The organism is Microbacterium aurantiacum (assembly GCF_031625015.1).
Lineage (GTDB): Bacteria > Actinomycetota > Actinomycetes > Actinomycetales > Microbacteriaceae > Microbacterium > Microbacterium aurantiacum.
The window spans coordinates 111382-168071 of the sequence record NZ_JAHWXH010000003.1 but is presented as its reverse complement, the minus strand read 5'-3'; the positions used below and the strand labels follow the sequence as shown (position 1 = coordinate 168071).

Annotated in this window: 49 protein-coding genes and 1 tRNA gene (2 of these 50 only partly in view); 16 read left to right on the top strand and 34 right to left on the bottom strand. The window is 71.2% G+C overall.

Annotated elements, in window-relative coordinates; translation table 11 throughout:
* The 5 genes from KZC50_RS13570 to KZC50_RS13550 all read right to left on the bottom strand — a co-directional run.
* Window positions 1-132, bottom strand: partial view of an O-methyltransferase gene (locus KZC50_RS13570; RefSeq protein ID WP_310892028.1) — the start only. It extends 540 nt beyond the left edge of the window; 132 of the gene's 672 nt are visible here — the first part of the coding sequence; it begins with the start codon at window positions 130-132; its stop codon lies beyond the left edge, outside the window.
* A gap of 4 nt (window positions 133-136) precedes the next feature.
* On the bottom strand, window positions 137-946 hold the full coding sequence (locus KZC50_RS13565) for an SGNH/GDSL hydrolase family protein (RefSeq protein ID WP_310892027.1): 810 nt from the start codon (window positions 944-946) through the stop codon (window positions 137-139).
* Window positions 947-1018: 72 nt separating this feature from the next.
* The gene (gene hisS / locus KZC50_RS13560) at window positions 1019-2275 is read right to left on the bottom strand and encodes a histidine--tRNA ligase (protein WP_236968865.1); all 1257 of its coding nucleotides are present in this window, start codon (window positions 2273-2275) and stop codon (window positions 1019-1021) included.
* A gap of 63 nt (window positions 2276-2338) precedes the next feature.
* Entirely contained in the window at window positions 2339-2953 is a 615-nt protein-coding gene (locus KZC50_RS13555) for a nucleoside triphosphate pyrophosphohydrolase (protein WP_082334784.1), read from the bottom strand.
* Window positions 2954-2991: 38 nt separating this feature from the next.
* A complete protein-coding gene (locus KZC50_RS13550) occupies window positions 2992-4146 on the bottom strand; it encodes a Na+/H+ antiporter NhaA (protein WP_310892026.1) in 1155 nt (384 codons plus the stop codon).
* A 78-nt stretch (window positions 4147-4224) separates the two neighbouring features.
* Between KZC50_RS13550 and KZC50_RS13545 the strand changes: the two genes are divergently transcribed.
* Window positions 4225-6897: a phosphoenolpyruvate carboxylase gene (locus KZC50_RS13545; protein ID WP_310892025.1), complete on the top strand. Its 2673-nt coding sequence runs from the start codon at window positions 4225-4227 to the stop codon at window positions 6895-6897.
* 24 nt (window positions 6898-6921) lie between these two features.
* Here KZC50_RS13545 and KZC50_RS13540 read toward each other — a convergent pair whose 3' ends face one another.
* Window positions 6922-7521, bottom strand: a complete 600-nt coding sequence (locus tag KZC50_RS13540; RefSeq protein WP_236968819.1) for a gamma carbonic anhydrase family protein — start codon at window positions 7519-7521, stop codon at window positions 6922-6924.
* A 31-nt stretch (window positions 7522-7552) separates the two neighbouring features.
* A complete protein-coding gene (gene mfd / locus KZC50_RS13535) occupies window positions 7553-11152 on the bottom strand; it encodes a transcription-repair coupling factor (protein WP_310892024.1) in 3600 nt (1199 codons plus the stop codon).
* A gap of 28 nt (window positions 11153-11180) precedes the next feature.
* Here mfd and KZC50_RS13530 point away from each other — a divergent pair, with 28 nt between their 5' ends.
* Window positions 11181-11768 carry a hypothetical protein gene (locus tag KZC50_RS13530; protein ID WP_375294609.1) on the top strand — a complete coding sequence of 196 codons (588 nt, stop codon included), beginning with the start codon at window positions 11181-11183 and terminating at the stop codon, window positions 11766-11768.
* 21 nt (window positions 11769-11789) lie between these two features.
* On the opposite strand, the gene pth is transcribed toward KZC50_RS13530, so the two are convergent.
* Window positions 11790-12374 (bottom strand): aminoacyl-tRNA hydrolase, encoded by a 585-nt coding sequence (gene pth, locus KZC50_RS13525; protein ID WP_310892022.1) that lies wholly within the window; start codon window positions 12372-12374, stop codon window positions 11790-11792.
* A gap of 71 nt (window positions 12375-12445) precedes the next feature.
* Window positions 12446-13084 carry a 50S ribosomal protein L25/general stress protein Ctc gene (locus tag KZC50_RS13520; protein ID WP_310892021.1) on the bottom strand — a complete coding sequence of 213 codons (639 nt, stop codon included), beginning with the start codon at window positions 13082-13084 and terminating at the stop codon, window positions 12446-12448.
* 249 nt (window positions 13085-13333) lie between these two features.
* Here KZC50_RS13520 and KZC50_RS13515 point away from each other — a divergent pair, with 249 nt between their 5' ends.
* The gene (locus KZC50_RS13515) at window positions 13334-13456 is read left to right on the top strand and encodes a hypothetical protein (RefSeq protein ID WP_257730662.1); all 123 of its coding nucleotides are present in this window, start codon (window positions 13334-13336) and stop codon (window positions 13454-13456) included.
* Here KZC50_RS13515 and KZC50_RS13510 read toward each other — a convergent pair.
* Genes KZC50_RS13510 through KZC50_RS13500 form a run of 3 tightly spaced genes read right to left on the bottom strand, consistent with a single transcriptional unit; the run spans window position 13444 to window position 16700 of the window.
* On the bottom strand, window positions 13444-14487 hold the full coding sequence (locus KZC50_RS13510; protein ID WP_236968824.1) for a zinc-binding dehydrogenase: 1044 nt from the start codon (window positions 14485-14487) through the stop codon (window positions 13444-13446). The two genes, KZC50_RS13515 and KZC50_RS13510, sit on opposite strands and share 13 nt — an antisense overlap.
* A gap of 16 nt (window positions 14488-14503) precedes the next feature.
* Window positions 14504-15271, bottom strand: a complete 768-nt coding sequence (locus KZC50_RS13505) for an SDR family oxidoreductase (protein WP_310892020.1) — start codon at window positions 15269-15271, stop codon at window positions 14504-14506.
* A gap of 40 nt (window positions 15272-15311) precedes the next feature.
* Window positions 15312-16700, bottom strand: coding sequence for a GntP family permease (locus KZC50_RS13500; protein ID WP_301133578.1), 1389 nt, complete (start codon window positions 16698-16700; stop codon window positions 15312-15314).
* 173 nt (window positions 16701-16873) lie between these two features.
* Here KZC50_RS13500 and KZC50_RS13495 point away from each other — a divergent pair, with 173 nt between their 5' ends.
* Window positions 16874-17569 carry a FadR/GntR family transcriptional regulator gene (locus KZC50_RS13495; RefSeq protein WP_082334776.1) on the top strand — a complete coding sequence of 232 codons (696 nt, stop codon included), beginning with the start codon at window positions 16874-16876 and terminating at the stop codon, window positions 17567-17569.
* Here the strand turns inward: KZC50_RS13495 and KZC50_RS13490 are convergent.
* Both KZC50_RS13490 and KZC50_RS13485 read right to left on the bottom strand, forming a co-directional pair.
* A complete protein-coding gene (locus KZC50_RS13490; RefSeq protein WP_310892019.1) occupies window positions 17544-18500 on the bottom strand; it encodes an NAD(P)-dependent oxidoreductase in 957 nt (318 codons plus the stop codon). The two genes, KZC50_RS13495 and KZC50_RS13490, sit on opposite strands and share 26 nt — an antisense overlap.
* An 8-nt stretch (window positions 18501-18508) precedes the next feature.
* Window positions 18509-19948, bottom strand: a complete 1440-nt coding sequence (locus tag KZC50_RS13485; RefSeq protein WP_310892018.1) for a gluconokinase — start codon at window positions 19946-19948, stop codon at window positions 18509-18511.
* 111 nt (window positions 19949-20059) lie between these two features.
* Between KZC50_RS13485 and eda the strand changes: the two genes are divergently transcribed.
* The 3 genes from eda to KZC50_RS13470 all read left to right on the top strand — a co-directional run bounded on the left by eda (window position 20060) and on the right by KZC50_RS13470 (window position 23402).
* Window positions 20060-20710 (top strand): bifunctional 4-hydroxy-2-oxoglutarate aldolase/2-dehydro-3-deoxy-phosphogluconate aldolase, encoded by a 651-nt coding sequence (gene eda, locus KZC50_RS13480; RefSeq protein ID WP_375294608.1) that lies wholly within the window; start codon window positions 20060-20062, stop codon window positions 20708-20710.
* A gap of 62 nt (window positions 20711-20772) precedes the next feature.
* Window positions 20773-22344: an NADP-dependent phosphogluconate dehydrogenase gene (gnd, locus tag KZC50_RS13475; RefSeq protein WP_310892017.1), complete on the top strand. Its 1572-nt coding sequence runs from the start codon at window positions 20773-20775 to the stop codon at window positions 22342-22344.
* A gap of 68 nt (window positions 22345-22412) precedes the next feature.
* A complete protein-coding gene (locus tag KZC50_RS13470; protein WP_310892016.1) occupies window positions 22413-23402 on the top strand; it encodes an NAD-dependent epimerase/dehydratase family protein in 990 nt (329 codons plus the stop codon).
* A gap of 1 nt (window position 23403) precedes the next feature.
* Here the strand turns inward: KZC50_RS13470 and KZC50_RS13465 are convergent, their stop codons facing one another.
* Both KZC50_RS13465 and KZC50_RS13460 read right to left on the bottom strand, forming a co-directional pair.
* Complete coding sequence (locus tag KZC50_RS13465; RefSeq protein ID WP_310892015.1) at window positions 23404-24138, bottom strand: ABC transporter ATP-binding protein; 735 nt, start codon at window positions 24136-24138, stop codon at window positions 23404-23406.
* A gap of 50 nt (window positions 24139-24188) precedes the next feature.
* Window positions 24189-25646, bottom strand: a complete 1458-nt coding sequence (locus KZC50_RS13460; RefSeq protein ID WP_310892014.1) for an ABC transporter permease — start codon at window positions 25644-25646, stop codon at window positions 24189-24191.
* Window positions 25647-25817: 171 nt separating this feature from the next.
* Between KZC50_RS13460 and KZC50_RS13455 the strand changes: the two genes are divergently transcribed.
* Window positions 25818-26546, top strand: coding sequence for a response regulator transcription factor (locus tag KZC50_RS13455; protein WP_310892013.1), 729 nt, complete (start codon window positions 25818-25820; stop codon window positions 26544-26546).
* A complete protein-coding gene (locus KZC50_RS13450; protein ID WP_310892012.1) occupies window positions 26543-28015 on the top strand; it encodes a sensor histidine kinase in 1473 nt (490 codons plus the stop codon). Before KZC50_RS13455 ends, KZC50_RS13450 begins: the two co-directional genes overlap by 4 nt.
* Window positions 28016-28060: 45 nt before the next feature.
* Here the strand turns inward: KZC50_RS13450 and KZC50_RS13445 are convergent, their stop codons facing one another.
* From KZC50_RS13445 to KZC50_RS13420, 6 genes are all read right to left on the bottom strand, one after another.
* Window positions 28061-29626 (bottom strand): FAD-dependent oxidoreductase, encoded by a 1566-nt coding sequence (locus tag KZC50_RS13445; protein ID WP_310892011.1) that lies wholly within the window; start codon window positions 29624-29626, stop codon window positions 28061-28063.
* Window positions 29627-29645: 19 nt separating this feature from the next.
* A complete protein-coding gene (locus KZC50_RS13440) occupies window positions 29646-30527 on the bottom strand; it encodes an FAD:protein FMN transferase (RefSeq protein ID WP_301133597.1) in 882 nt (293 codons plus the stop codon).
* A gap of 7 nt (window positions 30528-30534) precedes the next feature.
* Window positions 30535-30990 carry an FMN-binding protein gene (locus KZC50_RS13435; protein WP_310892010.1) on the bottom strand — a complete coding sequence of 152 codons (456 nt, stop codon included), beginning with the start codon at window positions 30988-30990 and terminating at the stop codon, window positions 30535-30537.
* A 110-nt stretch (window positions 30991-31100) separates the two neighbouring features.
* Window positions 31101-32135, bottom strand: a complete 1035-nt coding sequence (locus KZC50_RS13430) for a ribose-phosphate diphosphokinase (protein WP_053548739.1) — start codon at window positions 32133-32135, stop codon at window positions 31101-31103.
* The gene (glmU, locus tag KZC50_RS13425; RefSeq protein WP_236968834.1) at window positions 32110-33585 is read right to left on the bottom strand and encodes a bifunctional UDP-N-acetylglucosamine diphosphorylase/glucosamine-1-phosphate N-acetyltransferase GlmU; all 1476 of its coding nucleotides are present in this window, start codon (window positions 33583-33585) and stop codon (window positions 32110-32112) included. The genes KZC50_RS13430 and glmU overlap by 26 nt, the downstream gene beginning before the upstream one ends.
* A gap of 1 nt (window position 33586) precedes the next feature.
* Window positions 33587-33658 (bottom strand) — tRNA-Gln (locus KZC50_RS13420).
* A 59-nt stretch (window positions 33659-33717) separates the two neighbouring features.
* On the opposite strand from KZC50_RS13420, the gene KZC50_RS13415 reads away from it, so the two are divergent.
* Window positions 33718-34215: a MarR family winged helix-turn-helix transcriptional regulator gene (locus KZC50_RS13415; protein ID WP_236968835.1), complete on the top strand. Its 498-nt coding sequence runs from the start codon at window positions 33718-33720 to the stop codon at window positions 34213-34215.
* A gap of 24 nt (window positions 34216-34239) precedes the next feature.
* On the opposite strand, the gene KZC50_RS13410 is transcribed toward KZC50_RS13415, so the two are convergent.
* Window positions 34240-36033 (bottom strand): ABC-F family ATP-binding cassette domain-containing protein, encoded by a 1794-nt coding sequence (locus tag KZC50_RS13410; protein ID WP_310892009.1) that lies wholly within the window; start codon window positions 36031-36033, stop codon window positions 34240-34242.
* A gap of 118 nt (window positions 36034-36151) precedes the next feature.
* Here KZC50_RS13410 and KZC50_RS13405 point away from each other — a divergent pair, with 118 nt between their 5' ends.
* On the top strand, window positions 36152-37849 hold the full coding sequence (locus KZC50_RS13405) for an FAD-dependent oxidoreductase (RefSeq protein WP_310892008.1): 1698 nt from the start codon (window positions 36152-36154) through the stop codon (window positions 37847-37849).
* Window positions 37846-38136, top strand: a complete 291-nt coding sequence (locus KZC50_RS13400) for a metal-sensitive transcriptional regulator (RefSeq protein WP_310892007.1) — start codon at window positions 37846-37848, stop codon at window positions 38134-38136. The genes KZC50_RS13405 and KZC50_RS13400 overlap by 4 nt, the downstream gene beginning before the upstream one ends.
* A gap of 15 nt (window positions 38137-38151) precedes the next feature.
* Here KZC50_RS13400 and KZC50_RS13395 read toward each other — a convergent pair whose 3' ends face one another.
* From KZC50_RS13395 to KZC50_RS13385, 3 genes are read right to left on the bottom strand one after another with little or no spacing between them, the layout of a single operon-like run.
* Window positions 38152-39477: a GNAT family N-acetyltransferase gene (locus KZC50_RS13395; RefSeq protein WP_310892006.1), complete on the bottom strand. Its 1326-nt coding sequence runs from the start codon at window positions 39475-39477 to the stop codon at window positions 38152-38154.
* 37 nt (window positions 39478-39514) lie between these two features.
* Window positions 39515-40441 (bottom strand): 4-(cytidine 5'-diphospho)-2-C-methyl-D-erythritol kinase, encoded by a 927-nt coding sequence (locus KZC50_RS13390; protein ID WP_301133608.1) that lies wholly within the window; start codon window positions 40439-40441, stop codon window positions 39515-39517.
* On the bottom strand, window positions 40438-41505 hold the full coding sequence (locus KZC50_RS13385; RefSeq protein ID WP_053548743.1) for an aldo/keto reductase: 1068 nt from the start codon (window positions 41503-41505) through the stop codon (window positions 40438-40440). The genes KZC50_RS13390 and KZC50_RS13385 overlap by 4 nt, the downstream gene beginning before the upstream one ends.
* A gap of 123 nt (window positions 41506-41628) precedes the next feature.
* Between KZC50_RS13385 and KZC50_RS13380 the strand changes: the two genes are divergently transcribed.
* Window positions 41629-43215, top strand: a complete 1587-nt coding sequence (locus KZC50_RS13380) for a stealth conserved region 3 domain-containing protein (RefSeq protein ID WP_053548744.1) — start codon at window positions 41629-41631, stop codon at window positions 43213-43215.
* Here the strand turns inward: KZC50_RS13380 and KZC50_RS13375 are convergent.
* From KZC50_RS13375 to rsmA, 4 genes are all read right to left on the bottom strand, one after another.
* The gene (locus tag KZC50_RS13375) at window positions 43163-44083 is read right to left on the bottom strand and encodes a phosphodiesterase (protein WP_053548745.1); all 921 of its coding nucleotides are present in this window, start codon (window positions 44081-44083) and stop codon (window positions 43163-43165) included. The two genes, KZC50_RS13380 and KZC50_RS13375, sit on opposite strands and share 53 nt — an antisense overlap.
* A gap of 108 nt (window positions 44084-44191) precedes the next feature.
* Window positions 44192-45181, bottom strand: coding sequence for an SRPBCC family protein (locus KZC50_RS13370; RefSeq protein WP_301133613.1), 990 nt, complete (start codon window positions 45179-45181; stop codon window positions 44192-44194).
* Window positions 45178-45423, bottom strand: a complete 246-nt coding sequence (locus KZC50_RS13365) for a hypothetical protein (RefSeq protein ID WP_236968843.1) — start codon at window positions 45421-45423, stop codon at window positions 45178-45180. The genes KZC50_RS13370 and KZC50_RS13365 overlap by 4 nt, the downstream gene beginning before the upstream one ends.
* 101 nt (window positions 45424-45524) lie before the next feature.
* On the bottom strand, window positions 45525-46376 hold the full coding sequence (gene rsmA, locus KZC50_RS13360) for a 16S rRNA (adenine(1518)-N(6)/adenine(1519)-N(6))-dimethyltransferase RsmA (RefSeq protein ID WP_310892005.1): 852 nt from the start codon (window positions 46374-46376) through the stop codon (window positions 45525-45527).
* Window positions 46377-46440: 64 nt separating this feature from the next.
* On the opposite strand from rsmA, the gene KZC50_RS13355 reads away from it, so the two are divergent.
* The gene (locus tag KZC50_RS13355) at window positions 46441-47889 is read left to right on the top strand and encodes a sugar porter family MFS transporter (RefSeq protein WP_310892004.1); all 1449 of its coding nucleotides are present in this window, start codon (window positions 46441-46443) and stop codon (window positions 47887-47889) included.
* Here the strand turns inward: KZC50_RS13355 and KZC50_RS13350 are convergent.
* From KZC50_RS13350 to rsmI, 3 genes are read right to left on the bottom strand one after another with little or no spacing between them, the layout of a single operon-like run.
* Window positions 47871-48752 carry a TatD family hydrolase gene (locus tag KZC50_RS13350; RefSeq protein WP_301133617.1) on the bottom strand — a complete coding sequence of 294 codons (882 nt, stop codon included), beginning with the start codon at window positions 48750-48752 and terminating at the stop codon, window positions 47871-47873. The genes KZC50_RS13355 and KZC50_RS13350 overlap by 19 nt on opposite strands.
* Before the next feature lie 2 nt (window positions 48753-48754).
* Window positions 48755-50332 (bottom strand): methionine--tRNA ligase, encoded by a 1578-nt coding sequence (metG, locus tag KZC50_RS13345; protein ID WP_310892003.1) that lies wholly within the window; start codon window positions 50330-50332, stop codon window positions 48755-48757.
* Window positions 50333-50341: 9 nt separating this feature from the next.
* Window positions 50342-51193, bottom strand: coding sequence for a 16S rRNA (cytidine(1402)-2'-O)-methyltransferase (gene rsmI, locus KZC50_RS13340; RefSeq protein WP_310892002.1), 852 nt, complete (start codon window positions 51191-51193; stop codon window positions 50342-50344).
* Between the two features lie 22 nt (window positions 51194-51215).
* Here rsmI and KZC50_RS13335 point away from each other — a divergent pair, with 22 nt between their 5' ends.
* Window positions 51216-52796 (top strand): dolichyl-phosphate-mannose--protein mannosyltransferase, encoded by a 1581-nt coding sequence (locus KZC50_RS13335; protein WP_301133621.1) that lies wholly within the window; start codon window positions 51216-51218, stop codon window positions 52794-52796.
* 43 nt (window positions 52797-52839) lie between these two features.
* On the opposite strand, the gene KZC50_RS13330 is transcribed toward KZC50_RS13335, so the two are convergent.
* Window positions 52840-53682 carry an aldo/keto reductase gene (locus KZC50_RS13330; protein WP_301133622.1) on the bottom strand — a complete coding sequence of 281 codons (843 nt, stop codon included), beginning with the start codon at window positions 53680-53682 and terminating at the stop codon, window positions 52840-52842.
* A 76-nt stretch (window positions 53683-53758) separates the two neighbouring features.
* On the opposite strand from KZC50_RS13330, the gene hrpA reads away from it, so the two are divergent.
* Window positions 53759-56690 carry the 5' portion of an ATP-dependent RNA helicase HrpA gene (hrpA, locus tag KZC50_RS13325; RefSeq protein ID WP_310892001.1) on the top strand. The gene runs 1016 nt beyond the window's last position, so the window shows 2932 of its 3948 coding nt (coding positions 1-2932); its start codon is at window positions 53759-53761; its stop codon lies beyond the right edge, outside the window.

Below are 56690 nucleotides of genomic sequence, written 5' to 3'. Positions count from 1 at the left end.
CTCGATCGCCGGCAGGCCCGCCGCCCGCTGCGCCGCGACGGCGGCGTCGAGAGCCGGGTCCTCCCCCACGAGCAGCGCCGACAGATAGGCGTCGACGCGACGCCAGGTCGCGGAGTCGATATCGGATGCCATCGCCTCAGCCAACCGGCCCCGGACGGTCCCCGTCAACCCGCACGGCGTGGAGGGCTTGGATGATCGCCGGGATGAACGCCTCCGCTGTGCGCCGGTACCCCGCAGCCGAGGGGTGGAAGCGGTCCATCGCGAACATCTCCTCCGGGCGGGAGAGGAAGACGGGCCCGACGGTCGCGCGCAGGGACACCACCACGCCCCCGGCGCGCGCCGCCTCCCGCGCTTGGGCGACGGCGAGGCGACGCGACAACCGGCCCGCGAGCGTGCGGAGCGGCTGCGGGACCGGCCGCAGCGCCGCGAGGTCAGGACACGTGCCCACGATCACCGGGATGCCGCGCTCCCGCAGCGCCCGCACCGCCTCGGCGAGATGCGCGGCGGAGCGCATGACCGGCCGTCGATGGGTGACGTCGTTGCCGCCGACGACGATCACCGCGGCATCCGGTCGGAGCCCGCGCGGCAGCCGAGCGACCTGACCGGCGAGCGCGGAGGACTCCGACCCGACCTGCGCAAGGGTGTGCAGGTGAACCGGCCGATCCAGCGCGCGGGAGATGCCCTTCGCCAGACGTCCGCCGAGAGTCTCCTTGGGGCGGGAGGCGCCCAGTCCCGCCGCGATCGAGTCTCCGAGCAGCACCAGATGCAGCGGCGCGCCGCGGCGCCGTGCACCCCAGACCCGGTCCGCGTCGAGCGCGTCCTCCCCGAGAGGCTTCCCGATGCGTCGGCGCGCGACGGCCGCCTGGCGGGCGAGCGTCGTGCGCGCGAGGAGGGTGAGGATCACCGCTCCCCCGGACACCCGGATGAGTGTGCGGGTGCCCTGCATCCCCGAAGTGGACCCCATGCAGACGTCGCGCGGGTGAACGGAAGGCGACCACACGTGCGCGCCCGCCGGGGCTCAGCTCAGAGGCCGCTGCTCCAGTGCGTCGACATCTTGGTCCGCCGAGAGGGTGACGAACGACCGGTAACCGTCGGCGGCAGCGCGCTCCAGGAGTGCCTTGAGGTTCTTCGGGCGCTGCTCCACCCGCACGCGGGCCCCGCCGTCGAGCAGTCGCGTCTTCGCCGCCAGCAGCTGCGCCAGCGGCACGTCGCGGTCGTGGATGAGCACGACGGCCGGCGCGCGGCTCTCGCCGTGTTCTTCGAGCAGGTCCACGATGCGCTCGAATCCGATCGAGAAGCCCACGGCCGGGACGTCCTGACCGAGGAACCGCCCGATCATGCCGTCGTACCGGCCGCCGCCGCCCAGCGAGTACGTGACGGCGGGATGGGCGAGCTCGAAGATCGTTCCGGTGTAGTAGCCCATTCCCCGCACGAGGAAGGGGTCGAAGACGACGGGCGCCGTCCCGGTCCCGCGCGCGGCGGCGACGGCCGCGCCGATCCCGGCCACGTGCCGGATGATCTCTTCGTCGATTCCCTCGGGGAGCGCCGCCCGGATGCGTTCCTCGCCGAACGGTAGCTCTGCGGCGGACGCCGGGCGGGCGAGGAACGCGGCGAAGGCGGCCACCGCATCCGCTCCCGCACCGCGCTCGAGAAGCTCGCGCTCGACGCCGTCGGGTCCGATCTTGTCGAGCTTGTCGATCGTGATCAGGACGCCGGGACGCTCGGCCTCGGCGAATCCGAACTGCGCGAGCATGGCGTCCAGGATGCGTCGATCGTTGACCCGGATCTCCGCCCCCGCGAGCCCCAGCGCATCGAGGGTGTCCAGGGTCGCGACGGCGAGCTCCGCCTCGGCGCGCGCGGAGGGATCGCCGATGATGTCGATATCGCACTGCACGAACTGGCGGTACCGACCCTTCTGCGGACGTTCGGCTCGCCAGACCGGCGCGATCTGCACGGCCCGGAACACCGCGGGGAGCACGCCGCGGTGGGTGGCGTAGAACCGGGCCAACGGGACGGTCAGGTCGTAGCGCAGCCCGAGATCGGTCAGCGACGCGGGATCCTCGGCCGCGGCACGCACCGCGTCGGCGTCGAGTCCGCGGCGGAGGACGTTGTACGCGAGCTTCTCATTGTCGCCGCCGATCCCCGCGTGGAGGCGGCTGTACTCCTCCATCACCGGCGTCTCGATCTCGTCGAAACCGTGCGCGCGATAGCGGTCGCGGATCGTGGCGAGCACGCGCTCGCGGCGGGCCTTGTCGGCGGGGAGGAAGTCGCGCATGCCGCGCGGGGCGTTCACGGAGGGCACCGGACCATCTTCCCAGGTAGTGGCGCGCGACGCGCGTCAGACCGTGCCGGCGCGGCCTTCCTGGGCACGGATGTCGTCCGTGAGGGACCGCAGACGGCTGCGGAGGGCGCGCTCGGCGTCCCAGCCCTCCGCGCGTGCGACGGCGACCAGGGCGAGGAGCGCCTCACCCAGCTGGTCCTCGCTCGCCGGAGCGCCGGGAGCGGTTGCGGGCGCCGCCGTCCCGGGCACCGAGGCCGCCTTGCCGAGCAGCTTCTGAGCCAGGGCGAGCGACGGCATCCGCGCGCTGACGCCGTCCAGGACGCTCGTGCGCGCACTCTTCTCCGCGGCCTTCGCGGCGTTCCAGTGGACGAGCACCTCTTCGGGCGTCGTCGCGACCGCGTCGCCGAACACGTGCGGGTGGCGGCGGATCATCTTCTCCGACAGCCCCCGCGCGACGTCGTCGATGTCGAACGCCTCGCCCCGCTCTCCCGCGGCGATCTCGGCATGGAAGAGCACCTGCCACAGCAGGTCGCCGAGCTCTTCGCGCATCTCGGCGGCATCCCCCGTCTCGATCGCCTCGATGAGCTCCGCGCTCTCCTCGATCAGGTACGGCACGAGGTCGCGATGGGTGATGCGCCGGCTCCATGCGCACCGTTCACGTACCAGGTGCATCGTCTCCACGGCCGCGCGCACGGCATCCGTCGGCTCGATCACCGGGGCACCTCGATCGCCTGACGACGGTGGTGCCGCGCGCGGAGGGAGACGAGCACTCCGGCCAGCACGAGGGAGATCATCGACCCGCCGAGAACGCCGAGCGTCGCCTCGTCGCGCAGGAGCGGCTCATCCGCGAACGCCAACTCCGACAGCAGCAGCGAGACGGTGAAGCCGATCCCGCCGAGCGCTCCCGCCGCGAGGAGGTCGGCGAAGGACAGGTGCGGCGCGACGCCGCGGTTGCCGATCCGCAGAGAAAGCCACCCGGCGACGCTGATTCCGATCATCTTGCCCACGGGAAGCGCCAGGAGGATGCCCCAGAACGCCGGCGAGAGCTGCGTCGGCGTCACCTGCGGGATGACCACGAGCGCGGCCGAGAAGGCGAACAGCGGCAGGATGAGGCCGTTGACCCACGGCTCGAGCGAATGCCGGGCCCGAAGCGCCGGCTGCTGGGCCATCGCGAGGCCCAGAGCGACGCCGGCGAGGGTCGCGTGCACACCGGAGAGATACGTCAGGACCCAGGTCAGGATGCCGAGGGCGACCAGGACGCCGATGAGCAGCGGGCGCGCCGGGGTGTCCGTCCGCCTGCTGAGCACACCGAAGATCACCACGGTCAGCGCTGCGAGGGCCAGCAGCCCCAGGTTCAGGTCGCTGGTGAAGAGCACGGCGATGAACACGATGCCCACGATGTCGTCGAGGATCGCCAGGGCGAGGAGGAAGATCCGGATGCCGGAGGGAAGCCCTCGACCGAACACGGCCAGCACCCCGAGGGCGAAGGCGATGTCGGTCGCGGTCGGGATCGGCCAGCCCCGGGACGCGTCCGAGGATCCGGCCACGAGCAGGAACACCGCGATCGGCGTCACCACCCCGCCCGCCGCGGCGATCGCCGGCTGCAGCGCCTTGCGCGCGGAGTTCAGCTCCCCTGCGGTGAGCTCGAACTGCAGTTCGACGGCGACGATGAAGAAGAACACGGCCAGGAGCCCGTCCTGGACCCAGTGGCCGAGCGACATCTCGAAGACCCCGGGGATGCCGAGGTAGGTGTGTTTCGCGGCGTCGACGGCGGGCCCGATCGGCGAATTGGCCACGATCAGACCCAGAACGGCTGCGGAGAGCAACATGACGGCGGGAAAACGCGCCGAGCGCAGGAGCGACATCGAGTGCGAGTGTAGCCCCGTCGTCACACAGCGCCCGCCGTGACGAACGCGTCTCGCGGCGGCGCTAGCGTGGAACCCATGCGTGAACTGACCAACACCGAGGCGATCGATCTCGTGGGGCGCTTCGAAGCCGGTCAGGAGACACCCGAACGTATGCGCGCCGATGTGCGGATGCTGGGATCGCTCCTGGGCAAGGTGCTTCGCGAGAGCGGCTCCCCCGGCCTGTTCGAGGACGTGGAGCGCCTTCGCGCCGCGACGATCCAGGCGTACACCGACGAGACGCCGGAGGCCTTCGCGCGCGCCGCCGCGATCGCGGACTCGTTCAGCGTCGCGCGTGCCGACGAGGTCGCCCGCGCCTTCACCTGCTATTTCCACCTCGTCAACCTCGCTGAGGAGCACCAGCGCGTGCGCGTCCTGCGGGAGCGTGACGGCCGCCCCGAGCGCGAGAGCGCGTCCGACTCCGTCGCGGCGGCGTTCGTCCGCCTGTCCGCGGAGGTCGGCGATGAGACGGCGCTCGAGCGGCTGCAGGCTCTGCGCTTCCATCCCGTCTTCACCGCGCACCCCACCGAGGCCCGTCGCCGGGCGGTGTCCTCCAGCATCCGGCGTCTGGCGAGCCTGCTCGACGAGCACGAGACCTCGCGGCGCAACGGCGCCGATGAGCGTCGCGCCGAGCGGCGGATGCTGGAAGAGGTGGACACGCTGTGGCGTACGGCCCCGCTCCGTCCGGAGAAGCCGTCCCCGACCGACGAGGTGCGCGCGGTGATGGCGGTCTTCGACGAGACCCTGTACACGGCGATCCCGCACGTCTACCGACGCGTCGACGACGCACTGCAGGGTCCCGGTGCGGGCAACCGCGCGCCGGTCGTGAAGCCGTTCGTCCGCATCGGCTCGTGGGTCGGCGGCGATCGCGACGGGAATCCCTTCGTCACGGCGTCGGTGACCCGCAAAGCCGCGAAGATCGCGAGCGAGCACGTCCTGATCGGTCTCGAGCGGACCGCGGAGCGGATCGGGCGGGGCCTGACGCTGGATGCCGCCTCCACTCCGCCGAGCGAGGCTCTGCTCGCGCTCGGACGGCGCCTCGCCGCCGCGGACGAGGAAGCCGCCGGCGAGATCGCCCAGCGCTCGCCCAACGAGCCCTACCGCCGCATCCTCCTCCTCATCGCGAGGAAGCTCGCCGCGACCCGGGCCCGCGATGCGGATCTCGCGTACCGCGATCCCGAGCACCTCGTCGCCGATCTCCGGGTCATCCAGGATTCCCTGGTCCAGGCCGGAGCCGCCCGACAGGCCTACGGACACCTGCAGCAGCTGCTGTGGCAGGTGGAGACCTACGGATTCCACCTCGCCGAGCTGGAGGTCCGCCAGCACTCGGCGGTCCACGCCCGGGTCCTCGCGGAGCTCGAGGCCGGGGGCGAGCGCAGCGAACTCGCCGATGAGGTCCTCGACGTCTTCCGCTCCGTGGCATTCCTCCAGGAGCGCTACGGACCCCGCGCGGCCGGACGCTACATCGTGTCGTTCACGCAGTCGGCCGAGGACCTCGCCGCCGTGCACCGCCTCGCGCGTTTCGCCGTCGGCCCCGAGGGGACGCCGCCGGTGCTGGATGTCATCCCCCTGTTCGAGACGTTCGCCGACCTGCAGGCGGCCCCGGGGATCCTCGCCGAGATCGTCGAGCACCCCGAGTTCGCCTCGCGCCTGGAGGCGACGGGGCGACGATTGGAAGTCATGCTGGGGTACTCCGACTCGTCGAAGGACGTCGGCCCCGTCGCTGCGAACCTCGCGCTTTATCAGGCGCAGGCCGCGATCTCCGCGTGGGCGCGGGAGAGCGGCATCGAACTCACCCTCTTCCACGGCCGCGGCGGTGCGCTCGGACGCGGCGGCGGCCCGGCCAACTCCGCGATCCTCGCCCAGCCCCCGCATTCCGTGGACGGGCGGTTCAAGCTCACCGAGCAGGGCGAGGTCATCTTCGCCCGGTACGGCGACCCCGCGATCGCGATGCGTCACATCGACCAGGTCGCCGCGGCGATCCTGACGGCGTCCGCGCCGTCGAACGAGGAGCGAAACCGCGCCGCGGCCGACAAGTACGCCGAGGTCGCCGCGACCATGGACGTCGCCTCGCGCGAGCGCTTCTTCTCGCTCGTCAAGGCCCCGGGCTTCGCCCCGTGGTTCGCGCGCGTCACCCCCATGGAGGAGATCGGCCTGTTGGCCCTCGGCTCGCGCCCGGCCCGTCGCGGTCTGTCGGTGGAGTCGCTCGCCGATCTGCGCGCCATCCCGTGGGTCTTCGCCTGGACGCAGGCACGCATCAACCTGGCCGGGTGGTTCGGCCTGGGCTCCGCCCTGGACGCCGTGGGAGACGAGGGTCTTCTGCAGCGCGCCTACGCGGAGTGGCCGCTGTTCCGCACGATGGTCGACAACGTCGCGATGAGCCTGGCGAAGACGGATGACCGCATCGCCCGGCAGTACCTCGATCTGGGAGACCGCGACGATCTCGCCGAGCTCGTGCGCTCGGAGATGGTGCTGACGCGCGAATGGGTGATCCGTGTCACCGGCGGGACGGAGCTGCTGGCGGGTAAGCCCGTGCTCCAGCGCGCCGTGAAGATGCGCAGTCCCTACGTCGACGCCCTCTCGCTCCTCCAGCTGCGGGCCCTGCGGGCGCTCCGCGCCGCGGACGAGGGAGCCCCGGTGGATCCGGAGCAGCAGCGTCTGCTGCTCCTGTCCGTCTCGGGGGTCGCGGCGGGTCTGCAGAACACCGGCTGAGCCGATCGGCCGTTCCGCACCGGCTCAGCCGAGCGGTCGGTCGTCGGCATGCCGGGCGAGGCTCCGTCCGTAACGCTCGGTCAGCTGCACCATCAGATCCGGCGTCTGGCGATCCAGACCGAACACGTAGCCGGGGAAGTCGAGTTCGCGCTGTGCCGCCTCGATCTCCTCGTGACGCTCGGCGGGGAGGATCCGCATCGGCGCACCGACGGCCACCCAGCCGATCGGCACCACCGTTTCGGGCGGGAGCGTGGTGCGCAGGTGGACGATCGCTCCGATGCGCACGTCGCTGCGCGCCCCGATGTGCGCACCGTTGAAGACCCGCGTCCCGGTGGCGAGGAACACCTCGTCCTCGATCGTCGCCCCCGAAACGCTCGCGAGCGGTCCGATCAGCACGTGGTCGCCGATGTGGACCGGGTTGGTCGCCGTGGAGCGGATCAGCGCATTCTCCATCACGATCACGTGCGAACCGAGGGTCAGCGCGCCGCCCTCCGCGGTGATGACCGCACCGTGCAGGATCTGACAGTCGGGTCCGATCACGACGTCGCCGCTGATCACCGCGGACGGCGCCACGACGGCGTCGGGATGGATGCGGGGCTCGGCCCCGAGGTGTGCGAACTGCATCGTCCCCTCCTCGTTCCCCGACAGCGTACGCCTACCCCGCGGTCTGCTCCGGCTCCGGCCACAGCTGATCCAAGAGCTGCGCCACCCACGCCACCAGCGCCGCATCCGTGAGGATCGCGCCGTCCGCGGTCGGCAGCGGCACCACGAGCGCGTCGCCCCCGGCGAGGAGCTTCGCCTTCGGGTACAGGCGCTGCAGGCGCACGCGCATCGAATCGGGGAGGTTCGCGGGCGCGATCCGGAGGTTCGGGCCCATCGCCACGACGTCGGCGAGCTGGGCGCGCGCGGCCCGTCGGCGCAGGTGGGCGATCGAGAAGAGCCCCTCGACCTCCTCCGGCGGTGCGCCGTAGCGGTCGGCGAGTTCCTCGCGGACGAGGGCGATCGCGCCCTCCTTCGCGGTGGCCGACGCCGCGGCGGAGAGCTTCTGGTAGGCCTCGAGGCGGAGCCGCTCGCTGTCGATGTACGAGTCGGGGATGCGCGCCTCGACGGGGAGCTCCAGGCGCAGCTCGGCGGGCCCCTCGGTCTCCTCGCCGCGGAAGGTCGCGACGGCTTCGCCGATCATGCGCAGGTAGAGGTCGAAGCCGACCCCCGCGATGTGACCGGCCTGCTCGGCGCCGAGGAGGTTTCCCGCTCCGCGGATCTCAAGGTCCTTGAGCGCGACCTGCATCCCGGAACCGAGGTCGTTGTTGACGGCGATCGTCTCCAACCGATCGGCCGCCGTCTCGGACAGCGGCTTCTGATCGTCGTAGAGGAAGTAGGCGTAGGCGCGTTCGCGCGCGCGCCCGACGCGACCTCGAAGCTGGTGGAGCTGGCTGAGTCCGTACTTGTCGGCGCGGTCGATGATGATCGTGTTCGCGTTGGCGATGTCCAGACCCGTCTCGATGATGGTCGTCGAGACGAGGACGTCGGCCTTGCGCTCCCAGAAGTCGTCCACCACCTGTTCGAGCTGATGCTCGCCCATCTGCCCGTGCGCCACGGCGATGCGTGCCTCCGGTACGAGCTCGGCCAGATCGGCCGCCACCCGCTGGATCGACTGAACGCGGTTGTGCACGTAGAACACCTGCCCCTCGCGCAGGAGCTCCCGTCGGATCGCCGCGGCGATCTGCTTGTCGTTGCGCGCTCCGACGTAAGACAGGATCGGATGCCGGTCCTCCGGAGGGGTCGCGAGCGTGGACATCTCCCGGATGCCGGTGACGGCCATCTCCAGGGTCCGGGGGATCGGCGTCGCACTCATGGCGAGGATGTCGACGTTGGTCTTCAGCTTCTTCAGGGCATCCTTGTGCTCGACGCCGAACCGCTGCTCCTCGTCGATGATCATCAGTCCGAGATCCTTGAAGATCACCTTCTCGGTGAGGATGCGGTGGGTGCCGATGACCATGTCGATCGTGCCGTCGGCAAGGCCCGCGACGATCTCCGTGGCCTGCTTGTCGGTCTGGAAGCGCGACAGCGCCCGGACCTTCACGGGGAATCCGGCGAAGCGCTCGGTGAAGGTCTCGGTGTGCTGCTTGACCAGAAGCGTGGTGGGCACGAGCATCGCGACCTGTTTGCCGTCCTGGATGGCCTTGAAGGCCGCGCGCACGGCCACCTCGGTCTTGCCGAACCCGACGTCTCCGGAGAGCAGGCGGTCCATCGGGACCGGCTTCTCCATGTCGGCTTTGATCTCGTCGATCGTCTGGAGCTGATCGGGGGTCTCGGCGAAGGGGAAGGCCTCCTCCAGCTCCCGCTGCCAGGGCGTGTCTGGTCCGAACGCGTGACCCTTGGCCGACATCCGCGCCGAGTACAGCTTCACCAGCTCGACCGCGATGTCGCGGACGGCCCGGCGCGCCTTGCCCTTCGCGGCGGCCCAATCGCTGCCGCCCATCTTCGACAGCGTCGGCGCCTCTCCCCCTACGTAGCGCGAGAGGAGGTCCAACTGATCGGTGGGGACGAAGAGACGGTCCCCCGGGTAGCCGCGCTTGGACGGCGCGTACTCCAGCACGAGGTACTCGCGCGTCGTCTTCACCGCGTTGCGCCCCCCGGAGGAGACCTCCCGCTGAGTGAGCTCGATGAAGCGGCCGATACCGTGGGTGGCGTGGACGACGATGTCGCCGGGCTTCAGCTGCAACGGGTCGACGACGTTCTTCCGCCGCGATGCGAGCTTCTTCACCACCCGCTGGTCGCCGCCGATGGTCCGCCCGTAGAACTCCGACTCGGTGAGGACCGCCAGGCGCGCGTCGGCGACTTCGAAGCCACGCTCGAGTTCGGTCACGACCGCGTGGACGACCCCCGGCTCCGGGAGCTCGGCGAGATCGGACACCACGCGCGCGGCCGTGCCGTGCTCGGCCAGGACGTCGCGGGCGCGCTCGACGAGCCCCGCGCCGGAGGCGGCCACCACGACCCGCCAGCCGTCGGCGAGGAGCCCCGCGACGTGCTCGATCGCGCCGTCGACGTTGCCGTGGAAGGAGGGCACCGGAGCACCGGGCACACGGATGGTCGCCGACCGCTCCAGCGCGACGTCGATGTCGATGAGGCCCTCCGCGAGGGCATCCGCCGCTCCGGAATCGAAGGTGCTGAGGGTCCACCACACGTCCCCGCGCTCCGCGGCGGCGGCACGGAGAGCGGGAAGGGAGAGGAAATCGCCCGCTCCGAGATCGACCGGCGTCTTGGCCCCTGCCGTCGCCGCGCTCCACGCCGCATCGAGGAACTCGCGGTTCGTGTCGCTGAGCGTGATCGCCCGGGTGATGGCGCGCTCCGGCTCGACGAGCACGACCGCGGCCCGTTCGGGCAGATAGTCCGCGAGGCTCACCAGTCGATCGGCGACCGCGGGCAGGAGCGACTCCATGCCCTCCACGGGAATGCCCTCGGACATCTTCTCCAGCATCGACCGCAGGCCCGGGAACGACTCCGTCAGACCCGCCGCGCGCTCGCGCACGGCGTCGGTGAGCAGCAGTTCGCGGCTGGCGATGAGGGCGACCTCCGCGATCTCCCCGGGGAGGGAGCGCTGATCGGCCACGGAGAACGCGCGGATCTGATCGACCTCGTCGCCGAAGAACTCCACGCGGAAGGGGTGTGCCGCCGTCGGCGGGAAGACGTCGAGGATTCCACCGCGCACGGCGAACTCGCCCCGGCGGGACACCATGTCCACGCGGTGGTACGCGAGTGTCACCAGCTCGCGCGCCACGTCGGCGAGATCGTGGGCGCGGCTCCCCGCCGTCAGCACCACGGGGCGGATGTCGGTGAGCCCGGCGGCCAGCGGCTGGACCGCGGCCCGCACGGAGGCGGTGATCACCAGCGGCGTGGTCCCGGACCACTCCGCGATCCGCCCGAGGGCCTCCAGACGTCGGCCGACGATCTCGGCACTCGGGCTCAGCCGCTCGTGCGGGAGGGTCTCCCACGCGGGGAAGTGCAGCATCTCGGCGCCGGGCACGAGGGAGCGCAGCGCCGGACCGAAGGATTCCGCGCGGCGCCCGGTGGGGGCGATGACGAGGACGACGGGCGGGTGTCCCGCCGCGCGTCGTCGTTCGAGGAGAGCGGCGACGAGGGGGGCGTCCAGGCCTTCGACGAGCGAGAAATCGGCGTCCACGGATGCCGCGGCGACGGCATCCCGAAACGATTCGGCCTGTTCGAGGGCGCGGAGGATCCCGGGAACTGTCACCGCAGAAGTCTACGGGGCCGCGCCTAGGATGAGAGCCGTGAGCGACCAGATCCCCTCTCCCCCGCCCGGCCCGACGCCCGCACCCTCGGGCGCGGACGCGGGGGGCGGGCGGTACGCACCGCCCCCCGGGTACGCGCTCGCCCCGGCACCGGTCGCTCCCTACGGCAATCCGCTGCGTCCGTCCGACTCCCCGTACGGCGTCCCCGCGGCCGCCGGCCCGCCGCCCGCGGCCGCCGCGACGCTCGGCATCATCGCCTTCGTGCTCTCCCTCGTCGCCGCCGTCGGCACCTCGATCGTGGCGGCCGTGGCCGCGTACCGGGTCGGTCTCGGCGCCGGACGCCGCCTCTTCGACGACGTGGTGGTCGGTTCCTTCGACTGGTCCTTCCTCACACCCGTGCGCGGGGACGTGCTGTGGACGGAAATCGCCTTCTGGACCGGCACGGCGCTCGGCATCTGGGCCCTTGTGCAGGGCATCATCGCCATCGTGAAGCGGCGAGGACGGGGCTTCGGCATCGCCGCCGTCGTCATCGCCTGCCTCGGTCCCGTGGTCTTCGGGGTCGTCGTGCAGAGCCTCCTCGCCGCCGGGCTGGCGGCGGGCACGGGCCTGACCGGCTGACCTTACCGCGGCGCGATCTCGTCAGGGACGCGGCGCGTGATGCTTCTGCTGCGCGGCCACCAGACCCGCATCCACGATGTCCTCGACGGCGTCGGCGGCTTCGGAGACGTGCAGCGGCAGGTTCGCGCGCTCGGCGGCGGAGAACGGGTCCAGCACCCAGTCGGCGGGGTCCTGGCGTCCCGGCGGGCGGCCGATTCCGACGCGCACGCGGACGAAGTCAGGGCTGCTGAGCGCCTTCGCCACATCGCGCACGCCGTTGTGTCCGCCGTGCCCGCCGCCGGTCTTGAGCTTGAGCGTGTCGAACGGGATGTCGAGCTCATCGTGCACGACGATGGTCCGCTCCGGGTCCACGCCGTAGAAGCGCGCGAGCCCGGCGACCGGTCCGCCCGAGACGTTCATGAAGCTGTTGGGCTTGCCGAGGACGAGCTTCGCCGCACCAGGACGCAGCCAGGTCTCCGCGACCCGGGCACCGGCCTTGTGCGCGCGGAACGCCACACTGCGTCGCGCGGCGAGCTCATCGAGGACCATCTGGCCCACGTTGTGCCGGGTCGCCTCGTACCGCGGACCGGGATTGCCCAGTCCGATGACCAGCCAGGTCTCCGCCATCACCCACCCCCTCTACGCGACGACCCGCCCGCGACGATGTCGGGGGCGGGTCGCTGCGTGATGAAAAGTCCTTACTCGGACGCGCCTTCGGCCTCGGCCTCTTCGGCCTGCTCGGCGGCGACCTCGGCGTCAGCCTCGGCGATCTCCTCTTCGGCGGCGAGGGTGTCGACCGGGACCGAGACGGCGACGATGAGCGTCTCACCGTCGACGGCGAGGCTCGCGCCCTTCGGGAGCGTGAGGTCGGCGGCGGTGATGTGCGTGCCGTCCTCGAGCCCCTCGACGTCGACCTCGACGTTCTGCGGGATGTGGGTGGCCTCCACCTCGAGGGCGATCGTCGCGGCGTCGAGGTTGGCGATGGTGCCGGGGAAGGGCTCGCCCACGACGACGACGGGGACGTCGACCTGGACCTTCTCGCCCTTCTTGACCACGAGCAGGTCGATGTGCTCGATGATCTGGTGCACCGGGTCCTTCTGCACGTCCTTGACGAGCGTGAGGTGCTGCGTGCCGTTGACGTCGAGCTCCAGCAGGGCGTTCGCGCGACGGATCAGCAGCGACACCTGGTGCCCGGGGAGGGCGACGTGCACGGGGTCGGTTCCGTGACCGTAGATGACGGCGGGGATCTTGCCGGCGGCGCGGAGGCGGCGGGCGAAGCCCTTTCCGAAGTTCTCGCGAAGCTCGGCGTGGACCTTGGTGTCGGTCTCAGTCGACATGTTCTCTCCTCACGGGCATGGCCCGTCTTGATCGAGGGCCCGCGCGTGCGGCCGGCCCAGGGGTCTGCGGGGATCTCTCGTCGCTCTCGCGCACGTGAGGCACGCCGACAGCCTGCGCCACCCGCGTCGATCACGGTGACCGCACCCGCACCTGCGGGCGTCGGTCTCCCTCGCCGAGGATCCAAGGATCCACTCTACCAGCGCCGCCGGTAGCATGGAGGACGCCCCCTAGCTCCCGGAGGAACACCCATGGAATACGGATTCGCCTCGCACCTCGTCCTGTGGTCGATCGTCGCCCTCAGCGCGGTGGGACTCGTGGCCACGCTGGGAGCGTCGTGGGCGATGGTGAAGGGCGCGGCCTACAAGGACTGAGCGCCGGCCGCCGGAGTGTCCCCCGGCCAGACGGCGACGACGACCTTCCCCGACCGCTCGGAATCCCGCGCGACGGCGAACGCGCCTTCTGCGTCGTCGGCGGGGAGGACGTGGGTGATCACCTGCTCGATCTCCGGACGCCGGTCGAGCAGGTCGACTGCCGCATCGATCTCCTCCGCGAAGCGGAACGTCCCGACGAACGTCACCTCCTTCGAGATGAAGGGGGCGAGATTGACCGGTCGCGCCTCGTCGGGAACCATGCCGACCTGCACCACGACCCCGCGCGGACGCACCGCGGCGAGGGCCGCCGAGATGGATGCCGCGACGCCGGAGCATTCGAGCACCACATCGTAGGAGCCGGCATCCAGCGTCTCGGCCGAGACGTCGACGACGCGGTCGGCACCGAGGGCCGAGGCCCGAGCGAGCGGCCCCGGGAGCACGTCCGTCGCGGTCACCGAGCCCGCACCCGCGTCGATCGCGGCAGCGACGGCCAGCAGACCGATCGGGCCGGAGCCGGTGACGAGGACGCGCGCACCCGAGACCTCCCCCGCACGGGACAGGGCGTGCAACGCCACGGCGAGCGGTTCCGCGAGGACCGCGCGACGCACGGGCAGGGACCCCGGGAGGACGCGGACCATCGCGCGATCGACCACGAGGTGCTCGGCGAGCCCTCCCTGGGTGTGCGGCCACGTGGATGCGCTCCCCAGGTAGGCCCCGTTTGGCCACAGGTGCGGGGCGTCCGGCAGGGACGGTGCCGGGTCGCCGAAGGTCGCCGGATGAACGGTGACGGGCGTTCCGGCGGGCCAGCGACCGGAGGGATCCCGGTCGATCCGCCCCGACACCTCGTGACCGGGGATGAGGGGTTCGCGCACGACGTACGCGCCGTTCGCGCCCTCGAAGTAGTAGTGCAGGTCAGACCCGCAGATCCCGACGTAGTCGATCCGGACGCGCACCTGGTCGGGGCCGGGTTCGGGGGTGTCGACCTCGCGGACGACGAGGGTCTGCCGGGCGTCGATGAAGGCGGCGCGCATGGGGGTCCTTTCGGGATCAGACGACGGCGGTCATCCCGCCGTCGACGAAGAGGTTCTGTCCCGAGACGAAACTCGAGGCATCGGAGACGAGGAAGAGGAGGGCGCCGTCGAGCTCGGCGAAGTCGCCCCAGCGCCGCGCGGGCGTCCGCTCGGTGAGCCAGGCGGTGAACGCCTCGTCCTCGACGAGGGCCGCGTTCATCTCGGTGGCGAAGTAGCCCGGCGAGAGGGCGTTGACCTGGATGCCGTGGCGAGCGAGGTCCGCGGCCATGCCCTTCGTGAGCTGGGCCACCCCACCCTTGGACGCGGAGTACGGGGCGATGGTCTGGCGGGCGAGGTGCGACTGGACGGACGCGACGTTGACGATCTTCCCCGAGCCGCGGGCGATCATCGCCGGAGCGACAAACCTTGAGACGTAGAACACCCCGGAGAGGTTGGCGGCGATCACGTCGTCCCAGTCCGAGACCGCGAAGTCCTGGATGGGCGCGCGGCGCTGAACGCCGGCGTTGTTGACGAGGATGTCGGGGGTGCCGACCTCCTCGAGGAGCGCGGAGACGCCGCGCTCAACGGCCGCGGCATCCGTCACATCGAACGCCACCGCGTGCGCCGGCCGACCGGACAGCGCCTCCGCCTCGGCGCGCGTGCGCTCGACCGCGGCCGCGTCGCGACCGTGGACGACCACGCGGGCTCCGGCGCGGGCAAGCGCCAGAGCAAGGGAGCGGCCGAGACCCCGGGAGGATCCGGTGACCAGCGCGAGCCGGTCGGAGACATCGAAGAGCGAGGACATGGATTCTCCCGGGGTCGAAGGCGGTGGGTGGGGCGCCGGATCAGAGCATCGAGCCGACGGCGAACACGATGAGCACCAGCCCGAACGCGAAGACCGATTCGATCGCCTGCTGCACGGTCCAGGTCTTCAGAGTGGTCTTGACGTCCATCCCCATGAGGCGACCGACCAGCCAGAAGCCGGAGTCGTTGACGTGACCGGCGAACACGGAACCGGCGGCGGTCGCAAGGGTGATCGCGGCGATCTGGACGGGGTTGAAGTCGCCGGCGATGACGGCCGGAGCCGCCAGTCCCGCAGCCGTCACGAGGGCGACGGTGGCCGAGCCCTGGGCGAGACGGATGACGACGGCGATGATGTAGGCCGCGACGATGATCGGCAGGCCGAGGTCCGCGAGCGAGTCGGCGAGCGCGTCGCCGATGCCGGACGCGCGGAGCACCGCACCGAACATGCCACCGGCTCCGGTGATGAGGATGACCGAGGCCACGGGGCCGAGGGCGGAGTCGACGATCTTCTCGAGCGCCGTGCCGTTCTCACCGCGGCGACGGCCGAGGACCACGATCGCAACGAGGACGGTGATGAGGAGGGCCACGGCGGAGTTGCCGAGCAGGACCAGCACCTGCACCCACGTGCTGTCGATCGAGACGAAGCCCGCGGAGGCGAGGGTCGTGAGGCCCGTGTTGAGGAAGATCAGGAACATCGGCAGCAGGAGCAGGAGGATGATCGTCCGCGGCTTGGGCGGGTTGGTCGGCTGGTCCTCGTCGAGCTCTCCGAAGAGGTTCGGCACGGGGAGCGGGATGCGCGCGGCGATGAACTTCCCCCACAGGTAGCCGGAGACGTACCAGACCGGGAAGGCGATGACGAGGCCGATGAGCAGGACGATGCCGAGGTTCGCTCCGTAGAGCTCGGACGCCGTGACGGGCCCGGGGTGGGGCGGCAGGAAGACGTGCATCACCGAGAACGCGGCGGCGGCGGGGATGCCGAACAGCAGGACGTTGTTCTTCGACACGCGCCGGGCGATCGCGAAGATGATCGGCAGCATCATGACCAGGCCCGCGTCGAAGAACATCGGGAATCCGAGGATCAGCGAGGCGATACCGAGGGCGAACGGCGCGCGCTTCTCGCCGAAGACCTCGACGAACTTGTCGGCGAGAGCCTTGGCGCCTCCCGAGTGTTCGATCAGCCTCCCGAGCATGGCGCCGAGCGCCACGAGGAGGGCGACGGTGCCGAGCGTGGCGCCGAACCCTCCGGTCAGGGTCGTCGCGATCGCACCGATCGGCACACCCGCGACGAGCGCGGTGAGCAGCGACACGATGATCAGCGTCAGGAAGGCGTGCACCTTGAAGACGATGATCATCACGAGGATGAGCGCGATCGCGCCGGCAGCGATGCCGAGCAGCGGCAGGGTCCCCAGGGTCTGGGTCCAATCTTCCATCGAGATCTCCGTTGATGAGAGGAATGGGAGCACCCCCCGGGGGGTCCGTGCTCCCGCGTTAGGATTCGAGCGGTGTCGGCGCGAACCGCGGGGGCACGTCGACGACCGTGAGCATCCTCACACAAAGATCGTATCTTTGGCAACATGTCGTCATACCTTTTGGAAGGAGCGGCGTGGCCCAGGCATCCCACGGACCGGTGCTCGACGCACTCGGCGTCCGCATCGCATCCGGCGCCCTCGCGCCGGGGTCCGTCCTGACCCTGGCGGGCCTCGAGACGGAGTACGGCGTGTCGCGCACCGTGATCCGCGAGGCCGTGCGCGTGCTCGAGGCGATGGGGATGCTCTCCTCCCGGCGCCGTGTGGGCATCACGGTGCGCCCCGTCGCGGAGTGGAGCGCGCTGGACACGCGGCTGATCGATTGGCAGTTGCGCGGACCCCGCCGGGATCAGCAGCTCATCGTCGTCACGGAGCTGCGCGCGGCGATCGAACCCATCGCCGCCCGGCTGAGCGCGCAGCGCGCGTCCGACGTCCAGCGCGCCGAGATCGTGCGCCTCGCCGCGCGCCTGGAGGAACTCGGCAACGCCGGCGAGGGGGCGTCGGAGGAGTATCTCGACGTCGACGTCGCCTTCCACGACCTCATCCTCGACGCCAGCGGCAACCTGATGCTCGCCGCGACGAAGGCACCCATTGCCGCGGTCATCGCCGGGCGCTCGCACCTGGGCCTGACTCCCGGCGTCCCCTACTCCGAAGCGCTGCACAACCACGTGGCGACCGCCGATGCGATCGCCCGAGGAGACGCCGACGGCGCCGAGCTGCACACGCGTCGCTACGTCGAAGCGGTCCTCAGCGAGGTGCGCGGCGTGCGCTGACCAGCCCCTCCGGCTCCTCGCCTCGGACGAGGGCGATCACCGCTGCGACCGTCCCCTCGGCCATGCGGGTGACGGCCTCGGCGGTGTGCCCCGCACTGTGGGGCGTGGAGACGACCCGCGGATGCCCGATGAGAGGCGACGCCGAGGGCGGCTCGCTCTCGTACACGTCCACGGCGACCGCGTGCAGCCGACCGGCGTCGAGGGCGGCGCGCGCCGCCTCCTCGTCGAGGATCCCGCCGCGCGCGGTGTTGATCACGATGCCCCCGGGGGGGAGCATCGCGAGTCTCGTCGCGTCGAGGAGGTGCCGCGTCGTGGGGACCAGCGGCACGTGCACACTCACGACGTCGCTGGTCGCGCACAGGTCATCCAGCGCCCGCGGCGTGACGCCGGCCGCGGCCATCTCCGCATCGGGCAGGAGCGGGTCCCACGCCGAGACGCGCATGCCGAGCCCTCGCGCGAGCGCCGCGACGTGACGGCCGATCGCCCCGAAGCCCAGAACGCCGAACGACCGGCCCCCCAGCTCGATCCCGCGTCCCCGCGGCCACTTCCCCGCGCGCACACCGGCATCGAGGATCGGGATGCCGCGCGCCGCCGCGAAGGCGAGGGCGATCGCCATCTCGGCCACCGCGGCCGCATTCGCTCCGGCGGTGCGCGTCACCGCGACTCCGCGGGCATGCGCCGCGTCGAGGTCGACGTTGTCGACGCCCGCGCCGTAGCGCGCGATGAGGCGGAGGCGATCCGCGCCCGCGAGGGCGGCGGCGTCGAAGTCGTCGAGGCCGGCGATCACCGCATCCACGCCGACGAGGGCGTGCGCGACCTCGACGGAGGTGAGCGGCCGCCCGGCGTCATTGAAGACCAGCTCGGCATCCAGATCCCGCAGCGGCGCCAGTGCCGGATGGTCGCGGTCCGCGCTCAGGGAGGTCGGCGTCACCAGGACCCTCATGCCCGCCCCTCCGCCCCGGGGAGGCTCCGGGTGTACTGCTCGAGGTAGCGGGCGAATCCGGTGTCGTACTGTGAACGCCGCGCGGGATCGGGGTGCAGGATCTCCGGCTCGGCGGCGTCCAGCGCCGGGTGCGTCTGCGGGAGCCCCGACGCGCGAAGGCCCATCCGGACGGCGCCGGTGATGGAGCTGTGCTGGCGCGGGGAGACCTCCATCGGCACCCCGAAGACGTCTACGGTCAGTCGTGTCCAGAACGGGGACGACAGCACCCCTCCCGACAGCACGATCCTGCGCGGGGCCCCGTTCAGCGCGGTGAGCTCCTTGAAGCAGTGGTACAGCGAGAAGACGATCCCCTCCAGAACCCCCTGGTACATGTCCACGCGCGAATGCTGGGGGCGCAGCTCCACCAGCCCGCCGCGTCGCTGGTCCTGCCAGCCGGGGCTGCGTTCGCCGAACAGGAACGGGAGGAAGACCGGGACGTCCTCGCGGTCCGCGGAGAGCTGCGGCTCGATCTCCGCGTAGTCGGTCGATGCGCCGAAGAGGCGCTCGCGCGCCCAGTCGACGCAGTTGCCGCACCCGGAGGTGGCCGCACCGCTGAGCGCACCGAGCGGTGAGCGGTACGACCAGGTGCTGAGGGTCGGCGACAGCGACGGATGCCGCGTGGAGAAGCGCAGAGCCCCGCTCGTCCCCATCGAGAAGGTCATGTCCCCCGGTTCGGTGGCGAGGTCGCCGATCTGGCTGAGACCGCCGTCCGGCCCCGGGGTGAGGACGGGGATCCCCGGGCGGAGCCCCAACAGCACCGCGGCTTCCGCGGTGAGCGGGAAGGACTCGTCGGGGGCGCAGAGCGGGGGAAGCTCCACGCCCGCGAGGCCGAGACGGTCGATGACCTCGGGATCCCAGTCGACGGTGTGCGCGTTCAGCAGCCCGGTGCCCGAGGCGAGGGAGGCGTTCATCCGCACCTCGCCGGTCAGCCGGGCGAACACCAGCGTGGGTTGGTCCAGCATCCGTCGGCCGGCGAGCGCCACTCCCGTCTCGGCGAGGTGGCGGAGCTTGAAGGCGGGATAGACGGCGTTGACCATGCACCCGGTGCGCTCGTGGAACCACCAGGTGAAGTCGGCGTCGGCGCGGAGACGCGCGCAGAGATCCTGCGCGCCGGTGTAGGGCCATTCCATCACCGGAGTGACCGCCGACAGGTCCGCCTCGCGGAGCGTCAGTCCATGCCACGTGCCACTGAGGACGATGAGATCGACGGGACGTCCGGATGCCGCCTGCCGGCCGAGCGCCATGAGTTGGGTGTAGACGGCGTCGCCGTCGCGGACCGCACTGTCGGGACCGTCGACCTCGAACCGGCGGCTGCGGACGGAGGTCTCGCCGCTCTCGGTGTCGAACAGCATCGTCTTGGCCGAGGTCGTGCTGGCCTCGAGGGCGAGAATGAGCATGGTGTCCTGATCCGTCGTCGGGAGGGCAAGGGCGGCGCATCGTCGCCGCGCGGCCAATGATATGATCATTTCGCCTTCCGCGCGAGACCGCTCGAGCGGACGAAGGAGATGATGTTGTCCCCCGTGTTCGCCGACCTCGCCCGTCACCGCGTCGTTCCCGTGGTCACCGCCCGCACCGCCGAGGAGGGGCTTCGCATCGCCGACGCCCTCGCCGAGGGAGGGCTGCCGGTCGCGGAGATCACGTTCCGCACCGCCGCCGCGGCCGACGCCATCGCCGCGGTCGCCCGGGAGAGCGGCGTCCTCGTCGGTGCAGGCACGGTGCTGCGCGCCGACCAGGTCGATGAGGCCGTGGACGCCGGCGCACGCTTCGTCGTGTCACCGGGAACGAGCGCGGAGGTCATCGAGCGCTGCCGGCATCACGGCATCCCGGTCCTCCCCGGAGCGGTCACCGCCACCGAGGTGCAGACGGCGCTCGCCCTGGGCGTCGATGCCGTGAAGTTCTTCCCCGCCGCGACATCCGGCGGCATCCCCGCCCTCCGCGCCCTCGGCGCCCCCTTCTCCGGCCTCGGATTCGTCCCCACCGGCGGCATCGACGAGGCCACCGCCCCCGAATACCTCGCGGTGCCCTCGGTCCTCGCCGTCGGCGGCTCGTGGATGCTGCCCGCCGACGCGATCGACGCCGGCGACTGGGACCGCATCACAGACCTCACCCGCCGGGCCGTCACACGCACCCGGAGCCCCGAGGACACCCCACTACGCTAGGACCGGTCCCGGGAGCAGCCCCTGACGCTGCGGATGCCCGGTCGGCACGCACGAGGAGAGGTATGAACACCACCAGCACGAGCAACGACCACGACGAGGCGCCGGGTTCGGCCGATCTCCACGAGGGCGCTCCGGCGCCGGAGGACGTTCCCCGCCCCGCCCCCGAGCCGACCGGGACCGATCACCCCGCCGAGGCGCGCGCGAACATCGGCGTGGTGGGTCTTGCGGTCATGGGATCCAACCTCGCCCGGAACCTCGCGTCGCGCGAGGGGAACGTCGTCGCGGTCTACAACCGTTCCCGTGCCAAGACCGACGAGCTCGTCGCCGATCACCCGGAGGCCGGGTTCGTGCCCGCCTTCTCGTACGACGAGTTCGCCGCGAGCCTCGTCCGTCCCCGCACCGCGGTGATCATGGTCAAGGCCGGCGGCCCCACGGATGCCGTCATCGACGCGCTCGTGGAGGTGTTCGAGCCGGGTGACATCATCGTCGACGGCGGCAACGCCCTGTTCAGCGACACCATCCGCCGCGAGAAGGCCGTGCGCGACACGGGCATCAACTTCGTCGGCATGGGCGTCTCCGGCGGCGAGGAGGGGGCGCTGCTCGGCCCGTCCCTCATGCCCGGCGGCTCGGACGAGTCCTGGATCACGCTCGGACCGATCCTCCGCTCGATCGCGGCCGTCGCCGAGGGCGAGCCCTGCGTGACCCACATCGGACATGACGGTGCCGGCCACTTCGTCAAGATGGTGCACAACGGCATCGAGTACGCCGATATGCAGCTGATCGCCGAGGCCTACGACCTCATCCGCCGCGGGACCGGCAAGAGCCCCGCCGAGATCGCGGACGTCTTCGCCGAGTGGAACCGCGGCGAGCTGGAGTCCTACCTGATCGAGATCACCGCCGAGGTCCTCCGCCAGGTCGACGCCGAGACGCAGAAGCCCCTCGTGGACGTCATCCTCGACCAGGCAGGCGCCAAGGGCACCGGCGCGTGGACCGTGCAGACCGCGCTGTCGCTCGGTGTTCCGGTCTCCGGCATCGCCGAGGCCACCTTCGCCCGCTCCCTCTCCAGCCACCCCGAGCAGCGCTCCGTCTCGCGCGACCTCCCCGGCCCCGCCGACGCGCTCGACGTCGCCGACGCGGACGCATTCATCGAGGAGGTACGCCTGGCCCTCTACGCATCGAAGATCGTCGCGTACTCCCAGGGGTTCGACGAGATCCGCGCGGGAGCGGCCGAGTACGGGTGGGACATCGACCTCGGTGCGGTGTCGAAGATCTGGCGCGGCGGATGCATCATCCGCGCCCAGTTCCTCAACCGCATCGCCGACGCCTACGCCGCGACCCCCGACCTTCCGGTGCTGCTGACCGCACCGTACTTCGTCGAGGCCCTCGGCCGCGGCCAGGACGCGTGGCGCCGCATCGTGCAGACCGCCGCCGGGGCCGGCATCCCCGCCCCCGCGTTCTCGTCCTCGCTGGCCTACTACGACGGACTCCGCGCCGAGCGCCTGCCCGCCGCGCTCATCCAGGGTCAGCGCGACTTCTTCGGCGCGCACACCTACAAGCGCATCGACAAGGACGGCACCTTCCACACCCTGTGGTCCGGCGACCGCACCGAGATCGAAGCCGAAGACACCCACTGAGCCGTCCCCGGCTTCGTCGACGCCCGCCTCCGCCCCGCGCGAGGCGGGCGTCGCGTTAGGGTCGGACGATGGCGAGCATCCTCTTCATCGGCGGGACCGGGATCATCAGCGCGGCGTGCGTGCGGGCCGCAGTGGCCGTCGGACACCGGGTGACGGTGATGAATCGCGGGCTCGGCAGCCGCACGATCCCGGAGGACGTCGAGCGCTTGGACGCGGATGTGCGTGACCGCGACGCCGTCCGCGCGGCCGTGGCGGGGCGTCGCTTCGACGTCGTCGCCCAGTTCCTGGCCTTCACACCGGACCAGGTGCGCGCCGACGTGGAGCTGTTCGAGGGACGGTGCGACCAATACGTCTTCGTCAGCTCCGCGTCGGCCTACCAGACGCCGCCCTCGCGGCTTCCGGTCACGGAGTCCACTCCGCTGCGGAACCCCTTCTGGCAATACTCCCGCGACAAGATCGCCTGCGAGGACCTGCTGGTGGAGGCGTACCGCGAGCGCGGGTTCCCGGTGACGATCATCCGCCCGTCGCACACATACGACGAGCGCGCACTGCCGACCCTCGGCGGCTGGACCGACATCGCGCGGATGCGGGAGGGGCGACCCGTCCTCGTCCACGGGGACGGCACGAGCCTGTGGACGATCACCCACAGCGACGACGTCGCGGTCGCCGTCACCGGTCTGCTCCGCCATCCCGCCGCGCTCGGCGAGGCGTTCACGGTCACCGGCACCCAGGCCCCCACTTGGAACGCGATCTACGGCTGGCTCGCCGACGCGGCCGGTGTCGCGCATCCGGACCTCGTCCATGTCGCGTCCGAGACGATCGCGGCGGCGGCGCCCGAGATCGGTCCGACGCTCCTCGGCGACAAGGCGCACTCGATGGTGTTCGACGTGTCGAAGGTGCAGGCGCTCGTGCCCGCGTTCCAGACGACCGTCACCTTCGACGAGGGCGCGCGCCGCATCCTGGAGTACTTCGACGCCCACCCGGAGGTTCAGGAGAGGGATGCCGACCACGACGCCCTGTCGGACCGCCTGGCCGCGCACGCCCGCGCCGTGGTGTGACTCAGCCGCGCTGCTCCCGCACCACACCGCGCTCGAGCCGCAGGCGACGGTGCGCCCTTCGAGCCACGGCGGAGTCGTGCGTGACGACCACCATCGTGAGCCCCTCGGCACACAGGCCCTCCATCAGCTGCAGGATCTCGTCCCGCGTTCGCTCGTCGAGATTCCCCGTCGGCTCGTCGGCGAGGAGGACCCTCGGCTTCTTCACGAGCGCGCGCGCGATCGCCACACGCTGTTGCTGACCGCCGGAGAGTTCACCGGGTCGATGGTCCGCGCGCTCGGCGAGGTCGACCTGCGCCAACGCCGCGCGGACCCGTTCTTCCCGCTCGGCACGCGCGAGTCCCAGCGGCTCGAGTCCGACGTCGACGTTCTCCGCCGCGGTGAGGGTGGGGATGAGGTTGAACGCCTGGAACACGAACCCGATGTCCTGCGCTCGGATGCGCGCGAGCGCGGCGCGGGACTCGCGTGCCAAGTCCGCTTCTCCGAGGAGGACACGCCCCGATGTCGGGGAGTCGAGGGCACCGAGAATCTGGAGAAGGGTTGATTTCCCCCCTCCGGTCGGCCCCTGGACCGTCGCGAACTCGCCCGCGGCGATCGTCAGGTCCACAGCGTCGAGGGCGGTGACCGATCGCCCCTTGCCGGTGTAGACACGGGTCACCCCCTCCAGTCGGTACACGGGGGTGGTCTCGTGCTCGCGGGCGTCGGATACGGTCAGGTCGGGCTGCAACGTGTCGGACATGGGGAGGTCTCCTGTTCGGGGGTGTCGGGTCGAGTGGTCGGAGGCCGAGGTCATGCCGCGGACCGCAGGGCTTCGGCGGGCCGCAGCCGCGCAGCGCGCCATCCGCCCGCGGCGCCGGCGAGCAGACCGCCGAGCACCGCGATGCCGACGGCTGCACCGATGACCGCCGGCGTCACCGGCGCGGTGAGGACGATCTCGGTATGCGCGGCGATGGCGTCGGCGAAGCCCCCGGGGTCTCCCCGGCCGCCGGGTCCGGCAGCGGGCGACTCCGCGGTGGTGGTGAAGCTGGGCGCCGCAACGGCGATGACGGCGATCGCCCCGAGGCCGAGGGCGAGACCGGCGAGTCCGCCGAGCAGACCCTGGACGAGGGACTCCCCCGCCACCTGACCGACGACCCGGCGATCCGACCATCCGAGCGCCTTCAGCGTGCCGAGTTCCCGTGTGCGCCGGGTGACCCCCGACACGGTGAGGAGGACGGCGAGGATGAGCGCCACGGCGAGGGCGATCACCGAGAGCCACGTTCCGAGCGACGCGATGAGAGCCGATGCGCTCGAGAGTGACCCCGAGACGCCGGCGGCGAGATCCGCGGGTGCACTGATCGTGGCCTCCGGCAGCACCTCGTCGAGCTGCGCGTGCACCTCGCCGATGTCGTCGACGGATGCCGCCTGCACGTAGACCGTGGACACCACAGAACCGACTCCGGCGAGGCCCTGAGCGACATCGAGCGGGATGTAGACGTCCGAGGCGGTGTCCGCGGCAGACGAGGTCGAAGCGACCACGCCGATCACCTCGAACGCCGTGCCGCCGATCTCGATGTCGTCACCGACGGCGACCTCGACCGACGCCGCGTACGTGGCGTCGACAACGGCGACCGCGGCTCCGGCATCCGTCGCTTCCATCGCACGCCCCGCATCCACCGCGACGGCCGACAGGGGTCCCACCGCCGTGACGGCCGGATCGATCCCGAGGACGGTGAAGGAGTCGACACCGAACGCGCCACCGCCGAAACCTCCTCCTCCCGCGGGCGCGTCACCCTCGGTTCCGCCCGGCGGGGTTCCCGTTCCCTCGCCGGCCGCGTCGTCCGGGCGCGCGGGCAGCTCGCCCGAGAAGCTCATGTTCACCAGACTCAGCGCGCCGGTGGCGCCGGAGACACCGCTCACGCCCGCGACGGTGTCCACGTCCGCGGCGTCCAGGGTCCCACGGCCGGGCTCCGTCGTCAGCCGCGACTGGCTGAGCGTGGTTCCTCCGTCCGCATCGGTCGCCCCGGCATCCTGATCGAACTCGAACATGCCGCCGCGTTCGCCGGGCTCGGCGGCCGCACCGGCCACCGTCAGGTCCGTTCCGATCCCGTAGACGGAGGCGAGAGCCGCGTCCTGCGCGTCTCGCACCCCGGCGGCGAGGGCGTTGACGACGATGACGAGGGCGATCGCGACCGCCATTCCCGCCGCGACGATCGCCGTCTGCTTCTTGCGTCCAGCGAGCTCGCGCCGGAGATACGTGCCGTACATGCTTCTCCTTCCGGCGGGTCCTCACCCGTCCGTCGGGTCGACCGTAGGATCGCGCCTGATGAGCGACCACGGCGGCGGTCATGCGAACGCTATGTGCGAGCTGCTCGACTCACAGGAGAGGCATAGGTGCGGCCATAGGAATCCCATAGATGAGGCGGAACACTGGGATCCATGACCGCACCCGCACCCGCCCTCACCCGCCCCGACGGATCCGCGTTGCGCGTCCTCGTCGTCGACGACGAGCAGATGCTCACCGACCTGCTGTCGATGGCGCTGCGGATGGAGGGGTGGGATGTCCGGACGGCCGGCAGCGGCTTCGAGGCGCTTCAGGGTGCACGCGACTTCCAACCCGATGCGATGGTGCTCGACGTGATGATGCCGGACCTCGACGGAATGGCGGTTCTGCAGCGGCTGCGACAGTCCGGCGACGACGTGCCCGTCCTCTTCCTGACCGCCAAGGACGGCGTCGGCGATCGCATCGCCGGTCTCACCGCAGGCGGCGACGACTACGTGACCAAGCCCTTCAGTCTGGAAGAGGTGGTGGCGCGCCTGCGGGCGCTCATGCGCCGCGCGGGCACCGCCCTCACCAGCGGCACGGAACCGATCCTGCGCGTCGCGGACCTCACCCTGAACGAGGACAGCCACGAAGTCGAACGCGCGGGCGTGGAGATCGAGCTGACCGCGACGGAGTTCGAGCTCCTGCGGTATCTCATGCGCAATCCGCGCCGCGTCGTGTCCAAGGCCCAGATCCTCGATCGCGTGTGGAACTACGACTTCGGCGGACGCTCGAGCGTCGTGGAGCTGTACATCTCGTATCTGCGGAAGAAGATCGACGCCGGACGGGAACCGCTCATCCACACGGTGCGCGGGGTGGGGTACCTGATCAAGGCGCCGCAGTGACGGTCCCCGCCGCCCGGAAACGGCCGGGGGTGCGCGGGAGCCTGCAGACGCGCCTCATGGTGACGGTCATCGGGATGGTCGCCCTCATCCTCACCCTCGTCGGCATCGCCACGGGCGCGGTCCTGGGGCGCATCCTCGATGCGAACCTGAACACGCAGCTGGCCAACGCCGTCAGCAGCGTGACGGTGCGCCTGGACCCCGGCGCGACCGCCGCCGACATCCTCGCCAGCGGCCGCCAGCCCGAGGGCTTCGTGTTCGTCCTGCAGGGCCCGTCCGGGCTGTCGGGCGCGTACGTGTCGGGCCCGCAGCAGGTCACCGAGCTGAGCGCGGACGACATCGACGAGATCCTCGCCCAGCTCGACCGCTCCGGCATCTCCACGGTCGAGATCCCCGGCGAAGGCGATCATCGGGTGTTCCTCAGCGCTCAGCCCGGCGGACTGTTCTTCCTCGCCGGTCTCCCCGTCGCCCCCGTCACCGCGACCCTCGGCCAGATCTTCACCACCGTCGCCCTGGTCACCACGGGCGGACTGCTCCTGCTCGGCGTGGCGATCGCCGTCATCATCCGTGCGGGCCTGCGACCCCTCCGGACCGTGGCCGACACCGCGTCCCGCGTGGCGGCCATGCCGCTGTCCGAGGGGGAGGTGAGCCTCACCGCCCGCGTCCCCGAGGACCAGGTGGACCAGTACTCCGAGATCGGCCGGGTGGGTCACGCCCTCAACACCCTCCTCGAACACGTCTCGCGCTCACTGAGCGCGAGACAGCGCAACGAAGAGCGGATGCGGGCCTTCGTCGCCGACGCCAGCCACGAGCTGAGGACGCCGCTGGCCTCCATCCGCGGCTACTCCGAGCTGTCGCTGCGCGCGATCAGCCAGCATCCGGACGCCGCGGGCGAGACCACCCAGGCCTCCCTGGAGCGCATCCAGGCGCAGTCGCTGCGCATGACGGCCCTGGTCGAGGATCTCCTGCTCCTCGCCCGTCTCGACGAGGGCCAGGAGCTGGTCTTCGGCTCGGTCGATCTCACCCGACTCGCCCTCGAGGCCGTCGAAGACGCCCGCCCCACCGGACCCGATCACCGGTGGATCCTGGACACCGAGCCGGAGCCCGTGGTCGTCGCCGGAGACGCCGGCCGCCTCCACCAGGTCGCGGCGAACCTCCTCGCCAACGCGCGCACCCACACACCGGCGGGGACGACCGTCACCGTCGGTGTGTCGCGGGACCGGGGCGATGCGGTCCTGAGCGTCCACGACGACGGGCCGGGGATCGACCCGGCCCTCGCCGAGGAGCTCTTCGAACGGTTCTCCCGCGCCGACCGGTCCCGAGCCCGCCAGACGGGCGGGACGGGCCTCGGCCTCTCCATCGCGCGCGCGATCGCCGAGGCGCACGGCGGCAGCCTCTCGGTCCGGAGCGCACCGGGCGACACCACCTTCGAGCTGCGCCTCCCGGCGCGACCGAGCACTCCGGCGCCGTAGCCGTGGAACGCGTCGGCGGTCGATGTCCGCGGAACGCGTCGGTGGTCAGTATCCGCTGAACGCGTCGGTGGTGAGCGACCGGGCGCGCTCCAGCGCCGGCGCGAGGTCGGCGATAAGCCCCGCCGGCCCCGAGACGTACGCGTGCCGCCCCGCGATGTCGGGTACGACCGAGAGGAGTCCGTCGGCGTCCAGACGCACTCCGCGGGCCCAGGTCCAGTGGCCGGGCAGATCGGCCGGACGATCGCGCGTGAACACGATGACCGGGATCCCACTCGCCTCGATCTCGTCCCGATAGGCGAGCTCGGCGGCGTCCGACGCGACGTACACGAGGACGATGTCGCGCTCCTCCCCCGCCAGACGAAGGTGGCGCAGCTGCGACACGAACGGAGTGACACCGATCCCCGCCGCCACCATGAGCACCGGTGCGCCCGAGCGCCTGGGGAGGACGAAGTCACCCCACACCCCGGTGATCGCCAGCGTCTCCCCCGGCTCGACCTCGGCGAGAGCCTTCTTGAACGTGCTGCGCGGCGCCCCTTCCCGGGGCTCCTTGAACGCCACGCGCAGCACCGGCAGATCCTCCGGCGCCGAGGCGATGCTGAACTCTCGCCGTGTGCCGCGCGCGTCGGGTCGCCGATGCGGCACTTCGAGCTCCAGATACTGGCCGGGCACGAACGACACCCGGTCGGCGACGCGGAACGTGAGTTCCCGAACCGTCGGCGTCCGCGCCACCCGGGACTGAAGCGCCAGGCGCACGGCGGTGCGGACGGCCAGGGCGAAGGCCACCGCGTTGCCGATGAGGAGGGCCCGCTCCTGCCCGAGACTGATCGCTCCCACGTCGATCGGCCATCCGGCGAGGAATCCCACGACCCCGGCCACGAGGAACTGCTGACCGCGACGGGGCGGCATCGTGAGGGGTTCGGAGAGCAGGAAGGCGCCCAGGAACAGGAACGGCGAGGACCACAGGATCGGCCAGAAGATGTCGGCGACCTCGACGGCCTGACCCACCGCCTGATATGCCGCCGAGGTGCGCACCAGGGCCACGGAGACCGCGACGACGAGGAAGACCGCGATGACGCGGACCTTCTCGGTCCGCCAGAGCACCACCAGGCCCAGCACGATCACGGGGGCGGCGAGCGCGGGCGTCCCCACCCACCACGAGGACGCGCCGAGCTCCGGCCATGCGACCGCGAGAAGGGTGATCGCGGTGGCTCCCACGGCGGCGGGGTTGAACAGGTGACGCCCGCGCCACGCCAGCAGGTACTTCGATGCGGACGCGATCGCCCCGGCGATCGCGAGTCCGCCGAGCGCCGCAGGATCGAGGGTCGGTCGGAGCACGAAGAGCAGGATCAACGCGGTGATCAGCGACGACTCCACGCGCCACGGCAGACCCAGCAGCCGACGTGCGCCGGCATCGACGCCGGCGCACGCCAGGCCGAGGACCGCGGCGGACACGACGATCTCCGCCGCGGTCGGCGAGACGAGCCCCCACAGCGACAGCGCGAGGGAGATGAGCGCGAGCGCCGCGAGGGCGAAGAAGGCCGTCCGGTACATCGATATGCGCCCGAGCCCGGCGAAGACCCGATTCCCGGCGGCGGTCAGCGCGGTGAGCATGGTGCGGAACTCCCTCGTGTCAAGTGTTCACGCTCCTGCGGCGTGTGAACAGCTCGGCCGGGCATCCGGGCGAGAACTCCACCCGCCCGTCGGTGAACATGCGGACCCAGGCGACACCCCACCGCGCCGCCAGCTCCGCACCCCCGTCGAAGAAGAGGGCGGTGCTTGCCGCGTCCGCGCGCATCGCGCTGTCGGAGACCGCCCACGTCGCCGCGACGCTGTCGATCGGCTCGCCGGTGCGGGCGTCCAGGACGTGGTGGAGCCCCTCTCCCCAGGCGCGCCGGTTGGTCGCGGAGGCGCACAGCGCGGCATCCGTGACCTCCCAGACCCCGATGACGCGCGTGGAGTCGTACGGATGCTCGAGGCCGATGCGCTCCGTCGATGACCACACGCGGATGTCGCCGCCCGCGTCGACGGTCGCCGAGGCTCCCGTCTCGGAGGTCACCGTCTCACCCACGATGTCGACCAGGCGACCCTTGCCCAGCGCGCCGACGTCGAGCAGCGCTCCGGGGGCCGCACGGAGTCGACCGTCGGCGATCGAGACGGCGGCCGTCCACGCGGACGGGGCCGGCACGGTCACGCCCGTGGGGGTGAGCCGGTAGGCGGGGTCGTATCCGAGGGCCGACAGCGAGGCCGCGACGAGGGGATTGACCGCACCCGCCGTCGCGTGGGAGAGCTCCTCGTACAGCGCGAGCATGGGTGCGGCATCCGCCGGGGCCGGGGCCGACCCGCCTGTGGCAGCCAGGGCGGACACCAGGGAATCCGAGCGGAAGCGCGACCACGTGCGGTCGAAGGCGTCCATCATCTCCTCCACGCGCGTGCGCAGGGCGCCGGAGAGGGGCTGCGGGGTCTCGATCTGCCATCGGGTGCCGATGGCGTCGAACCGCCAGACCTCGCTCACACGCGGCTCAGCCCGCGGCCTCGGACTTGATGGTCTCGAGCGCCTGGTTGAAGCCCCCGCTGGTGAGAGACGAGCCCGCGACGCGCGAGACCTGCACGTCGTCGATGTTCTGGCCGACCACCTCGTCGGAGATGCCGCCGACGAACTGCTCCTGGTAGCGCTGGGACTCCGCCTTCTGCGGGTCGCCGACGACCTCGACGGCCGTGATGACGTCGTCCGCGAGGGTGAGGGTCACTTCGATCGACTCGACCGATTCCGGCGTCGCGTACGACCCCTCCGCCGTGTAGGTGCCGTCGGCGTAGGGGCCGGACGCGGATCCCGCACCCTCCTCGACCGAGGTTCCGCCGTCGGTGCCGGCGTCCGTGGTCGCGGGAGAGCACCCCGACAGGAGCGCGGCACCTGCGACCGCGGCAACGGCGGCGGAGACGCGGACGGGACGGGGAGCGAGGGCGGTACGGATCATCGTGCGGTCCTTCCACGGCGGGGCCTCCGCCGGGCGACGGAAGCGCAGGCTTCCATCCTCACATCGGACTCTACGGGCGGGCTCGGAGAGCCCGACCTGGCGGTGTCGTCTCAGGCGGCGCCGTCGAACATGCTCGTGACCGAGCCGTCCTCGAAGACCTCGTGGATCGCCCGCGCCAGGAGCGGAGCGATCGGCAGGATCGTGAGGCTCGGGAAGCGCTTGGCGTCGGGGATCGGGACGGTGTCGGTGACGACGACCTCGTCGATCGCGGGGCTCTGCAGGCGCTCGGCCGCCGGGTCGCTGAAGATCGCGTGGGTGGCGGCGACGATCACACGCGTCGCGCCGTTGGCCTTGAGCGCCTCCGCGGCCTTCACGATCGTGCCGCCGGTGTCGATCATGTCGTCCACGAGGAGGCAGACGCGGCCCGAGACGTCTCCGACGATCTCGTTGACGGTCACCTGGTTCGCCACGTTCGGGTCCCGGCGCTTGTGGATGATCGCCAGCGGCGCGCCGAGGGAGTCCGACCACGTGTCGGCCACGCGGACGCGCCCGGTGTCGGGCGAGACCACGGTCAGCTGGGCGCGGTCGTCCGCGCTCAGTGTCCGCTGGAAGTACTCCAGGAGGACGGGCTTGGCGAAGAGGTGGTCGACCGGGCCGTCGAAGAAGCCCTGGATCTGGGCCGCGTGCAGGTCGACGCTCATGACGCGGTCCGCGCCGGCGGTCTTGAGCAGGTCCGCGACGAGGCGGGCGCTGATCGGCTCGCGCCCGCGACCTTTCTTGTCCTGGCGGGAGTAGGGGTAGTACGGAGCGACGACGGTGATCCGCTTCGCGGACGCGCGCTTGGCGGCATCCAGCATGATCAGCGTCTCCATCAGCCACTCGTTCACGGGCGGACCGAAGCTCTGGATGAGGAACAGGTCGCATCCGCGGATCGACACCTGGAAGCGCGTGAGCATCTCGCCCGATGCGAACGTGCGGTACTCGGTGGGGACGAGCTCGGTTCCGAGGGACTGCGCGACATCCGCGGCGAGGGCGGGGTGCGAGGACCCCCGTGCCACGACCAGACGCTTCTTCGTCTTCGCGATCAGCCCCGGGGCGATCTCGTTGTCCCGATCGAGCTCAACCGTTCTGTTCTTGCGACCCATCGTCCGCTTTCTGTGCGGACCGAGCCGTGGCCGCGGCCTGCGCGGCACCGGTACCCGGTCGGTTCTTCTCGACCCAGCCGTCGATGTTGCGCTGGGGGGCGACGCTCAGGGCGAGAGCCCCCGGGGGGACATCCTTGCGGATGACGGCTCCCGCTCCGGTCTTGGCGCCGTCTCCGATCCTAACGGGCGCGACGAAGACGTTGTGCGAGCCCGAGTGGACTTCGTCCCCGATCTCGGTGCGGTGCTTGGTGACATCGTCGTAGTTGGCCGTGATCGCGCCCGCGCCGAGGTTGACGCCGCGCCCGATGGTGGTGTCGCCGATATAGGACAGGTGCGGCACCTTGCTGCGCGCGCCGATGGTGGAGTTCTTGGTCTCGACGAACGTGCCGATCTTCCCGCCCTCTCCGAGTTCGGTGCCGGGACGCAGGTAGGCGAACGGGCCGACGGTGGCGTTCGCACCGATGACAGCGAGGGTCGCATCGGTTCGGGTGACGGTCGCGTTCGCGCCGACCTCGCAGTCCACCAGGGACGTGTCGGGGCCGATCGTCGCCCCCTCGTCGACCACGGTCGCGCGGAGGATGTGCGAGCCGGGCAGCACCGTCACGTCGGGGGCGAGGGTGGCCGTGACGTCGATCCACGTGGTCGCGGGATCGAGGATGCTGACGCCCTCGCGCTGCCAGTGACGCACCGTGCGGGCGTTGAGCAGTCGGGCGGCGTCGCTGAGCTGGACGCGGTCGTTCACGCCCAGCGCGCTGTCGGCGTCGGGTGCGGCCACCGCGGCAACCGCGTCCCCCGCGGTGCGCAGGAGCGCCACCACGTCGGTGAGGTACTTCTCGCCCTGCGCGTTGGCGGTGCCCACCCGCGCGAGCTCGCTGCGCAGGCGCGCGGCGGCGAAGACGTAGACACCGGCGTTGATCTCGGTGACCGCGGCCTCCTCGGCGGAGGCGTCCTTCTGCTCGACGATCCGAGAGACCGAGCCGTCCGCGGAGCGCAGCACGCGACCGTAGCCGGTGGCGTCGTCCAGGACCGCCGTCAGCAGGGTGGCGGACGCGGCGCCCGCCCGGTGGGCGTCGAGGATCGAACGCAGGGTCTGCTCCTGCAGAAGCGGCACGTCGCCGGAAAGGACGAGGACGTCGCCGTCGAAGTCCTCGAGGGCGCCGAGGGCGAGCTCGACGGCGCGCCCGGTGCCGGGCACCTCGTCCTGGTCGACGATCCGGACGCCCGGCAGATCATCCGCCACGGCCCGCGCGACGAGGTCGCGCTCGTGGCGGACCACGGTCACCACGGCGTCGGGTTCGAGGGCCGCCGCCGTCGCGAGGACATGCCCGACGAGGGTCCGTCCTCCGATGCGGTGGAGGACCTTCGGCAGCGCGGACTTCATGCGCGTGCCCTGGCCGGCGGCGAGGACGATGACGGCCAGGGGCGCGTCCGAGGAGGGGTGTTGGGTCATGCTCCGCCGCCAGGATTCGAACCTGGTCCTCACAGCTCCAAAGGCTGTCGTGCTGCCGTTACACTACGGCGGACCGCGGCCCTGCGGGTCGCCCGTCAAGTCTGCCAGACCCGGCGCGGCCATAATGGAGGGATGGCTGGCCAGACCGACGAGGTGGACCGGATCGTCGGTGCCTGGAGCACCCAGCGACCGGACCTGGACTTCTCCCCGCTCGAAGTCCTCTCGCGTGTCGACCGCCTCTCCCGGCACCTCGACCGCGCCCGCCGGGAGGCGTTCCGCCGGAGCGAGCTGGAGCCGTGGGAGTGGGACGTCCTGTCCGCCCTCCGCCGCGCCGGCGAGCCTTTCCAGCTCAGCCCGAAGCAGCTGCTCCAGCAGACGCTGGTGTCGTCGGGGACGATGACCAACCGGATCGACCGGCTCGTGGGACGGCGCCTGGTGCGGCGCGAAGCGGATCCCGATGACGGACGCAGCGTGCTGGTCACCCTGACCGAGGAGGGACGGACGCGGGTGGATGCCGCGATCACCCGACTGGTGGACGCGGAGGCGCTCCTTCTGGCCGCGCTCTCCCGCGCCGATCGGGAACGCCTGGCGGGTCTCCTGCGCAAACTGAGCCTCGGTTTCGACGGCTGACCGTCCCGGGCGCCCGCCCGCGTGTCAGCCGATCTGCTCGGACAGCGCGAACCAGCGCTCTTCGACCTCGTCGCGCTCGCTCTCCCACGCGCCGATGCGCTCCATCTCGCGCCCGAGCCCGACATAGTCGGCCTGGTCGTGCTCGGCGAGGGCCGCCTTCGCCGCGGCGATCTGTTTCTCCAGCTTCTCCAGCCGGCGCTCGAGCGCGGCGCTCTCCTTCTGCGCGGCGCGCAGGTCCGCACCGGACAGACCCGAAGCGCCGTCAGGCGGAGCGTCCCTGCTCCCGGCCTGCGGCTCCTCGCGCTGGCGCTGGCGCAGGCGGAGGTACTCGTCGACGCCGCCCGGGAGGTGCCGCACCCGACCCCCGAGGATCGCGTACTGCTGATCGGTGACGCGCTCGAGGAAGTACCGGTCGTGGGAGACCACCAGCAGCGTGCCCGGCCAGGAATCGAGCAGATCCTCCATCGCGGCGAGCATGTCGGTGTCGAGATCGTTCGTCGGCTCGTCGAGGATGAGCACGTTCGGCTGCTCGAGCAGGATCAGCAGCAGCTGAAGGCGCCGCTTCTGCCCCCCGGAGAGATCCTTGACCGGTGTCGACAGCTGTGCACTGGAGAACCCCATGCGCTCGAGAAGCTGTCCGGGCGTCAGCTCCTGCTCCTTCGAGCCGCTCCCGAAGCTGTAGGTCGTGCGGAGTCCGGCGATCACGACCCGCACGGGATCGTCCAGATGCTGCTCGAGCTCGTCGAGTCGCTGCGTGAGCGTGGCCACCCGCACGGTCTTGCCGCGCTTGACCCGACCCGTCGTCGGCTCGATCTCTCCGGAGACGAGACCCAGCAGCGTGGACTTCCCCGCGCCGTTCACGCCGAGGATGCCCGTGCGCTCCCCCGGCGCGATCCGCCATTCGAACGGGTGCAGCACCTCACGGCCGTCGTAGGAGACGCCCGTGTCGAGGAGGTCCACGACATCCTTGCCGAGCCGGGAGACGGCGAGCGCCCGAAGCTGGGTCGCGTCGCGGATCTCCGGCTCGTCGGCGATGAGGGCGTTGGCCGCATCGATGCGGAACTTCGGCTTCGACGTGCGCGCGGGCGCGCCGCGGCGCAGCCACGCGAGCTCTTTGCGGGCGAGATTCTGGCGGCGCGCCTCGATCGCCGCCGCCTGCCGGTCGCGCTCGACGCGCTGCAGGATGTAGGCGGCGTAGCCGCCGTCGAAGGGTTCGACGATGCGGTCGTGGACCTCCCACGTCCGCGTGCAGACCTCGTCGAGGAACCACCGGTCGTGGGTCACGACGAGCATCGCGCCGGACCCGGCGGGCCACCGGCGCCGGAGGTGGTCTGCGAGCCAGGCAATGGCCTCGACGTCGAGGTGGTTGGTGGGCTCGTCGAGGAAGATCACGTCGTGGTCGCCGACGAGGAGCGCCGCCAGCGCCACGCGGCGCCGCTGGCCGCCCGAGAGGTCGACGACGGGCGCGTCCCACGCGAGATCGCCGAGGAGCCCCGCGATCACCTCGCGCGTGCGCGCATCGCCCGCCCATTCGTGCTCGGGGGTGTCGCCGACGACCGCACGGGCGATGGTGTGGGTGTCATCGAGGGTGTCGCCCTGGTCGAGGACCCCGACGCGGACACCACCACGGACCGTGACGCGGCCGGCATCCGGCGCGAGGCGACCCGCGAGCATCGCGAGCAAAGAGCTCTTGCCGTCTCCGTTGCGGCCGACGATGCCGATGCGGTCCCCCTCGTCGACGCCGAGGGAGACGGCGTCGAAGACGACCTTGGTCGGGAATTCCAGGTGCAGGGCCTCGGCCCCCAGCAGATGTGCCATGACCTCCCCAGCGTAGGCGAGTCCTCCGCTCTCGCCCGTCGCGTTGCCCTACCGATACCCCAGGGGGTATACTCGGAGAGCCGCCGGGACGACGGGTCCCGGCACGAGGAGGACACCTGTGCGCATCGTGATCGTGGGCGGCGTCGCCGCTGGAATGAGCGCCGCCGCGCGAGCCCGGCGGCATGACGAGTCAGCCGAGATCGTCGTCCTCGAGCGCGGACCGGAGGTGTCGTTCGCGAACTGCGGCCTCCCGTACCACGTCAGCGGCGAGATCGCCGATGCCGACGCGCTTCTCCTCCACACCCCGGCCTCCCTCCGAGCCGCTCTGAACCTCGACGTCCGCTGCGGCCACGAGGTGTCGGCGATCGAGCCCGACGGGAGGACCGTGACAGTCGTCTCGGCGGCCGGGGCCGACACCCTCTCCTACGACGCGCTCGTCCTCACCCCCGGCGCGAGCGCCCTGCGGCCCCCCTTGCCGGGACTCGACTCGGACCGCGTGAGCACCCTCCGCACGGTGGCGGATGCCGTGGGCCTGCGCGCACGCGTGGACGACGGTGCGCGGCGGGCGGTGGTCCTCGGCGCCGGCTACATCGGACTGGAGGCAGCCGAAGCCTTCCACCACGCAGGACTCGAGGTCGACGTCGTCGAGATGGCCGCGCACGTCCTCCCCCCGCTGGAGCGCGAGCTCGCCCACCTTCTCGACGCCGAACTCCGCCGACTCGGCATCCGCGTGCACGCGGGCATCGCCGCCGAGCGGATCGAACCCGGCGCGGAGGAGGACGTCGTCGTCCTCGCCGACGGGTCACGGGTGCCCGCCGACGTCATCGTCCTGTCGGTCGGGGTCCGCCCCGACACCGCCTTCGCGGTGGACGCGGGCCTGGCGCACGAACGGGGCGCCATCGTCGTGGACGACCGCGGTCGCACCAGCATCCCGGGAATCTGGGCCGCAGGGGATGCGACCGTGAGCGTCGATGCGGTGACCGGTGCGCGGCGCCCGATCGCCCTCGCCGGCCCCGCGAACCGCGCGGGGCGACTCATCGCCGACGACATCTTCGGGCACGGCGCCGGACGTCCGATCCCCACGGGCCTCGGCACCGCCGTGGTCCGGGTCGGCTCCCTCACGGCGGCGATGACCGGAGCCAACCGCGCCACCCTCGACGGCGCCGGCATCGCCCACCACACCCTGCACCTTCACCCGAACCAGCACGCGGGCTACTTCCCCGGCGCCTCCCCCGTGCACCTCATCGTGCACGTGGCCGCCGACGACAGCCGCATCCTCGGGGCGCAGGCGGTCGGCGCGGAAGGCGTCGACAAACGCATCGACGTCTTCGCCACCGCGATCCGGGCGGGGCTCACGGCGATGGACCTCATCGACCTCGACCTCGCCTACTCGCCTCCCTACGGCCAGGCGAAGGATCCGGTGAACCTCACCGGCATGGTCGCCGAGAACGTCGCCGAGGGGCGACTGCGCCTGTGGTACGCCGCCGACCTGGACGCCGTGGCCGCCTCGAGCCTGATCCTCGACGTCCGCACCCCGGCCGAGTTCGCGTCCGGGCACATCCCCGGAGCCCTCAACATCGCGCACACGGAGTTGCGCGCACGCATCGACGAGGTGCACGCAGCGGCCGCCGGGCGGCCCGTGCGGGTCCTGTGCGCCGCCGGGGTCCGCGCCAACATCGCCCACCGGATCCTGGTCGGGAACGGGCTGGACTCGGCGTCGCTCTCCGGCGGCATCCAGACCCTCCGGCACTGGTACGGTGCCGAGATCGACCGGATCCTCACCCCCGACACCACCACCGAAGGAGCACGCGCATGATGATCACCGGCACCCCCGAGGAGCAGGCCGCGACGCGCAGACGCATCGTCAACCGTCTCAAGCGCGCACAGGGCCAGCTCGGCGGTGTGATCACCGCCGTCGAGAACGGCGGCGCGTGCCGGGACGTCGTGACCCAGCTCGCGGCGGTGGGCAGCGCCCTGGACCGGGCGGGTTTCGCCATCGTCTCGGCCGCCATGCGCGACTGCGTCGCCGACCCCGACGCCACCCGCGAGGCCGAAGGCCTCACCCAGGAGGAGCTGGAGAAGCTCTTCCTCACTCTCGCCTGATCCGCGCGCTGCCGATCAATACCAGATCGACAGCCGCGGAGCCGTCGGCCAGGCGAAGATCCGGCCGGCGGCGTCGGCATCCGTCGAGCGGATCCGACCGGCGTACGCGAGCGTGGTCGCCGACACCCCGCCGAGGAACAGTGCGGAGAGCTCCTCGACCCCGAGCGCGAGGCCCACGGCGTCGGCAGGGATGTCCTCCGGCGCGAGCGGCGTGACGGCGGCGGCACCGTCGTCAGCCACCCGCAGGAGCCATCGCCCCTCGGCGTACCCCAGCGGGTCGGACACCTCCAGCACGACCGCTCCCGGCGCACCGTACCGACGGGACGAAAGACAGGGTGCGACGTCGAGGATGCGGACGTACTGGTGATCTCGGACGGACACCGTCGCCGCGCGCTGATCGGCGATCATCCAGCGCAGGGGCTCCTCCACCGACAGCTGATCGGCGGTGATCTCGGCGATGAGGTCCAGCGACAGCACGAAGCGCCACAGCGCCGCATACGCGTCGGGGGTCTCCGCGAGGAGATAGTGCACGTGGGCTCGCGACGCGGCGAAGTCCGCCTCGTTCTCCTGCACCGTGTAGACCAGCGCGCCGCGCACCTCGCCTTCGTCGTCGGTGTACTGCACCGCCCGTCGCTGCTCGGCCTTCTCGAGGTCGGGCCGCGTCCCCGCGATCGCATCCCAGTGACCGCCCGGCACATCCACCTCGCCGGGGACCGCGCGGCGGATGCGCTCGTGCACCGTCGCGAGGAGCTCCCGGACACGCTCGCGGGAGATGAAGTCGACCCGACCGGAGGGCGTCGGGCCGATCCAGCCCGCGCGACGCGCGTCGATCCGCCAGGAGGCACCGAAGGCGGCCGGGGCGAAGCCGTAGCGGCCGTACAGCGGCGATTCGCTGACCGTCAGCATCGCAACGGGGAAACCGGTCGATCGCGCGACGTCGAGCTCCCCCTCCAGCAGAGCGCGCGCGATCCCGCGACGCCGGTGCGTCGGAGACACCGTCACCGAGGAGATGGCGCACGCCGCGATCGCGGCGTCCCCCGGCACGGAGAGCTCGCCGCGCCAGGAAGCGAGCGTCGCCACCGGCGCGTGCGGGTCCGGTGCGGACGGGTCGTAGACCCCGGTCGCCCGGCGGTAGGCGGAGCGCTCCCGCACCGCCTCGATCTGCGCGGGGCTGCGGGAGCCGTCGAGGAAGCCGCGCGCGACGACCTGCAGCCAGGCCGGGAAGCCGTCGTCCGTGCCGGGCACACGACGCAGCTCAAGGCCGCGGGCGGCGAGGCGGACCGCGGAGGCTTCCGAGACGTCGGTGGCGTGCAGGTCGCGGGAGAGGGAGTCGTCGATCACCCCTCGATGCTACGCACCGGCCCCGACGTCCCCGGGGTCAGGCCGAGAGGACGCGGGCTCCGGCGACCGGGCCGTGCACGTGAAGGGCGGTCAGGCCGGCCGCGGACAGCACGATCTGGAGCTCGAGCGCCGCCTCCGACCCCGCCGCGAGGAAGGCCAGGGTCGGTCCCGAGCCGGACACCATGCCCGCGAGGGCCCCCGCCTCCGTGCCGAGGTCGAGCACCCGCGCGAGGTCGGGACGCAGCGAGAGCGCCGCCTGATGCAGATCGTTGCGCAGCTGCCCGGCGAGGACCCGGGGATCCCCGGTCCGCAGCGCCTGGAGTACCTCGGGGGCGGCCGCGGGCACGGGAGCCTCGGCTGCGTCGCCGCGGGCGCGCATCTCGTCGAGATGACCGTAGACCGCGGGGGTCGACAGGCCGCCCTCGGCGGGCACGATGACCCAGTCGAGGCGGCCGGTGGCGAGCGCCGGACTCAGCTCGTCGCCACGTCCCGTCCCCACCGCCGTGCCCCCCATGAGCGCGAAGGGCACGTCGGCACCGAGCCGGGCGGCGAGGGCGTGCAGCGTCGTGTGCGCAAGGCCCGCACCCCACAGCGCGTCGCAGGCGACGAGCGCGGCCGCGGCATCCGCCGATCCGCCTCCCATTCCCCCGGCGACCGGAACGTCCTTGACGACCTCGAGGTGCACGCCGCCGTCGTACCCGATCTCCGCCGCGAGCATGCGCGCCGCACGCAGGGCGAGGTTGCGGTCGTCAGCGGGGACGCCCGAGACGTCGACCGAGCCGCGGACGGTCATCGAGAATCCCGGTGCGTGCGTGGCCCGGATCTCTTCGTACAGCGACACCGCCTGGTACACCGAGGCCACGTCGTGGTAGCCGTCGGGCTGGACTCCTCCGACCTGGAAGAAGACGTTGAGCTTGCCGGGGGCGCGCACGCGCACCGCCGCCGAGCGCGCCGCGTCGGTCATCGCGTGGCCGAATCCGACCAGAGGTCCACATCGATGCCGTCGGAGAGGGCGTCGATGCGCTCGATCTCCTCGATCGTGAACGCGGGACCGTCCAGCGCCGCGAGATTCTCGTCGAGCTGCGCGGGTCGCGAGGCGCCGATGAGGGCGGAGGCGACCACCGGATCTCGCAGGACCCACTGGATCGCCATCTGCGCGAGGGTCTGCCCGCGCTCCCGCGCGATCAGGTCGAGGCTCTGCAGCTGACCGCGCTGGTCGTCGGTGAGGGTCATGCCGCGCAGCGACCCGCGGTCCTGAGCGCGGTCGACCGGTCCGTCGCCGAGGTACTTGTCGGTGAGGAGCCCCTGGGCCAGCGGCGTGAACGCGATCGCCCCCATGCCCTCCTGACGCAGGACGCCGGTGAGGGAGTCCTCGACCCAGCGGTTCAGGATCGAGTACGCCGGCTGGTGGATGACCAACGGGGTGCCGAGCGACCGCGCGACCGCGACCGCCTCGACCGTGCGCTCGGCGCTGTAGGAGGAGATCCCGACGTAGAGGGCCTTGCCCTGACGCACAAGGGTGTCCAGTGCCCCGATCGTCTCCTCGATGGGCACGGTGTCATCGACGCGGTGCGAGTAGAAGATGTCGACGTAGTCGACGCACATGCGGCGGAGGGACTGCTCGGCGCTCGCGAGGACGTACTTCCGCGACCCCCCGTCGCCGTAGGGGCCCTCCCACATCTCGTACCCCGCCTTCGACGACAGGATGAGCTCGTCGCGGTACGGCGCGAAGTCCTCGCGCATCATCCGACCGAAGTTCGTCTCGGCGCTGCCGAAGGGCGGCCCGTAGTTGTTGGCGAGATCGAAGTGGATGATCCCCCGGTCGAACGCGTGCCGCAGGAGCGTGCGCTGATCGTCGAACGGGATGTTGTCGCCGAAGTTCCACCACAGGCCCAGGGAGATCGGCGGAAGGACGAGCCCCGACCCACCCACCCGCCGATACGCGAGACGGTCGTAGCGGTCCTCCGCCGCGGTCCACGGGCGATGCAGGTCTCCTCCGCGCGAACGCGGTCGCGGTGATTCGGTCACCGCCCCAGGCTATCCACTCCGCCGCGGAGCGGCACGGGGTGCGGCGAAACCTGCGCGTAACGACGGGCGCGTATCGTTGCTCAGTCGGACACGCACACCCGCGACATCCGAGAAGGAGGATTCGTGACCACACTGTCGGCTCTCCCCGCGCGCACCCACACCTGGACGACGCTGCTGGCCCGCCCGGACGTCGTCGTCGACGCCGGGATCCTGCATCTCGTCCATGACGACCTCGCCCCGCACGATGCGCGCATCGCGGACCTGCTGTTCGTCGCGGATGTGCTGCGGGATGCCGGGATCGACACGGTGCTCATCCGACACTCCCGCTTCCTCCCGGCCCTCGTGGTCGACATCGACGACGCCGAGCGGGCCTTCACGGCACTGGCGGACGCCTGCGGACGCGAACCCCTCTACGTCAAGACGAAGGGCGCGCCGCCGACCCTCGTCGCCGACGGCGCCCCGTTCGCGCAGACGCCGGCCACCGTGCGCCTCTACCGCCCGCGGATCACCCCGTCCGGAAGCCTCCGCTACGGCGCGTCGCTGGCGGCGCACGTGGAGTTCTGGCGTTTCGGCGACGAGACGATCGAGGCCCCGCGGGACAACACCCTCACCCGTCGCACCACCGCGACGGCGGACGTGTCCTTCGTCGAGATCGAGCGGTACGGCCGCACCTGGCGGACGATCTCCGGGATGTTCGACCCGCAGCCGCAGGAGGTCACCGAGGACGTGGACATCGTCTTCTCGTGGGTCGACGGCTCCGCGTCGGAGTTCCAGCGGCAGCGTGCCGCACAGATGGCGGAGTACGTCGTCGGCGAGGGCGACGACGGACCGGCCCGCTACCGGCACGTGGACGAGCTGCGCTACGCGCTCCGCAGTGTCCACATGTACGCGCCGTGGGTGCGGCGCATCTTCATCGCCACCGACTCCCCCGTGCCGGCGTGGCTGGACGAGCACCCGAAGGTCACCGTCGTGCGCAGCGAGGAGTTCTTCGCCGACCCGGAGGTGCTCCCCACGCACAACTCGCACGCCGTCGAGGCCCAGCTGCACCGCATCCCCGGCCTCGCGGAGCACTTCCTCTACTCCAACGACGACATGTTCTTCGGCCGCCTCGTCGAACCGGAGATGTTCTTCACCCCCGGCGGCGTGACGAAGTTCGTCGAGTGCGACGTCCGGATCGGGGCGGGGCCGACCGCGGTGCACCGCAGCGGACACGACAACGGTCTGCGGGTCAATCGCGCGCTGCTCGCCGAGCGCTTCGGTCGGACGATCGTGCGCGACCTCGAGCACTGCGCCACGCCCCTGCGCCGCAGTGTGATGTCCGAGCTCGAGGCCGCGTTCCCCGAGGACTTCGCCCGGACGGCGGCCTCCCGTTTCCGTTCGGCGACCGACATCTCCGTCACCAACAGCCTCTACCACTACTACGCGATGATGACGGGCCGGGCCGTGTCCACGCGCGCGCCGCGCGTCCGCTACGTGCAGACGACCCTCGCGCGGGGGCTGCGCCAGATGGATCGGCTCGCCGACGGAGCGGATGTCGACATGTTCTGCCTCAACGACGGGGGCAACGCCGAGGTCCCCGAGGAGGTGCGGGTGCAGACCCTGCGGGCGGCACTGGAGCGGATGTTCCCCGTCCGGGCCCCGTGGGAGCGGCAGGAGCTCAGCGCAGCAACGTCGTCCGTCCGCGCGGCGCATCCCGTCGCGCAGCACTGACGGGGCCGACACCCGCTTCCCGCAGGCGGCGCTGCGCCTCCCCCGGGTCGATGAACTCCAGCGTCCGCGGAGCGTCGACGGGGACGACCGAATGGACCACGGTGTCGTCGTAGACGTGCACCAGGTTGAACGCCTGCGCCCCGTCCTGCGGCCGCGTGCCCCCCGTGGGGACCGTCAGGTCCTGCGCGTAGCACGTGGATGAGGCGACGGACACCGGGATGCCGGCGACCGTGGCGAACGTGGAGTAGTGGAGGTGCCCGGCGATGATCGCCCGCACGTCCGTTCCCCGCACCACCCGGGCGAACGCGCGCTGATCCCGCAGCTCGACGCTCGAGGCGAGCGGCAGGACGCTCGGGACGGGCGGGTGGTGCATCGCGATGATCGTGCCGAGCGGCGCGGGCGTGGACAACACGTGGGCGAGCCATGAGAGCTGCGCCTCGGAGATCTCGCCGTGATGGTGACCGGGGACGGTCGAATCAAGCGTGATCACACGGAGTCCGTCGAGCTCGTCGACCCGGTCGTAGACGCCGGTGTCCGAGGCGTCGCCGTCGACGAGCTCCGCGCGGAACGCGCCGCGGTCGTCGTGGTTCCCCATCACCCAGAGCACGCGTGCCGACAGCGATGCCGCGAGGGGTTCGACCATGCGGCGCAGCTGCGCGTAGGCCGCGGGCTCGCCGAGGTCGGCGAGGTCACCGGTGAAGACCACCGCGTCGGGGCGGACACCGGAGGAGGCGATGACGCGGAACGCCCGTTGCAGTCGGTCGGCGGCGTCGACCGTGTCGAACAGACGGGCGCCTTCGGCGCGCAGGTGTGTGTCGCTGATGTGCAGGAGAACGCGTTCGGGCGCCGGATGCTCTGCGGTGCGCATGGCCCGAATGTTACCGGCATGTTTCGTCGTCCCGGCCGACGGACAGGCCGGAAAGGGTGAACGTTCGGCGAACGTTCCCGTCCGATGACCGTGCTTTCGACTCCGGAGTCAGCGGAATGCTCGGCTGACCGCACTGCCGGTCTGGAACAGGGTGATCCACACGATGAACTTCTGAACGGAGCGGAGCGGGTACACGACGAGCATTCGCCAACCCTGGCGTCGAGACCACGACCTCGTGATCTGGACCTGGGTACCGCCCACCGTGGCCGCCAGGGTGAACTCCGTCAGAATCGGACTGCCCTGTGGAGCGTCGGGGTAGGCGAAACTCCACGCGATCCGCTCCGGTCGATGGGCTGCGACGAGTTCGATGCTGCGGCGGCGGAACCGGGGCTTCACCGTCAGCGGCTTCCCATCCGGACGACGGACCGGCGCGAGGCCTCGCCAGACCATGCCGGGTATGGGGTCCTGGTCTCCGTGGTCGATGGTGCCGATACTCATCTCCCAATCGGGGATGGCCCTCGGGTCCACGAGAAACCGCCACACCTCCTCGATCGGCGCCGCAACGAATGTTTCGATCGACCCCGTCACACGACCCTCCGTCTCTCCCGACGTCGTCGCCGTTCCTTCGACGGGGACGTCGAACGGGGCGAGGCGGTCGAGCACGGCCCGGGGCGTCGCGCCGAGGCGGTCGAGGATGCTGGCGATCAGGCCACTGGGTTCGGTGACGAGTTCTCGGAGCACCGCCGCAGCGTCGCCCTTGTCGTCTCTGGAGATGGAGCGCGCGATCAGGTCGGAAGCGCGCTTGCTCCATTCGTATCCGTCCGTCTCGTGGAAGACGATTCGTCCGGCCTCAGGGAATGACGCCTCGATGCCGAGCGATGCCAGCTGGGCCGCCCGTTCTTCCTCGACTGCGCGGCGGGCGCCGTCGAGGTCGATGCCCATGCTGCGCAGCGCACCTCCCGCGGGTTGATCGCTGATGACGAGGGCGAGAAACAGGTGCTCGAGGTCCGCGACGCGAAGGCCTGCTCGCGATGCCTCCTCCATCGCGGCGAGGGAGAGAGATTGAGTGGTCTGAGCGGCGCGAACGAACCTGCTCATGCGTTCCTCCTGAGGATCGGGATCGTGGGGTCGACGCGTTTGGAGTGCTTCTTGTGCACGGCTTGCCGGGTCACTCCCAGTGCGTCAGCGATGTCCTGCCATTTCATCCCCGCCCGGAGCGCGGCCTCGACTTGCCTGAGCTCCAAGGTGTCCGCGAGGACGCGCAACGCCGCCACTGCCCGCAACCCTGCTTTCGGGTCGCTGGTGTCGGATGCCACTGCCGCGATCTGGGAAGACTGCATGCCGTCAACCTATGTTGCTACGAAGGTGCTGTCAACCTAGGTTGCACCGGTCCCTGCGCCCGATCCCGACGGGCACGTGCGGTGGCCTTCAGGGGCGTCGCTCAGGCGGGCCCGACGATCTCGGCGATGCGGACGAAGTCCTCCACCGAGAGCTCCTCGCCGCGCGCGGTCGCGGCCACCCCCGCGGCTTCGAGCTGAGCGGATGCCGCAGCCGCGGATCCGCCGAGCACACCGGACAGCGCCTGCCGGAGCATCTTCCGACGCTGTTGGAAAGCGGCGTCCACCAGCATGAACGTCCGTCGCCGCAGCTCCTCGGATCCGCGCGGTGTCGCGTCGCGCCGGAACGCCACGAGAACGCTGTCGACGTTCGGGACGGGCCAGAAGACCTGACGCGAGACGGTGCCGGCCAGGCGCCATGCGCCGTACCAGGCGGCCTTGACGCTCGGCGCGCCGTAGATCTTCGACCCCGGGGGCGCCGCCAGGCGCTCGCCGACCTCCGCCTGCACCATGACCACCCCGCGCTCGAGGTACGGGAACGACTCCAGGAAATGCAGGAGCACCGGGACCGAGACGTTGTACGGGAGGTTCGCCACGAGCACCGTGGGTTCGCCCGGGAGCTCGCGGACGCGGAGGGCGTCGGCGTCCACGACCGTGAGCGCGTCGGGTGCGACGCCGTGGGCGACGGCTGTCTGCGGGAGCCGCGCGGCCAGGCGGTGGTCGATCTCGACAGCGGTCACCGACGCACCGGTCTCCAGGATCGCCAGGGTGAGCGACCCGAGCCCCGGCCCGACCTCGACCACCCGCTCGCCCGCGCGCACACCGGCGACCTGGACGATCTTGCGGACGGTGTTGGCGTCGACGACGAAGTTCTGCCCCAGCTTCTTGGTGGGGGTGACCTCGAGTTCGGCCGCGAGCGCGCGGATCTCACCGGCGCCGAGAAGCTGGACGGGCATGCTCTCCACCCTAGTTGCGCGCCGAAGCTCCCCCCTCGCGATGGGAAGGACTACGGTTCCGGATATGACATCTCCCCTGCCCACGTCCGCGTTCTCGATGAAGAGTCCCTTCGGTCGTCGTGCGGTGGCCCTGTCCATCGCCGCCGCGGTGGGCGGGTTCCTGTTCGGCTTCGACTCCTCCGTCATCAACGGCGCGGTGAACTCGATCGAGACCCAGTTCGGTCTGACCTCGATCACCACCGGATTCGTGGTGGCCGTGGCCCTCCTCGGCTGCGCCTTCGGCGCGGTCCTCGCCGGCATCCTGAGCGACCGGTGGGGGCGCCTGCGGGTGATGCTCATCGGTGCGGTGATGTTCTTCGTCAGCGCCCTCGGCTCGGGTCTCGCCTTCACCGCGATCGACCTGACCTTCTGGCGGCTCGTCGGCGGCATCGGCATCGGCATCGCCTCGGTGGTCGCCCCCGCGTACATCGCCGAGGTCGCGCCGCGTCAGATCCGCGGGACGCTCGGCTCGCTCCAGCAGCTCGCGATCACCCTCGGCATCTTCGCCGCGCTCCTGTCCAACGCCGTCCTCGCCGGTGTCGCCGGCGGTGCATCGGACACGCTGTGGCTGGGGCTCGAGGCCTGGCGGTGGATGCTGCTGGTCGAAGCGGTCCCCGCGCTCGTGTACGGTCTCCTCGCGCTGAAGATGCCCGAGTCGCCGCGATTCCTCATCGCCAAGGGCAAGCCCGACGAGGCCCGCGCGATCTTCGCCAAACTGGTCCCCGAGGTCGACCTCGATCAGACGATGCGGGAGCTGCAGCAGCGGATCGTCACCGACCAGAAGAACGCCGGGGTGTCGCTGCGCGGCCCGCGGTTCGGGCTCCAGCCGATCGTGTGGGTCGGCATCATCCTGTCGGTGTTCCAGCAGTTCGTCGGCATCAACGTGATCTTCTACTACTCCACGACGCTGTGGCAGTCGGTCGGGTTCGACGAGTCGTCGTCCTTCGGGATCAGCGTGTTCACCTCGGTGATCAACGTCCTGGTCACGCTCGTGGCGATCTTCCTCGTCGACCGCGTGGGCCGCAAGCCCATCCTCCTCAGCGGATCGCTCCTCATGGCGGTCTCCCTCGGCACGATGGCGCTGTGCTTCGCCTTCTCCACGACGGATGCCGAGGGTGCGGTGTCGCTCCCGGCGCCCTGGGGACCCATCGCCCTCGTCGCCGCGAACCTCTTCGTCATCGGGTTCGGCGCGTCGTGGGGACCGCTGGTGTGGGTCCTCCTCGGCGAGATCTTCCCGAGCCGGATCCGCGGCAAGGCGCTCGGCGTCGCCGCCGGCGCGCAGTGGATCGCGAACTTCCTCATCACCGTCAGCTTCCCCGCGATGTCGTCGTGGTCGCTTCCGGTCACCTACGGGATGTACGCGGCCTTCGCGGCACTGTCCTTCTTCTACGTGCTCCTGCGCATCCCCGAGACCAAGGGGATGGAGCTCGAGCAGACCGAGACGCTGTTCGTCCGTCAGCCGAAGGCGCCGTAGACCGCGAGGGTGTTCGCGGCGATCCGCGCGCAGAGCTCGTCCAGCTCGACGCCGAGCTCGGCCGCCAGGAAGCGCACCGTCACCGGGATCAGGTAGGGCGCGTTGGGGCGCCCGCGGTGCGGGGTCGGGGTCAGGAAGGGTGCGTCCGTCTCCACGAGGATCCGCTCGAGCGGCGTGACCGCGAGGGCATCGCGGAGGTTCTGCGCGTTCTTGAACGTGACGTTCCCGGCGAAGGACAGGTAGTAGCCGCGGTCCGCGGCGATGCGTGCCATGTCGACGTCGCCCGAGAAGCAGTGGAACACCGTGCGGTCGGGTGCGCCGACGCGCTCGAGGGTGGCCAGCACCTCATCGTGGGCGTCGCGGTCGTGGATCTGCATCGCGATGTCGTGCGTCTTGGCGAGCGCGATGTGCGCCTCGAAGCTCTCGTACTGGGCCGGGAGGCCCTCGGCCTCGGTGCGGAAGAAGTCAAGCCCCGTCTCGCCGATGGCGCGCACGCGCGGCTGCGCGGCGAGCTCGTCGATGACCGCGATCGCCTCGTCGAGGCGTCCCGCGGCCTGGTACGCGGGCGCCTCGTTGGGGTGGATCGCCACGGCGGCGAGCACCCTCGGGTGGGATGCCGCCGCCCATGCCGACCACCGACTGGAGTCGATGTCGCCGCCGGCCTGGACGACGCCGATGACACCGACCTCGTCCGCGCGGGCGAGCTGCGCTGCGAGATCGAGCGGCTCGTCCCCGTCGACGATCTCGAGGTGGGCGTGATTGTCGTAGACCGGCACCGGGAGCGGCTCGGGAGCCGCGGGCCACCGGACGTCGCGACGCCCCTCCTGTGTGCGCTCGCGCACGTAGCCGCTCGGATCGCTCATCGTCAGGCGGACTGCTCCACCCGGGGGAACAGCGGCGCGAGACCGTTGACGCTCGTCCCGGGGCGGAGGACCCCCCAGGCGCCCGCCTCGCGGATCGGCTGATCCTGCAGGCGCCCGATCGTCTCGGCGGCACCGAGCGCGATCCAGAGCTTCTCGGTGGACTCCGGCATGACCGGCGACAGCAGCACCGCCAGCGCGCGCAGACCCTCGGCGGCCGTGTAGAGCACCGTCTCCAGGCGCGGCCGACGCTCGGGATCCTTGGCGAGCGCCCACGGCTCGTTCTCGGTGATGTAGAGGTTCAGCGCGTCCACGATCGTCCAGATCGCCGCAATCGCCTCGTCGACCCGGAATCGCTCGATCGCGGCATCCGCGGCAGCCGCCGCCTCGGCGACGATCCGCTGGATGCGCAGATCGCCCTCCTCGTAGGAGGCCTCGGGCGGGATCACGCCCTCGAAGTAGCGCTCGATCATCGCCGTGGTGCGCGACGCGAGGTTGCCGAACCCGTTGGCGAGCTCCGCCTGGTACCGGGCCGACAGGTCCTCCCACGAGAACGATCCGTCCTGTCCGAACGCGATCGCCGAGAGGAAGTAGAAGCGGTACGCGTCGGAGCCGAAGACGTCGGTGATCTCCGTCGGCGCGATGCCGGTCAGCTTCGACTTGGACATCTTCTCGCCGCCGACCAGCAGCCAGCCGTGGGCGAAGACCCCGCGGGGCACCTCGACGCCGGCGGCCATCAGCATCGCCGGCCAGATGACGGCGTGGAAGCGCAGGATGTCCTTGCCCACCACGTGGTACGCCGGCCAGCGGCGGTCGAACTCGTCCTGTTCGGCGCCGTATCCGACCGCGGTGGCGTAGTTCAGCAGCGCGTCGACCCACACGTAGATGACATGCGACTGGTCCCACGGGACGGTGATGCCCCAGTCGAACGTGGACCGCGAGATCGACAGGTCCTTCAGACCGTTCTTGACGAAGGAGACGACCTCGTTGCGGGCGGATTCGGGACGGATGAAGTCCGGCTGCGTGGCGTAGAGCTCCAGCAGCCGGTCGCCGAACTCGCTGAGCTTGAAGAAGTAGTTCTTCTCCTGGAGGAGCTCGAGCGGCTTGGAGTGGATCGCGCAGACCTTGAGCCCCTCGAAGGGCCCGGTGCCGTCGACGATCTCGGACTCGGTCTTGAACTCCTCGCAGCCCACGCAGTAGAGCGCCTCGAACTCGCCCGCGTAGATGTAGCCACGGTCGTGGATCGCCTGGACGAACTTCTTCACGCGCTCCTCGTGACGCTCCTGCGTCGTGCGGATGAAGTCGTCGTTGGCGACGTCGAGGGTCTCCAGCAGGGGGAACCAGGACTCGGAGACGAGCTTGTCGACCCACTCCTGGGGCTGGACACCGTTGGCCGCCGCGGCGCGCATCATCTTCTGCCCGTGCTCGTCGGTGCCGGTGAGCATCCACGTGTCGTCACCGGCCTGACGGTGCCAGCGCGCCAGGGTGTCGACGGCGACCGTGGTGTACCCGTGCCCGATGTGCGGGACATCGCTCGGGTAGTAGATCGGCGTCGTGATGTAGAAGGATCGGCCGGTGCTCACCAGGGAATTCTAGTTCGGTCCCGCGGACGCCCCGTCGCCGTGACGATCCGGCGACGCCAGCGCCGCCTGATACAGATCGCGGCGCGTGTGGCCGGTGTGCGCGGCGACGTCCACCGCCGCCTCCTTCAGACGGATGCCGGAGGCAACCTGCGCGCGCACCTGTGCGACCGCGTCGGCGAAGGAGATCTCGCGGGCGGGCGCCCCCTCGACCACGAGGACGACCTCCCCGCGGATCCCGTCCCGCGCCTGCTCGGCGACCTCGGCCGCGGTCCCGCGCAGGACCTCCTCGTACATCTTCGTGAGTTCCCGAGCGAGCGCCACCCGGCGGTCGGGACCGAACACCTCGGCGATGTCGGTCAGCGACGTCGCGACGCGCGACGGCGAGTCGAAGAAGACCATCGTCCGCGCCTCGGCGGCCAGCTGGCGGAGCACGGTGCGACGCTCCCCGGACTTCCTTGGCAGGAATCCCTCGAACGCGAACCGGTCGGTGGGCAGCCCCGACAGCGCGAGGGCGGTGAGGACGGCGCTCGGCCCCGGCAGGGCGGTCACGCCGACCCCCGCCGCGATCGCGGCGGCGACCACGCCGTACCCGGGGTCGCTCACGGTCGGCATCCCGGCGTCGCTCAGCAGCAGCACGTCCGCGTCGCGCGCGAGCTCGACGATCTCGCTCGCCCGCTCCTTCTCGTTGTGGTCGTGGAGCGCCACGAGGCGCGGGCGATGGGTCACGCCGAGGGCGGCCAGGAGGCGCTGCGTGGTGCGGGTGTCTTCGGCCGCGACGACCGGAACGGTGCCGAGGGCCTCCACGAGCCGCGCCGAGGCGTCCCCCAGATTGCCGATGGGGGTCGCCGCGAGGATGATCACCGCTCCAGCCTAGACTTGGCGGGTGACGCACGCCCGGCTCGAGACGCCCGCGGGGGCGCCGCGACCGAGCGTCTACGACCGGTGGCGGATCCGCCTCGGAGAGCCGCGGATCCTCCGCATCGCGGAGTGGGTCGCCCCGCTGCTGATCACCGTCCTGGCCGGCATCCTCCGGATGTGGAATCTCGGCCATCCGCACGCCCTGGTGTTCGATGAGACGTACTACGTCAAGGACTCCTGGAGCCAGTGGAACCTCGGCTACTCGGCGACCTGGCCCGACGACGTCGACGACCGCTTCGCCGCCGGCGAGACGGGACTGTTCGGCTCGGACGGCAGCTTCGTGGTCCACCCTCCGCTCGGCAAGTGGATCATCGGCGCCGGGATGGCGCTGTTCGGCGCGGATTCCACGGCGGGCTGGCGGATCGGCGTGGCGGTCGTGGGGACCCTCACCGTTCTCGCCGTCTACCTGCTCGCCCGCACCCTCACCGGGTCCGTCGTCTTCGCGTCCGTCGCCGGCCTCCTCATGGCGATCGACGGCATGGCCATCGTGATGAGCCGCGTGGCGCTCCTCGACGGACTCCTGACCTTCTTCCTCGTCCTGGCCTTCTGGTTCGTCGCCCTCGACCGCGCGCAACAGGATCGTCGGGCCGCGGCCCGGCGCCTCCTCGACGAGGACGCCGACCCCCCGGCGTGGGGGCGACTCAGCGTCGACCGCCCCTGGGTGCTCGCGGCGGGCGCGGCGCTGGGCGCCGCGAGCGCGGTGAAGTGGTCGGGTCTGTACGTGCTCGCGGCGGTCGGGCTGTATCTCGTCGTGGTCGACGCCCTCGCGCGCCGGCGCGCGGGCGTGACGTTCTGGCCGAGCGACGCGGTCTTCCGGCAGGGACCGGTGACCTTCCTCCTGCTCGTTCCGATCGCGGGCCTGGTCTACGTGATGTCGTGGAGCGGCTGGCTCCTCACGTCCGGGGGATACGGCCGCACGACGGGCACGGTCCCGGCACCGCCGGGGGATCTTGTCGGCGCCCTCGCGAACCTCTGGACGTACCACCAGGGGATCTACGGCTTCCACGTGGATCTGTCCACGCCGCACAGCTATCAGAGTCCCGCGTGGGCGTGGCTGTTCCTCCTCCGTCCGACGGCGATGTACACCTCCAGCTCCGCAGCGGGCGACGCCGGATGCCCCGGCCCGGGCGACTGCATCGCCACGATCTCGAGCATGCCGAACCCGGTGATCTGGTTCGCCGGCGTCATCGCCGTGGGCTACCTGCTCGTACGCCTGGTGCGCCGGCCGGCCGCGGGGCCGGCCCTCGCCCTCCTCGGCGTCGCGGCGACATTCGTGCCGTGGCTGCTGTACCCGGAGCGGACCATCTTCCAGTTCTACGCCGTGGCGATGCTGCCGTTCATGATCCTCGCGCTGACCTACGCCCTCCGCGACGTCCTCGGCCCCCCGGATGCCGGCGCCCATCGGCGCACGACGGGATTCGGTCTGGTCGCGGTCTTCCTCCTCGCGGCGATCGCGATGTCGGCGTTCTGGTACCCGATCCTCACCGCCGTCACGGTGCCCTACGACTTCTGGCGGATCCACTACTGGTCGGTCGGCGCGATCTGACGCGCCGACCGACCAGGAGTCGGAACCGCTGCCGGGAGCGGGGTCAGTTGACCTCGTCCGGGTGGGCGCTGACCCGGCCCGAGCCGTCGCCCGGATCCATCGCGTCGATCGCGGCGATCTCATCGGCGCTGAGGGTGAAGTCCAGCACGTCGAGATTCTCGGCGAGGCGCTCGCGGCGCACCGACTTCGGGAAGACGATGAAGCCCTTCTGCAGGTGCCAGCGCAGCACCGCCTGAGCGGGGGTCTTGCCGTGGGCGGCGGCGGCGGCGGCCACGGGCGCGGCGCCGAACAGGTCGTACTTGCCCTGGCCGAGCGGACCCCACGACTCGATGGCGACACCGTGGTCGGCGGCCCAGTCGGTGATCTCGCGCTGCTGGTAGGCCGGGTGCAACTCGATCTGGTTGACGGCGGGGACGACGCCGGTCGCCTCGACGATGCGCTCGAGGTGCGGGACGAGGTGGTTCGAGACGCCGATGCTGCGCGTGAGTCCCGCGTCGCGCAGAGTCACCATCTGCTCCCACGCGTGGACGTAGTCGTCCTTGGCGGGCGTCGGCCAGTGCACGAGGTACAGATCGACCTGCTCGAGGCCGAGACGGCCGAGGCTCTCGTCGATGGCCCGACGCGGTTCGTCGTCGTGATGGCGGTCGTTCCAGAGCTTCGTGGTGACGTAGAGCTCGTCGCGCGGGATGCCGCTCTTCGCGATCGCCGCGCCGACGCCCTCCTCGTTGCCGTAGATGGCGGCGGTGTCGATGTGGCGGTAGCCGAGCTCGAGGGCCTCGGTGACGGCGCGCTCCGCGTCGTCGGCCGGAACCTTGAACACGCCGTAGCCGAGCTGGGGGATGCGGTGACCGTCGTTGAGGGTCACCGTGGGAATCGAATCGGTCATGCCGATACCCTAGGACGGGGTCTGCAAGCTCGCGGGGCGGAGACATCGCCCCCTCCGCACGATACGATCGAAGGCTATGTCTTCGCCCGCGCCCGTGATCTCCTATCCGCAGGAGCTCCCCGTCAGCGCCGCGCGGGACGAGATCGCCGACGCCGTCGCGCACCATCAGGTCGTGATCGTCGCGGGCGCGACCGGCTCGGGGAAGACCACCCAGCTGCCGAAGATCTGCCTCGACCTCGGCCGGCAGAAGATCGCACACACCCAGCCGCGCCGGATCGCGGCCCGAACGATCGCCGAACGCATCGCCGAGGAGCTCGCCGTTCCGCTCGGGTCTACCGTCGGCTACAAGGTGCGCTTCACCGACAACGTCTCCGCCGACACCTCGATCGCGCTGATGACGGACGGCATCCTCCTCAACGAGATCCACCGCGACCGGCTTCTCTCGCGCTACGACACGATCATCGTCGACGAGGCCCACGAGCGCTCGCTCAACGTCGACTTCCTCCTCGGGTACCTGCACCGCCTGCTCCCCCGCCGCCCGGACCTCAAGGTCATCATCACCAGCGCGACGATCGACCCGGAGAGCTTCGCCGCCCACTTCGCCTCCGCCGACGGCACACCCGCCCCCATCATCGAGGTGTCCGGGCGCACGCATCCGGTCGAGGTCCGCTATCGACCCCGGGAGGCTCCGGCCGCGGGCGAGAACGAGGGCGACTCCGGCGACGACGTGGACGGCATCCTCCGGGCTCTCCGCGAGCTCGATCGCGAACCCGCCGGGGACGTCCTGGTCTTCCTTCCGGGCGAGGCGGAGATCCGCGACGCAGTGGATGCCGTGCGCGGCATGTACGCGAAGGATGCCGCGCCGACCGAGGTGCTGCCCCTCTACGGGCGTCTCAGCGCCGCCGACCAGCATCGGGTGTTCGAGCGCTCGAGCGTCGCCGGCGTCCGGCGCCGGGTGATCCTGGCCACCAACGTCGCCGAGACGAGCCTCACGGTGCCCGGCATCCGCTACGTCGTCGACACCGGGACCGCGCGCATCTCGCGCTACTCCGCACGCAGCAAGATCCAGCGGCTCCCGATCGAACCGATCTCGCAGGCCTCGGCGCAGCAGCGCTCCGGTCGCGCGGGCCGCACGAGTCCGGGTGTCGCGATCCGTCTGTACGGCGAAGACGACTTCCTCACGCGCGACGAGTTCACCGACCCCGAGATCCTCCGGACCTCCCTGGCGGCCGTCATCCTGCAGATGCTCGCTCTCGGGTTCGGCGACATCGAGCGCTTCCCCTTCCTCACGCCCCCCGACTCCCGCGGGGTCAAGGCCGCGTTCGATCTCCTCCGCGAACTCGGCGCGGTTTCCTCCGGCACACGCGGGGAGAACCGGCTCACCGACATCGGTCGCGAGATCGCGCGGCTGCCCATCGATCCGCGGTTCGCGCGCATGCTGCTCCAGGCCCGCAGGGACGGGGTCCTCCCGGCGGTGCTGGCGATCGTGTCGGGCATGTCGATCCAGGATGTGCGCGAGCGCCCCGAAGAGCGACGGGAGGAGGCGGATCGCCTCCACGCGCGCTTCACCGATCCGACGAGCGACTTCCTCTCCCTGCTGAACCTGTGGAACCACCTGCGCGAGAAGCAGGACGAGCTGGGATCGAGCGCCTTCCGCAGGCTCTGCCGCGCCGAGCACCTCAACTACGTGCGGGTGCGGGAGTGGTCCGACGTCCACCGACAGCTCACTCAGCTCCTGCGCCCCGCCGGCGACGAGCGTCGCGAGCCCCGCGATGCGCCGGCGGATCCGGATGCCGTCCACCGGGCGATCCTGTCCGGCCTCCTCTCCCACATCGGCATCCTCGACGAACGCTCCTCCGCGAAGGGCGCCCCCGCTCGTGGCACCGGACGCGGCAAGCCACCGGGGGCGGAGTACCTCGGCGCGCGCGGCGCGCGTTTCGCCATCTTCCCGGGGTCGGGGCTCAAGAAGAAGCGACCCTCCGCGCTCATGGCCGCCGAACTTGTCGAGACCTCGCGGCTGTTCGCCCGGACGGTGGCCGAGATCGACCCGGCCTGGGCCGAGGCCCTCGCGGGTGATCTCGTCCGCCGCCAGCTCAGCGAGCCGCACTGGTCGCAGACGGCGGGAGCTGCGTCGGTCTACGAGAAGGTCACCCTCTTCGGCGTCGAGATCATCGCGCGCCGGCGGGTGCAGCTGGCGCGCTTCGACCGGCCCCTGGCCCGGGAGATGTTCCTCCGCCACGCGCTCGTCGACGACGACTGGGATCCGAGCGGCCTCGACAAGCGCGCGGGCGCGTTCCACCGCCGCAACCACGAGCTCCGCCGCCGTCTGGAACGGCTCGAGGAGCGCCAGCGCCGGCGCGACATCCTCGTCGGCGACGAGGCGGTGTTCCGCTTCTACGACGCCCGCGTCCCGCGCGATGTGTTCGACGTCCGCTCGTTCGAGGCGTGGTGGAAGGAGCACTCCCTCCGCGCTCCGCGGCTGCTCGACATGAGCGAGGCGGATCTCGTCGACGAAGCCTCCCGCGGGGACGAGCGCGACTTCCCGGGGCGGTGGACCCAGGGCGACCAGGTGCTGACCCTCGCCTACCGCTTCGAGCCGGGCGCCGAGGACGACGGCGTCACCGTGGTCGTGCCCATCGCGCTCCTCGCCACCCTCCGCCCCGAAGGATTCGACTGGCAGGTCCCGGGCATGCGGGACGAGCTGATCACGGCGCTCCTCCGGGCCCTCCCCAAGGCGATCCGTCGTCACGTCGTCCCCGCCGGAGACTGGGCGGGCACCTTCGCCGCGGAGCTGCGAGGACAGGGGCCGGAGGATCACGACGGGCTCCCGCCGGAGTCCCTCCGCGCCGCCCTCGCGCGACGGATCCGGCGCGTGGCGCACCAGCCCGTGACAGCCGACGACTTCGAGTCCGATCGCGTCCCCACCCACCTGCAGGTCACTTTCCGCGTCGTCGACGGCCGCGGGCGCGTGCTCGGACGCGACACGGATCTCGCCGCCCTCCAGTCCG

Bases quoted from the DNA above. Each gene is read 5' to 3' on its own strand.
- KZC50_RS13370 (WP_301133613.1), bottom strand. From the start codon at position 45,181: ATGAGCAGGTTCGTTCGCGCCGCTCAGACCACTCAATCTCTCTCCCTC.
- KZC50_RS13515 (WP_257730662.1), top strand. From the start codon at position 13,334: ATGGAATACGGATTCGCCTCGCACCTCGTCCTGTGGTCGATCGTCGCC.
- glmU (WP_236968834.1), bottom strand. From the start codon at position 33,585: ATGACCCAACACCCCTCCTCGGACGCGCCCCTGGCCGTCATCGTCCTC.
- KZC50_RS13355 (WP_310892004.1), top strand. From the start codon at position 46,441: ATGACATCTCCCCTGCCCACGTCCGCGTTCTCGATGAAGAGTCCCTTC.
- KZC50_RS13510 (WP_236968824.1), bottom strand. From the start codon at position 14,487: ATGCGCGCCGCCTTCATCGACGCCCGGCAGACCCTCGTCGTCCGCGAG.
- KZC50_RS13500 (WP_301133578.1), bottom strand. From the start codon at position 16,700: ATGGAAGATTGGACCCAGACCCTGGGGACCCTGCCGCTGCTCGGCATC.
- KZC50_RS13530 (WP_375294609.1), top strand. From the start codon at position 11,181: ATGAGAGCCGTGAGCGACCAGATCCCCTCTCCCCCGCCCGGCCCGACG.
- KZC50_RS13555 (WP_082334784.1), bottom strand. From the start codon at position 2,953: ATGCACCTGGTACGTGAACGGTGCGCATGGAGCCGGCGCATCACCCAT.
- eda (WP_375294608.1), top strand. From the start codon at position 20,060: ATGTTGTCCCCCGTGTTCGCCGACCTCGCCCGTCACCGCGTCGTTCCC.
- KZC50_RS13465 (WP_310892015.1), bottom strand. From the start codon at position 24,138: ATGTCCGACACGTTGCAGCCCGACCTGACCGTATCCGACGCCCGCGAG.
- KZC50_RS13565 (WP_310892027.1), bottom strand. From the start codon at position 946: ATGCAGGGCACCCGCACACTCATCCGGGTGTCCGGGGGAGCGGTGATC.
- KZC50_RS13415 (WP_236968835.1), top strand. From the start codon at position 33,718: ATGGCTGGCCAGACCGACGAGGTGGACCGGATCGTCGGTGCCTGGAGC.
- KZC50_RS13330 (WP_301133622.1), bottom strand. From the start codon at position 53,682: ATGACCGATTCGATTCCCACGGTGACCCTCAACGACGGTCACCGCATC.
- gnd (WP_310892017.1), top strand. From the start codon at position 20,773: ATGAACACCACCAGCACGAGCAACGACCACGACGAGGCGCCGGGTTCG.
- KZC50_RS13505 (WP_310892020.1), bottom strand. From the start codon at position 15,271: ATGTCCTCGCTCTTCGATGTCTCCGACCGGCTCGCGCTGGTCACCGGA.
- KZC50_RS13550 (WP_310892026.1), bottom strand. From the start codon at position 4,146: ATGTCGCTCCTGCGCTCGGCGCGTTTTCCCGCCGTCATGTTGCTCTCC.
- KZC50_RS13545 (WP_310892025.1), top strand. From the start codon at position 4,225: ATGCGTGAACTGACCAACACCGAGGCGATCGATCTCGTGGGGCGCTTC.
- KZC50_RS13400 (WP_310892007.1), top strand. From the start codon at position 37,846: ATGATGATCACCGGCACCCCCGAGGAGCAGGCCGCGACGCGCAGACGC.
- KZC50_RS13460 (WP_310892014.1), bottom strand. From the start codon at position 25,646: ATGTACGGCACGTATCTCCGGCGCGAGCTCGCTGGACGCAAGAAGCAG.
- pth (WP_310892022.1), bottom strand. From the start codon at position 12,374: ATGGCGGAGACCTGGCTGGTCATCGGACTGGGCAATCCCGGTCCGCGG.
- KZC50_RS13520 (WP_310892021.1), bottom strand. From the start codon at position 13,084: ATGTCGACTGAGACCGACACCAAGGTCCACGCCGAGCTTCGCGAGAAC.
- KZC50_RS13350 (WP_301133617.1), bottom strand. From the start codon at position 48,752: ATGAGCGATCCGAGCGGCTACGTGCGCGAGCGCACACAGGAGGGGCGT.
- KZC50_RS13470 (WP_310892016.1), top strand. From the start codon at position 22,413: ATGGCGAGCATCCTCTTCATCGGCGGGACCGGGATCATCAGCGCGGCG.
- hisS (WP_236968865.1), bottom strand. From the start codon at position 2,275: ATGCGCGACTTCCTCCCCGCCGACAAGGCCCGCCGCGAGCGCGTGCTC.
- KZC50_RS13375 (WP_053548745.1), bottom strand. From the start codon at position 44,083: ATGCGCACCGCAGAGCATCCGGCGCCCGAACGCGTTCTCCTGCACATC.
- KZC50_RS13540 (WP_236968819.1), bottom strand. From the start codon at position 7,521: ATGCAGTTCGCACACCTCGGGGCCGAGCCCCGCATCCATCCCGACGCC.
- KZC50_RS13455 (WP_310892013.1), top strand. From the start codon at position 25,818: ATGACCGCACCCGCACCCGCCCTCACCCGCCCCGACGGATCCGCGTTG.
- KZC50_RS13435 (WP_310892010.1), bottom strand. From the start codon at position 30,990: ATGATCCGTACCGCCCTCGCTCCCCGTCCCGTCCGCGTCTCCGCCGCC.
- KZC50_RS13485 (WP_310892018.1), bottom strand. From the start codon at position 19,948: ATGCTCATTCTCGCCCTCGAGGCCAGCACGACCTCGGCCAAGACGATG.
- KZC50_RS13390 (WP_301133608.1), bottom strand. From the start codon at position 40,441: ATGACCGACGCGGCGCGCTCGGCGGCGGTGCGCGTGCGCGCCCCCGGC.
- KZC50_RS13365 (WP_236968843.1), bottom strand. From the start codon at position 45,423: ATGCAGTCTTCCCAGATCGCGGCAGTGGCATCCGACACCAGCGACCCG.
- KZC50_RS13430 (WP_053548739.1), bottom strand. From the start codon at position 32,135: ATGGGTCGCAAGAACAGAACGGTTGAGCTCGATCGGGACAACGAGATC.
- rsmA (WP_310892005.1), bottom strand. From the start codon at position 46,376: ATGCCCGTCCAGCTTCTCGGCGCCGGTGAGATCCGCGCGCTCGCGGCC.
- KZC50_RS13410 (WP_310892009.1), bottom strand. From the start codon at position 36,033: ATGGCACATCTGCTGGGGGCCGAGGCCCTGCACCTGGAATTCCCGACC.
- KZC50_RS13445 (WP_310892011.1), bottom strand. From the start codon at position 29,626: ATGCTCACCGCGCTGACCGCCGCCGGGAATCGGGTCTTCGCCGGGCTC.